General features: G+C 60.9%; 51 protein-coding genes and 4 tRNA genes (2 of these 55 cut by a window edge). 24 read left to right on the top strand and 31 right to left on the bottom strand.

Translation table 11 applies throughout. The features are described from left to right. The 14 genes from rpoC to EFQ99_RS27805 all read right to left on the bottom strand — a co-directional run. Positions 1–1070 carry the beginning of a DNA-directed RNA polymerase subunit beta' gene (gene rpoC, locus EFQ99_RS27865; RefSeq protein WP_126924407.1) on the bottom strand. It extends 3139 nt beyond the left edge of the window, so 1070 of the gene's 4209 nt are visible here — the first part of the coding sequence; the start codon lies at positions 1068–1070; its stop codon lies off the left edge, out of view. Between the two features lie 190 nt (positions 1071–1260). Beyond that, positions 1261–5400, bottom strand: coding sequence for a DNA-directed RNA polymerase subunit beta (gene rpoB, locus EFQ99_RS27860; RefSeq protein ID WP_126924406.1), 4140 nt, complete (start codon positions 5398–5400; stop codon positions 1261–1263). 261 nt (positions 5401–5661) lie between these two features. Then, positions 5662–6042, bottom strand: a complete 381-nt coding sequence (rplL, locus tag EFQ99_RS27855) for a 50S ribosomal protein L7/L12 (protein WP_126924405.1) — start codon at positions 6040–6042, stop codon at positions 5662–5664. Positions 6043–6100: 58 nt separating this feature from the next. After that, positions 6101–6619 (bottom strand): 50S ribosomal protein L10, encoded by a 519-nt coding sequence (gene rplJ, locus EFQ99_RS27850; RefSeq protein WP_126924404.1) that lies wholly within the window; start codon positions 6617–6619, stop codon positions 6101–6103. A gap of 329 nt (positions 6620–6948) precedes the next feature. Next, positions 6949–7650, bottom strand: a complete 702-nt coding sequence (gene rplA, locus EFQ99_RS27845) for a 50S ribosomal protein L1 (RefSeq protein WP_126924403.1) — start codon at positions 7648–7650, stop codon at positions 6949–6951. Between the two features lie 4 nt (positions 7651–7654). Next, positions 7655–8086 (bottom strand): 50S ribosomal protein L11, encoded by a 432-nt coding sequence (rplK, locus tag EFQ99_RS27840; RefSeq protein ID WP_003547518.1) that lies wholly within the window; start codon positions 8084–8086, stop codon positions 7655–7657. A gap of 175 nt (positions 8087–8261) precedes the next feature. Further along, the gene (gene nusG, locus EFQ99_RS27835; RefSeq protein WP_004669067.1) at positions 8262–8792 is read right to left on the bottom strand and encodes a transcription termination/antitermination protein NusG; all 531 of its coding nucleotides are present in this window, start codon (positions 8790–8792) and stop codon (positions 8262–8264) included. Between the two features lie 17 nt (positions 8793–8809). After that, positions 8810–9010 carry a preprotein translocase subunit SecE gene (secE, locus tag EFQ99_RS27830; RefSeq protein ID WP_003573826.1) on the bottom strand — a complete coding sequence of 67 codons (201 nt, stop codon included), beginning with the start codon at positions 9008–9010 and terminating at the stop codon, positions 8810–8812. 194 nt (positions 9011–9204) lie between these two features. Further along, positions 9205–9280: transfer RNA gene (locus EFQ99_RS27825), tRNA-Trp, on the bottom strand. Positions 9281–9446: 166 nt separating this feature from the next. Further along, positions 9447–10340, bottom strand: a complete 894-nt coding sequence (locus EFQ99_RS27820; RefSeq protein ID WP_126924402.1) for an NAD-dependent epimerase/dehydratase family protein — start codon at positions 10338–10340, stop codon at positions 9447–9449. Between the two features lie 170 nt (positions 10341–10510). After that, positions 10511–10645 (bottom strand): hypothetical protein, encoded by a 135-nt coding sequence (locus EFQ99_RS36035; protein WP_281024297.1) that lies wholly within the window; start codon positions 10643–10645, stop codon positions 10511–10513. 202 nt (positions 10646–10847) lie between these two features. Next, a complete protein-coding gene (gene tuf, locus EFQ99_RS27815; protein ID WP_126924401.1) occupies positions 10848–12023 on the bottom strand; it encodes an elongation factor Tu in 1176 nt (391 codons plus the stop codon). Between the two features lie 254 nt (positions 12024–12277). Then, positions 12278–12351: transfer RNA gene (locus EFQ99_RS27810), tRNA-Gly, on the bottom strand. Between the two features lie 25 nt (positions 12352–12376). After that, a tRNA-Tyr gene (locus tag EFQ99_RS27805) sits at positions 12377–12461 on the bottom strand. Positions 12462–12663: 202 nt separating this feature from the next. On the opposite strand from EFQ99_RS27805, the gene rlmB reads away from it, so the two are divergent. Continuing rightward, positions 12664–13554 (top strand): 23S rRNA (guanosine(2251)-2'-O)-methyltransferase RlmB, encoded by an 891-nt coding sequence (gene rlmB, locus EFQ99_RS27800; RefSeq protein ID WP_126924400.1) that lies wholly within the window; start codon positions 12664–12666, stop codon positions 13552–13554. 37 nt (positions 13555–13591) lie between these two features. Then, entirely contained in the window at positions 13592–14284 is a 693-nt protein-coding gene (locus EFQ99_RS27795; protein ID WP_126924399.1) for an AprI/Inh family metalloprotease inhibitor, read from the top strand. A 24-nt stretch (positions 14285–14308) separates the two neighbouring features. Here the strand turns inward: EFQ99_RS27795 and EFQ99_RS27790 are convergent, their stop codons facing one another. Then, positions 14309–15016, bottom strand: a complete 708-nt coding sequence (locus EFQ99_RS27790; protein ID WP_245441594.1) for a hypothetical protein — start codon at positions 15014–15016, stop codon at positions 14309–14311. A 239-nt stretch (positions 15017–15255) separates the two neighbouring features. On the opposite strand from EFQ99_RS27790, the gene EFQ99_RS35185 reads away from it, so the two are divergent. Together EFQ99_RS35185 and EFQ99_RS35180 are read left to right on the top strand one after the other, a co-directional pair. Next, on the top strand, positions 15256–15414 hold the full coding sequence (locus EFQ99_RS35185; RefSeq protein WP_164736453.1) for a hypothetical protein: 159 nt from the start codon (positions 15256–15258) through the stop codon (positions 15412–15414). Positions 15415–15478: 64 nt separating this feature from the next. Then, positions 15479–15616, top strand: a complete 138-nt coding sequence (locus tag EFQ99_RS35180) for a hypothetical protein (protein WP_164736452.1) — start codon at positions 15479–15481, stop codon at positions 15614–15616. Positions 15617–15647: 31 nt separating this feature from the next. Here EFQ99_RS35180 and EFQ99_RS27785 read toward each other — a convergent pair whose 3' ends face one another. After that, positions 15648–16004 carry a hypothetical protein gene (locus EFQ99_RS27785; RefSeq protein ID WP_126924398.1) on the bottom strand — a complete coding sequence of 119 codons (357 nt, stop codon included), beginning with the start codon at positions 16002–16004 and terminating at the stop codon, positions 15648–15650. Positions 16005–16229: 225 nt separating this feature from the next. After that, a tRNA-Thr gene (locus EFQ99_RS27780) sits at positions 16230–16305 on the bottom strand. A 207-nt stretch (positions 16306–16512) separates the two neighbouring features. Here EFQ99_RS27780 and EFQ99_RS27775 point away from each other — a divergent pair. The 3 genes from EFQ99_RS27775 to EFQ99_RS27765 are packed head-to-tail and all read left to right on the top strand — an operon-like array spanning position 16513 to position 18845. Then, positions 16513–17286, top strand: a complete 774-nt coding sequence (locus tag EFQ99_RS27775) for an NAD kinase (RefSeq protein ID WP_126924397.1) — start codon at positions 16513–16515, stop codon at positions 17284–17286. A 4-nt stretch (positions 17287–17290) separates the two neighbouring features. Beyond that, complete coding sequence (locus EFQ99_RS27770; protein ID WP_126924396.1) at positions 17291–17791, top strand: hypothetical protein; 501 nt, start codon at positions 17291–17293, stop codon at positions 17789–17791. Between the two features lie 34 nt (positions 17792–17825). After that, positions 17826–18845, top strand: a complete 1020-nt coding sequence (locus EFQ99_RS27765) for an alpha/beta hydrolase family protein (RefSeq protein WP_126924395.1) — start codon at positions 17826–17828, stop codon at positions 18843–18845. Positions 18846–18900: 55 nt separating this feature from the next. Here the strand turns inward: EFQ99_RS27765 and prfB are convergent. The 3 genes from prfB to EFQ99_RS27750 form a co-directional block, all read right to left on the bottom strand. After that, a protein-coding gene (gene prfB / locus EFQ99_RS27760; RefSeq protein WP_126924394.1) for a peptide chain release factor 2 occupies positions 18901–20032 on the bottom strand; the annotation gives its coding sequence in 2 pieces (ribosomal slippage) (positions 18901–19962 and positions 19964–20032; 1131 coding nt in all). Positions 20033–20132: 100 nt separating this feature from the next. Further along, positions 20133–22592 carry a penicillin-binding protein 1A gene (locus tag EFQ99_RS27755; RefSeq protein ID WP_126924393.1) on the bottom strand — a complete coding sequence of 820 codons (2460 nt, stop codon included), beginning with the start codon at positions 22590–22592 and terminating at the stop codon, positions 20133–20135. Positions 22593–22952: 360 nt separating this feature from the next. After that, a complete protein-coding gene (locus tag EFQ99_RS27750; RefSeq protein WP_126924392.1) occupies positions 22953–24212 on the bottom strand; it encodes an N-acetylmuramoyl-L-alanine amidase in 1260 nt (419 codons plus the stop codon). Here EFQ99_RS27750 and EFQ99_RS35175 point away from each other — a divergent pair. Then, positions 24127–24384 (top strand): hypothetical protein, encoded by a 258-nt coding sequence (locus tag EFQ99_RS35175; RefSeq protein ID WP_164736450.1) that lies wholly within the window; start codon positions 24127–24129, stop codon positions 24382–24384. The two genes, EFQ99_RS27750 and EFQ99_RS35175, sit on opposite strands and share 86 nt — an antisense overlap. Before the next feature lie 451 nt (positions 24385–24835). Continuing rightward, positions 24836–27718 carry an Rne/Rng family ribonuclease gene (locus EFQ99_RS27745; protein WP_126924391.1) on the top strand — a complete coding sequence of 961 codons (2883 nt, stop codon included), beginning with the start codon at positions 24836–24838 and terminating at the stop codon, positions 27716–27718. 227 nt (positions 27719–27945) lie between these two features. On the opposite strand, the gene EFQ99_RS27740 is transcribed toward EFQ99_RS27745, so the two are convergent. Then, a complete protein-coding gene (locus tag EFQ99_RS27740; protein WP_126924390.1) occupies positions 27946–29604 on the bottom strand; it encodes an acyl-CoA dehydrogenase family protein in 1659 nt (552 codons plus the stop codon). A gap of 178 nt (positions 29605–29782) precedes the next feature. Between EFQ99_RS27740 and EFQ99_RS27735 the strand changes: the two genes are divergently transcribed. The 9 genes from EFQ99_RS27735 to rpmG all read left to right on the top strand — a co-directional run bounded on the left by EFQ99_RS27735 (position 29783) and on the right by rpmG (position 41314). After that, positions 29783–30739 (top strand): aspartate carbamoyltransferase catalytic subunit, encoded by a 957-nt coding sequence (locus tag EFQ99_RS27735; RefSeq protein ID WP_126924389.1) that lies wholly within the window; start codon positions 29783–29785, stop codon positions 30737–30739. Then, positions 30736–32025 carry a dihydroorotase gene (locus EFQ99_RS27730; RefSeq protein ID WP_126924388.1) on the top strand — a complete coding sequence of 430 codons (1290 nt, stop codon included), beginning with the start codon at positions 30736–30738 and terminating at the stop codon, positions 32023–32025. The genes EFQ99_RS27735 and EFQ99_RS27730 overlap by 4 nt, the downstream gene beginning before the upstream one ends. 41 nt (positions 32026–32066) lie before the next feature. Continuing rightward, positions 32067–32687, top strand: a complete 621-nt coding sequence (plsY, locus tag EFQ99_RS27725; RefSeq protein ID WP_126924387.1) for a glycerol-3-phosphate 1-O-acyltransferase PlsY — start codon at positions 32067–32069, stop codon at positions 32685–32687. Then, positions 32687–33829: a DNA-processing protein DprA gene (gene dprA, locus EFQ99_RS27720; RefSeq protein WP_126924386.1), complete on the top strand. Its 1143-nt coding sequence runs from the start codon at positions 32687–32689 to the stop codon at positions 33827–33829. Before plsY ends, dprA begins: the two co-directional genes overlap by 1 nt. 248 nt (positions 33830–34077) lie before the next feature. Then, a complete protein-coding gene (topA, locus tag EFQ99_RS27715) occupies positions 34078–36726 on the top strand; it encodes a type I DNA topoisomerase (protein ID WP_126924385.1) in 2649 nt (882 codons plus the stop codon). A 1-nt stretch (position 36727) separates the two neighbouring features. Next, positions 36728–39100, top strand: coding sequence for a ribonuclease R (rnr, locus tag EFQ99_RS27710; RefSeq protein WP_126924384.1), 2373 nt, complete (start codon positions 36728–36730; stop codon positions 39098–39100). Positions 39101–39157: 57 nt separating this feature from the next. After that, complete coding sequence (locus tag EFQ99_RS27705) at positions 39158–39610, top strand: DUF983 domain-containing protein (protein WP_126924383.1); 453 nt, start codon at positions 39158–39160, stop codon at positions 39608–39610. A gap of 258 nt (positions 39611–39868) precedes the next feature. Then, complete coding sequence (locus EFQ99_RS27700; protein ID WP_126924382.1) at positions 39869–41053, top strand: MFS transporter; 1185 nt, start codon at positions 39869–39871, stop codon at positions 41051–41053. 93 nt (positions 41054–41146) lie between these two features. After that, positions 41147–41314 (top strand): 50S ribosomal protein L33, encoded by a 168-nt coding sequence (gene rpmG / locus EFQ99_RS27695; protein ID WP_003587245.1) that lies wholly within the window; start codon positions 41147–41149, stop codon positions 41312–41314. A gap of 747 nt (positions 41315–42061) precedes the next feature. Here the strand turns inward: rpmG and EFQ99_RS27690 are convergent. Next, positions 42062–43435 (bottom strand): PleD family two-component system response regulator, encoded by a 1374-nt coding sequence (locus EFQ99_RS27690; RefSeq protein WP_126924381.1) that lies wholly within the window; start codon positions 43433–43435, stop codon positions 42062–42064. 18 nt (positions 43436–43453) lie between these two features. Next, positions 43454–43825, bottom strand: coding sequence for a response regulator (locus EFQ99_RS27685; RefSeq protein WP_003547430.1), 372 nt, complete (start codon positions 43823–43825; stop codon positions 43454–43456). Positions 43826–43958: 133 nt separating this feature from the next. Here EFQ99_RS27685 and EFQ99_RS27680 point away from each other — a divergent pair, with 133 nt between their 5' ends. Both EFQ99_RS27680 and EFQ99_RS27675 read left to right on the top strand, forming a co-directional pair. Continuing rightward, positions 43959–44267, top strand: coding sequence for a DUF3572 domain-containing protein (locus EFQ99_RS27680; RefSeq protein ID WP_126924380.1), 309 nt, complete (start codon positions 43959–43961; stop codon positions 44265–44267). Between the two features lie 2 nt (positions 44268–44269). Then, a complete protein-coding gene (locus tag EFQ99_RS27675; protein ID WP_126924379.1) occupies positions 44270–44944 on the top strand; it encodes a hypothetical protein in 675 nt (224 codons plus the stop codon). On the opposite strand, the gene EFQ99_RS27670 is transcribed toward EFQ99_RS27675, so the two are convergent. Then, on the bottom strand, positions 44919–45506 hold the full coding sequence (locus EFQ99_RS27670; protein WP_126924378.1) for a GNAT family N-acetyltransferase: 588 nt from the start codon (positions 45504–45506) through the stop codon (positions 44919–44921). The two genes, EFQ99_RS27675 and EFQ99_RS27670, sit on opposite strands and share 26 nt — an antisense overlap. A 76-nt stretch (positions 45507–45582) precedes the next feature. Between EFQ99_RS27670 and EFQ99_RS27665 the strand changes: the two genes are divergently transcribed. Next, complete coding sequence (locus tag EFQ99_RS27665; protein WP_126924377.1) at positions 45583–46875, top strand: DNA polymerase IV; 1293 nt, start codon at positions 45583–45585, stop codon at positions 46873–46875. A 92-nt stretch (positions 46876–46967) separates the two neighbouring features. After that, the gene (locus tag EFQ99_RS27660) at positions 46968–48224 is read left to right on the top strand and encodes a L,D-transpeptidase family protein (RefSeq protein WP_126924376.1); all 1257 of its coding nucleotides are present in this window, start codon (positions 46968–46970) and stop codon (positions 48222–48224) included. A gap of 19 nt (positions 48225–48243) precedes the next feature. Here the strand turns inward: EFQ99_RS27660 and dnaE are convergent, their stop codons facing one another. Further along, positions 48244–51741: a DNA polymerase III subunit alpha gene (gene dnaE, locus EFQ99_RS27655; protein WP_126924375.1), complete on the bottom strand. Its 3498-nt coding sequence runs from the start codon at positions 51739–51741 to the stop codon at positions 48244–48246. A gap of 512 nt (positions 51742–52253) precedes the next feature. On the opposite strand from dnaE, the gene EFQ99_RS27650 reads away from it, so the two are divergent. Continuing rightward, entirely contained in the window at positions 52254–52718 is a 465-nt protein-coding gene (locus tag EFQ99_RS27650) for a DUF5680 domain-containing protein (protein ID WP_126924374.1), read from the top strand. A gap of 72 nt (positions 52719–52790) precedes the next feature. Here EFQ99_RS27650 and EFQ99_RS27645 read toward each other — a convergent pair whose 3' ends face one another. The 3 genes from EFQ99_RS27645 to proS are packed head-to-tail and all read right to left on the bottom strand — an operon-like array spanning position 52791 to position 56131. Next, on the bottom strand, positions 52791–53474 hold the full coding sequence (locus tag EFQ99_RS27645) for an ABC transporter ATP-binding protein (protein WP_126924373.1): 684 nt from the start codon (positions 53472–53474) through the stop codon (positions 52791–52793). 14 nt (positions 53475–53488) lie between these two features. Then, positions 53489–54793 (bottom strand): lipoprotein-releasing ABC transporter permease subunit, encoded by a 1305-nt coding sequence (locus tag EFQ99_RS27640; protein ID WP_126924372.1) that lies wholly within the window; start codon positions 54791–54793, stop codon positions 53489–53491. 15 nt (positions 54794–54808) lie between these two features. After that, positions 54809–56131, bottom strand: coding sequence for a proline--tRNA ligase (gene proS / locus EFQ99_RS27635; protein ID WP_126924371.1), 1323 nt, complete (start codon positions 56129–56131; stop codon positions 54809–54811). Between proS and EFQ99_RS35170 the strand changes: the two genes are divergently transcribed. Continuing rightward, the gene (locus EFQ99_RS35170; RefSeq protein ID WP_164736449.1) at positions 56130–56405 is read left to right on the top strand and encodes a hypothetical protein; all 276 of its coding nucleotides are present in this window, start codon (positions 56130–56132) and stop codon (positions 56403–56405) included. The two genes, proS and EFQ99_RS35170, sit on opposite strands and share 2 nt — an antisense overlap. 315 nt (positions 56406–56720) lie before the next feature. Here EFQ99_RS35170 and EFQ99_RS27630 read toward each other — a convergent pair whose 3' ends face one another. The 3 genes from EFQ99_RS27630 to EFQ99_RS27620 all read right to left on the bottom strand — a co-directional run. Then, positions 56721–56996 carry a DUF1467 family protein gene (locus tag EFQ99_RS27630; protein ID WP_126924441.1) on the bottom strand — a complete coding sequence of 92 codons (276 nt, stop codon included), beginning with the start codon at positions 56994–56996 and terminating at the stop codon, positions 56721–56723. 115 nt (positions 56997–57111) lie between these two features. Next, positions 57112–57516 carry a methylmalonyl-CoA epimerase gene (gene mce, locus EFQ99_RS27625; protein ID WP_126924370.1) on the bottom strand — a complete coding sequence of 135 codons (405 nt, stop codon included), beginning with the start codon at positions 57514–57516 and terminating at the stop codon, positions 57112–57114. Positions 57517–57518: 2 nt separating this feature from the next. Next, on the bottom strand, positions 57519–57671 hold the end of the coding sequence (locus EFQ99_RS27620; RefSeq protein ID WP_126924369.1) for a ribonuclease J. Its footprint extends 1518 nt past the window's final position; the window shows 153 of its 1671 coding nt (coding positions 1519–1671); its start codon lies beyond the right edge, outside the window — the gene reads right to left on this strand; it ends in the stop codon at positions 57519–57521.

Raw genomic sequence — 57671 nt, 5'->3', positions numbered from 1 at the left:
ATGACCGAACGGCCGGAATAGTCGACGCGCTTGCCGAGCAGGTTCTGGCGGAAGCGGCCCTGCTTGCCCTTGAGCATGTCGGACAGCGACTTCAACGGACGCTTGTTGGCGCCGGTGATGACGCGGCCGCGGCGGCCATTGTCGAACAGCGCATCCACAGATTCCTGCAGCATGCGCTTTTCGTTGCGGATGATGATGCCAGGTGCGCGCAGTTCGATGAGGCGCTTCAAGCGGTTGTTACGGTTGATGACGCGGCGGTAAAGATCGTTCAGATCCGACGTCGCGAAACGACCACCGTCCAGAGGAACCAGCGGACGCAGATCCGGCGGGATGACCGGAACGACCTTCATGATCATCCATTCCGGACGGTTGCCGGATTCCATGAAGTTCTCGACGATCTTCAGGCGCTTCATCAGCTTCTTCTGCTTGAGATCCGACGTGGTGTCGGCAAGCTCGGAGCGCAGGTCGCCAGCGATCTTTTCGAGATTCATCGAGGCCAGCATCTCGTAGATCGCCTCAGCGCCGATCATCGCGGTGAACTGGTCTTCGCCGTATTCGTCGACGGCAAGCATGTACTCTTCTTCCGAGAGGAGCTGGTGCTCCTTCAGGGCGGTCAGGCCGGGCTCGGTGACGATGTAGTTTTCGAAGTAGAGGACGCGCTCAACATCCTTCAGCGTCATGTCGAGCAGCGTCGAAATACGGCTCGGCAGCGACTTCAGGAACCAGATGTGGGCAACGGGAGCGGCGAGCTCGATATGGCCCATGCGCTCACGGCGAACGCGCGACAGCGTGACTTCGACGCCGCACTTTTCGCAGATGATGCCCTTGTACTTCATGCGCTTGTACTTGCCGCACAGGCACTCGTAGTCCTTGATCGGGCCAAAGATGCGCGCGCAGAACAGACCGTCACGTTCCGGCTTGAACGTGCGGTAGTTGATGGTTTCCGGCTTCTTGATCTCACCGTAGGACCAGGAGAGGATCTTCTCCGGAGACGCGATCGAAATCCGAATGGAATCGAAATTCTGTGCAGGCACCTGCGGATTGAAAAGATTCATGACCTCTTGGTTCATGCCTGTCTCCTTCATGGGCTAAAGCGCCCTCAAAATGCGATGGTCGGCGGCAATTTCCCGGGAGCCGCCTCCCTCGCTTAAACGAGAATAACCGCAAGATGCGGCGAAACTTCCCTTCCGGGCCGACACGGATACGGCGCCCGGCGGGACCGGCGTGCGCCGTATTGGCAGCGCACGCCCTATCAAGTGCTTACTCGGCCGCATCGGGCAGCTGGGCTGCCTGCGCCTCGTCAAGCTTGGTGTTCTCGAGCTCGACGCTGAGGCCCAGCGAGCGCATTTCCTTGACGAGAACGTTGAAGCTTTCCGGAATACCGGCTTCGAACGTGTCGTCTCCGCGGACAATGGCTTCGTAGACCTTGGTGCGGCCGGCGACGTCGTCCGACTTCACCGTCAGCATTTCCTGCAGCGTGTAGGCCGCGCCGTAGGCTTCGAGCGCCCAGACTTCCATTTCGCCGAAGCGCTGGCCGCCGAACTGCGCCTTGCCGCCCAGCGGCTGCTGGGTCACGAGCGAGTAAGGACCGATCGAACGGGCATGGATCTTGTCGTCGACCAAGTGGTTGAGCTTCAGCATGTAGATGTAGCCCACAGTCACCTGGCGGTCGAACTGCTCGCCGGTACGGCCGTCATAGAGCGTCGACTGGCCGGTATCCTTGAGACCTGCCAGGCGCAGCATGTCGTTGACGTCGCCTTCATGCGCACCGTCGAAAACAGGCGTCGCAATCGAAACGCCGCGCTTCCACTGGTCGGCAAGACGCAGAACCGAGTCATCGTCGAACTCGTGGACCTGTTCAGCCTTCGGACCGTCACCGACGACATCGCTGATGGTCTTGCGCAGCGGCTCGATGTTGCCGTTCGCCTTGTAAGCTTCGATCAGTTCGCCGATCTGGCGACCCATGCCGGCGCAAGCCCAGCCCAGGTGCGTTTCCAGGATCTGGCCGACGTTCATGCGCGAGGGCACGCCAAGCGGGTTCAGAACGACGTCGACATGCGTGCCGTCTTCGAGGAACGGCATATCCTCCACCGGCACAATGCGCGAGACGACGCCCTTGTTCCCGTGACGGCCGGCCATCTTGTCGCCCGGCTGGATCTTGCGCTTCACGGCGACGAAGACCTTGACCATCTTCATGACGCCAGGAGGCATTTCATCGCCGCGCTGGACCTTCTCGACCTTGTCCATGAAGCGCTGTTCGAGGCGCGACTTGGATTCGTCGTACTGGCCACGAAGTGCTTCGAGCTCGCTCTGGACCTTCTCGTCCTCGACGGCGAACATCCACCACTGCGAGCGGGGATATTCGGAGACGACGGCGTTCGAAAGCTCGGTGCCCTTCTTGAAGCCCTTCGGACCGGCAATGGAGACCTGACCGCGCAGCATGTCGATCAAACGGCCGTAGACGTTACGGTCGAGGATCGCCTGCTCGTCGTCACGGTCCTTTGCCAGACGCTCGATCTCTTCGCGCTCGATCGCCATCGCGCGCTCGTCCTTCTCAACGCCGTGGCGGTTGAAGACGCGAACTTCGACGATCGTGCCGTAGGTGCCGGGCGGCATGCGCATGGAGGTGTCGCGCACGTCGGAGGCCTTTTCACCGAAGATGGCGCGCAGAAGCTTTTCTTCCGGCGTCATTGGGCTTTCGCCCTTCGGCGTGATCTTGCCGACGAGGATATCGCCCGGCTGAACTTCGGCGCCGATATAGACGATGCCGGCTTCGTCGAGGTTCTTCAGCGCTTCTTCCGAAACGTTCGGAATATCGCGGGTGATTTCCTCAGGACCAAGCTTGGTGTCGCGCGCCATCACTTCGAATTCCTCGATGTGGATGGAGGTGAACACGTCGTCGGCAACGATGCGCTCGGAGAGCAGGATCGAGTCTTCGTAGTTGTAGCCGTTCCAGGGCATGAACGCGACGAGCGCGTTGCGGCCGAGCGCCAGATCGCCGAGATCGGTCGACGGACCGTCGGCAAGAATGTCGCCGCGGTTGACCTCGTCACCGACGGTGACCAGCGGACGCTGGTTGACGCAGGTGTTCTGGTTCGAACGCTGGAACTTCTGCAGACGGTAGATATCGACGCCGGATTTGCCGGCTTCGAGGTCTTCCGTGGCGCGGATAACGATACGCGTCGCATCAACCTGATCGACCACGCCGCCGCGGCGGGCGCCGATAGCAGCGCCTGAGTCACGGGCGACGACCGGCTCCATGCCGGTGCCGACGAACGGAGCTTCGGCACGCAGCAGCGGCACTGCCTGACGCTGCATGTTCGAGCCCATGAGCGCGCGGTTGGCGTCGTCGTTTTCCAGGAACGGGATGAGCGCGGCTGCGACCGAAACGACCTGCTTCGGCGAAACGTCCATCAGGTTCATGCTGTCGCGCGGGGCGAGCATAACTTCGCCGGCATGACGGCAGACGACGAATTCGTCGACGAAGGAACCGTCGGCGTTCATTTCGGCGTTGGCCTGGGCGACGTAGTACTTCGCCTCTTCCATGGCGGAGAGGTAAAGCACGTCGTTGGTCACCTTGCCGTCGACGATGCGGCGGTACGGGCTTTCGATGAAGCCGTACTTGTTGACGCGGGCAAAGGTCGCAAGCGAGTTGATGAGACCGATGTTCGGCCCTTCCGGCGTTTCGATCGGGCAAATACGGCCGTAGTGGGTCGGATGCACGTCGCGGACTTCGAAGCCGGCGCGCTCGCGGGTCAGACCGCCCGGGCCAAGAGCCGAAAGACGGCGCTTGTGGGTGATTTCCGAGAGCGGGTTGACCTGGTCCATAAACTGCGAGAGCTGCGAGGAACCGAAGAATTCGCGGACGGCTGCAGCAGCCGGCTTGGCGTTGATCAGATCCTGCGGCATGACCGTGTCGATCTCGATCGAGGACATGCGTTCCTTGATCGCGCGCTCCATGCGGAGCAGGCCGAGACGATACTGATTTTCCATCAGTTCGCCGACCGAGCGGACGCGGCGGTTGCCGAGGTTGTCGATGTCGTCGATTTCGCCCTTGCCGTCGCGCAGTTCGACCAGCATCTTGACCACGGCCAGGATGTCGTCCTTGCGCAGGATGCGGACGGTGTCCTCGACGGTCAGGTCGAGACGCATGTTCATCTTGACGCGGCCGACGGCGGAGAGGTCGTAACGCTCCGCATCGAAGAACAGCGAGTTGAACATGGCTTCGGCCGATTCCATGGTCGGCGGTTCACCCGGACGCATGACGCGGTAGATGTCGAACAGAGCGTCCTGACGGTTCTCGTTCTTGTCGGCAGACAGCGTATTGCGGATATAGGCGCCGACATTGATGTGGTCGATGCCGAGAACCGGGATCTCGTCGAAACCGTTTGCCAGGATGATGCCGAGTGTCTTCTCGTCGATTTCGTCGCCGGCCTCGAGATAGATTTCACCCGTCGAGTAGTTGACGATGTCTTCGGCGAGGTAGTTGCCGTAAAGGTCGTCGTCGCCGGCCTTCAGCGCCTTCAGGCCCTTGTCGGAAAGCTGACGCAGCAGGCGCGGGGTCAGCTTCTTGCCGGCTTCCACGACGACTTCGCCGGTATCGGCGTCGACCATCTCGGTGATCGCCTTGGCACCCTTCAGCGTTTCCGGCTTGAAGGGAATGCGCCAGCCTTCGCCGTCGCGCTTGTAGAGCGACTTCGTGTAGAAGGTGTCGAGGATTTCCTCGCCGTCCATGCCGAGCGCCATCAAGAGCGACGTCACCGGAATCTTGCGGCGGCGGTCGATACGGGCGTAGACGATGTCCTTGGCGTCGAATTCGATATCGAGCCAGGAACCGCGATAGGGGATGACACGGGCCGCAAAGAGCAGCTTGCCGGAAGAATGGCTCTTGCCCTTGTCGTGGTCGAAGAAGACGCCCGGCGAACGGTGCATCTGGGAGACGATGACGCGCTCGGTGCCGTTGACGATGAACGTGCCGTTATTGGTCATGAGCGGCATATCGCCCATGTAGACGGACTGTTCCTTGATGTCCTTGATCGACTTCGCGCCGGTATCCTCGTCGATATCGAACACGATGAGGCGCAGCGTCACCTTCAGCGGCGCTGCGTAGGTCAGATCACGCTGACGGCATTCGTCGACGTCGAACTTCGGCGGCTCGAATTCATAGGATACGAACTCCAGCATGGACGCGCCGGAAAAATCCGTGATCGGGAAAACCGACTTGAAGACAGCCTGAAGGCCTTCGTCGGGGCGACCGCCCTTGGGCTCTTCAACCATCAGAAACTGGTCGTAGGACGCCTTTTGAACCTCGATGAGGTTCGGCATTTCTGCGACTTCGGGGATCTTACCAAAAAACTTGCGTACGCGCCTGCGACCGTTGAACGAAAGGGTCTGAGCCATCGTCGCTCCTTCAAAATCTTGCACCCGGGCCTGCAACGGACGGGAACCGATGGCCAGTCGACCCCGTCAATCAATGGGTAGTTCAATCTCGTCCGACTCCCGAAAACGCTCAGCTCGGATTGCTGTGCTGCCCTCGGTGCGAGACTATCCTTTTGAAGAACCCATTACCCAAAAGCCGTTTTGACGCGGCTTTTGGGTAATTCGTTCAGAAAAACGGCAAATGGGAGGCAGTCGTTGCTGCCTCCCAAAAGCAGTTCAAGATTACTTGACGTCGGCCTTGGCGCCAGCGTCTTCAAGCTTCTTCTTGATGTCGGCGGCTTCAGCCTTGGAAACAGCTTCCTTGACAGCCTTCGGAGCGCCTTCGACGAGGTCCTTGGCTTCCTTGAGGCCGAGACCGGTGATGGCGCGGACTTCCTTGATGACGTTGATCTTGTTTGCACCAGCGTCGACGAGGATGACGTCGAATTCAGTCTTTTCTTCTTCAACGACAGCAGCAGCGCCGGCGCCACCAGCAGCGGCAGCAACAGCTACCGGAGCAGCAGCGGAAACGCCCCACTTTTCTTCGAGAAGCTTCGACAGTTCTGCAGCTTCCAGAACGGTCAGCGAGGAGAGGTCGTCAACGATCTTTGCGAGATCAGCCATTTTACTAGTTCCTTTTGTTCGGTTCGAACCGGTTGATTATAAACAGCGAAAAACCGCCTTAAGCGGCTTCGTCCTTCTTGGCGTAGGCCGCAAACACGCGGGCAAGCTGGCTTGCCGGTGCTGCAACAACCCCAGCGATGCGGGTAGCCGGTGTCTGGATCATGCCCAGCAGCTTCGCACGCAGCTCGTCGAGCGAAGGCAGGGTCGCAAGCGACTTGACTGCTTCGGCGTTGAGCGTGGTTGTTCCCATGGCGCCGCCGAGAACCACGATCTTGTCGTTGGTCTTGGCGAAATCCATGACGACCTTCGGAGCGGTGATCGGATCGTTGCTGTATGCAATCAGCGTCTGACCCTTGAAGAGATTGGTAATCCCTTCCGCTTCCGTACCCTGAAGGGCAATTTTGGCCAGGCGGTTCTTCGCGACTTTGACGGTACCGCCAGCTGCACGCATCTTCGAACGAAAATCGTTCATCTGCGCGACTGTGGCACCAGCATAGTGGGCCACGACAACTGAGCCCGAAGCCTTGAAGACTTCGTTCAGTTCCGTGACGAATTCGCGTTTTTCCGCTCTTTCCACTGCCTATCTCCAGTTGGCGGGACCGAAAACGGGCCCGCCGGGTTGCCTTTGCCTCCTGGGATCATGCGAGATCCCAAGCGACGCTTGAGGATCCTGTCCCCCCGCGCTCCCGCGCCAATCAAGGCTAAAGAGGCACAAGGCATCCAAGGCTCGAACCGAGTTACGAGAAGCGAACTTCATGCAATTCGGGTCTTACCCGTCTCATGCAGGCCAAGTGATTAAGGGAAAACCACCTGCAATCTCGGACAGGATTCCGGATTTCTCCGGAATATTCCGGCCCCTTACGAGGCCGGAAATTCAGTCGCCGGGCTTAAAAGCCCGGCAATAACTTATGCAGTCGGACCTGCGGTGACCGAGCCGACTTCGATCTTGACGCCCGGGCCCATGGTCGAAGAAATCGCCACGCGCTTGACGTAGTTGCCCTTGGCACCAGCCGGCTTCGCCTTGATGACGGCATCAGCGAAGGCGCGGATGTTTTCTTCCAGAGCCTTGGCGTCGAAAGAAGCCTTGCCGATGCCAGCGTGGACGATACCAGCCTTCTCGACGCGGAACTCGACGGCGCCGCCCTTGGAGGCCTTGACAGCTCCAGCGACGTCCATGGTCACGGTGCCGACCTTCGGGTTCGGCATCATGCCGCGGGGGCCGAGAACCTTACCGAGACGGCCGACGAGCGGCATCATGTCCGGGGTGGCGATGCAGCGATCGAATTCGATCTTGCCACCCTGGACGATTTCGACGAGCTCTTCAGCGCCGACGATATCGGCACCGGCTGCCTTGGCTTCATCAGCCTTAACGCCACGAGCAAAGACCGCAACGCGAACCGTACGGCCCGTGCCGTTCGGGAGGTTGACGACGCCGCGAACCATCTGGTCCGCATGGCGGGGGTCGACGCCGAGGTTCATCGAGACTTCGATGGTTTCGTCGAACTTTGCGACAGCCCGTTCCTTGACCATGCCGATTGCCAGGGTCAGAGCGTAGAGCTTGGTAGGATCAACACCTTCGTTGATCTTCTGTGTGCGCTTACCAGCCATGATCTTAACCCACCACTTCCAGGCCCATGGCGCGGGCAGAGCCCTCGATCATCGCCATTGCACCTTCGATATCCGCTGCGTTCAGATCCTTCATCTTGGCTTCGGCGATCGACTTGATCTGAGCCTTGGTGAGGGAGCCGGCCTTGGCGCCCTTGCCGGGCGTCTTGGAACCGGACGTGATCTTCGCTTCCTTCTTCAGCCAGTAGCTGACCGGAGGCTGCTTCATCGCGAAGGTGAAGGACTTGTCCTGGTAATAGGTGATGACGACCGGGATCGGCATACCCTTTTCCATTTCCTGCGTGGCGGCATTGAACGCCTTGCAGAATTCCATGATGTTAATGCCACGCTGACCAAGCGCCGGACCAATCGGCGGGGACGGGTTTGCCGATCCTGCCTTGACCTGAAGCTTGAGCTGGCCTGCAACTTTCTTAGCCATATCTCTCTGCCTTTCATGAACGGCCGGTTGCCCGGCCCGTGATGCCGGATCTCTCCGGCGGCTGCGGTTGCGTGGTACGGATCGTTAGGGTCCGGCTAAGACCCCTCACCTTCCACGCGGATGCGGACAACGTCCGCAGGAGACAGGCCGCAAGGCCAGCCTCCCAATTCTGCAATCAGACCTTCTCGACCTGTGCGTATTCCAGCTCGACCGGCGTTGCGCGGCCGAAAATCGACACTTCCACCTTCAGGCGCGAACGCTCTTCGTCCACGTCCTGAACCGTGCCGTTGAACGAGGCGAAGGGGCCATCAGAAACGCGGACCTGCTCGCCGATCTCGAAGGTAATGGATGCCTTCGGCCGCTCGACACCTTCCTGGACCTGACCGAGAATACGCTCGGCTTCATAATCCGGAATCGGAACGGGCTTATTGTCGGAGCCGAGGAAACCCGTGACCTTCGGCGTATTCTTGATCAGGTGATAGGCTTCATCCGTCAGATTGGCACGAACGAGAACATAGCCCGGGAAAAACTTGCGCTCGCTATCGACCTTGCGGCCGCGGCGCACTTCCACCACCTTTTCGGTCGGCACGAGGATCTTCTCGAACAGGTGCTCAAGCCCCTTCTGGCGAGCCTTGTTCTCGATGTCCTCAGCCACCTTCTTTTCAAAATTCGAATACGCGTGGACGATGTACCAACGTGCCGCCATTTTCATCTCCACCCGTATCAGTTGCCGGTATTGAGCACAAAGCTCAGAACCCAGCCGATCAGCTGGTCAGCGGCAAAGAAAAACAGCGCGGCGAAAACCACCATCACCAGCACCATGACCGTCGAGATCATCGTCTCGCGGCGCGACGGCCATGTGACCTTGGACGTCTCGGAGCGAACCTGCTGCAGAAACGCAAACGGATTGGATTTAGATGCCATCGACTGCCCACGCAATTACGGCGCGTAAAGCTGAAACTATCAGCCCCACGCACCGCGTGTCTGTTGAACCCTAAATAAACACCGATTTCCGAATACACAAGGGGGAAACCGAAGTTTAACGAAATTAGTTGCCACCCATTATTCCCGGTCCGAAACGCTGCGAGCACGTCCGCGCAGTCCCGCATCGAGGAAAGTGGCAGGGGCAGAGGGGCTCGAACCCCCGACCTGCGGTTTTGGAGACCGCCGCTCTACCAGCTGAGCTATACCCCTTCACGCCTGTCATTCAGCGCTTGGGCCAAGGCCCGCAAATCGCTGCTGAAAAGCATGGCGACCCTTTAAGACGACGACACGGGATTGGCAAGCACGATTTTCGATTTTCAAAGCCATTCTCCCCATATGCGGGCAAATGGCTTGTCAACTTCGTGGCCAGACGCGGTCAGACCTTCACGTATTTCCGCCAATCGTGCTCTTCCCTAAAGCCCAGCACCTCGCGAATCTTGCGGTTTGAGAGCAGGCTTTCATATTCGCCGATCTCACGGGTGAAAGGCACGTTCGGGAAGAATCGCTTCGCAAGCTCCTTCGACGGCGTATTGGCCGAAACGGTGTCGTTGGCAGCGTTGAAGACCTGGTAGCCCAGTCCATCCTTCTCGATGCAGAGATGGCAGATCTGCCCAAGGTCGCGGGCGTCGATATAGCTCCAGGCGATGCGCTTGCGCATCTCCGGATTGGAGAAATAGGTCGGGAACCTCTCATACTCATGCGGCTCGATGACGTTGCCGATGCGCAGCGCGTAGATGTCGTAGCCCGAGCGCTCAGCAAAGGCGCGGGCCGTCTTCTCGTTGACCACCTTGGAAAGACCGTAGGAATCCATCGGGTTGACGTCGTAGTCCTCCTCCAGAGGGAACTGGTGGAAATCGCGATGGCCCTCGGCGAAGCAGACGCCGTAAGTCGTCTCGCTCGATGCGACGATGATCTTCCTGATGCCGAGCTTCACCGCCGCCTCGATGACATTGTAGGTGCCCATCGTGTTGATGCGGAAGGTTTCGTTGTCAGGCTTGATCAGGATGCGCGGGATGGCGGCGAAATGCACGACGGCATCGAAGGGCTGCACACCCCTGCCCGCATCCAGATCGGGAAAATCGCGATGCATCGAGAGCGCGTTGAAGACCTGTCCGCTATCGGTGATGTCGGCGATGAGATTGGTAACGCCGGGGCTATCCAGCGGCACGAGATCGATGTTGTTAACCTCGTAACCGGCATTGACGAGCCATGGCACGGCATGCCGACCTGCCTTGCCCGAACCGCCCGTGAACAGGATACGTTTCTTCATGGAATATCCTCCGCGTCATGAAACCGGAGGCATAGTTAGACGCTTCCGCGCGAAGAGCAAGCGAGCGTCGTGCAAGGGGTTCACCCCGCCTCGCCAGAAACACCCTATCGGGAGCATCTGGCCGATCATTTCCGATCACCGCAGAAGCCTGCGATGCTCTGCAAGGGTCATCACTTGACGACACTTACCTCATTGAGCTGCACTCCGGCTGCCTGAACAACCTCTTGCGGAATTGCAGCGATGAAAAACATCGTGAAAACATACATCGCGAATATCGTCGCAACGAACGTGGCCTTTGGAATCATCCGGGCTCTCCTCTTTGCAAGAAGGAGTCTGGACTAAAATGGGCCATTCACAAACCGGTTTCTGAATGTGAGATGAACAAAATACTGTGACAGGCCAATTTAACGATATTTTTACAACACCTGTTAAACCTACCCGAAGCCATCAAACGAAAAAACCCCGCTGTTTCCAGCGGGGTCTTCATAATTGCGGATAACCCGAAGGTTACTCGACGATGCTGGCAACGATACCGGCGCCGACGGTGCGGCCGCCTTCGCGGATAGCGAAGCGCAGCTTTTCTTCCATCGCGATCGGAACGATCAGCTCAACGGCAACCGTGACGTTGTCGCCCGGCATAACCATCTCCGTGCCTTCCGGCAGCGTCACAATGCCCGTCACGTCGGTCGTGCGGAAGTAGAACTGCGGACGGTAGTTGGTGAAGAACGGCGTATGACGGCCGCCCTCTTCCTTCGTCAGGATGTAGGCTTCGGCCATGAACTTCTTGTGCGGCTTGACCGAACCCGGCTTGCACAGGATCTGGCCACGCTCGACGCCGTCACGGTTCACACCGCGAACCAGAGCGCCGATGTTGTCGCCGGCCTGGCCCTGATCGAGCAGCTTGCGGAACATTTCAACGCCGGTCACCGTCGTCTTCGAGGTCGGGCGGATGCCGACGATCTCGACTTCTTCGCCAACCTTGACGATGCCACGCTCGACGCGGCCGGTCACGACCGTACCACGGCCCGAGATCGAGAACACGTCTTCGATCGGCATCAGGAACGGCTGGTCGATCGGACGCTCAGGCGTCGGGATGTAGGCGTCAACAGCAGCCATCAGCTCGCGGATTGCGTCTTCGCCGATCTTCTTGTCGGAGTCTTCGAGAGCAGCAAGTGCCGAACCCTTGACGACCGGGATGTCGTCGCCCGGGAAGTCGTAGGACGACAGCAGTTCGCGGACTTCGAGCTCGACCAGTTCGAGAAGCTCGGCGTCGTCAACCTGGTCGACCTTGTTCAGGAACACCACGATCGCCGGAACGCCAACCTGGCGGGCGAGCAGAATGTGTTCGCGCGTCTGCGGCATCGGGCCGTCAGCAGCCGAGCACACCAGGATCGCGCCGTCCATCTGCGCAGCACCGGTGATCATGTTCTTCACGTAGTCGGCGTGGCCGGGGCAGTCGACGTGCGCGTAGTGGCGGTTCGGCGTCTCGTATTCGACGTGCGCTGTCGAAATGGTGATGCCGCGTGCCTTTTCTTCCGGAGCAGCGTCAATCTGGTCGTACGCCTTGAACTCACCGAAGTACTTCGTGATCGCTGCCGTCAGAGACGTCTTGCCGTGGTCAACGTGGCCGATCGTGCCAATGTTGACGTGCGGCTTGTTGCGCTCAAACTTACTCTTTGCCATTTGAATGCTTCCTGTGAACGAAATGGTGGGCCCCGGCGAACCGGTTTAGTGCCGCCGTTTAAGGCTTTCGGCGAAATTGCGCAAGACTTAATTGCAGACGCCATTCTTGGTGTGACAGCGCATATGGGAGACAATTCGCCGCCTGCAAGGTGATTCGCCGAAGCCTCCTCGAAAATCGCTGAAATCCAAGAGAAAACGGGGATATTTACGGATATCAGGCGCGGCGATCAGTATGGACAGGTTGGGCAAGAAGCTGGAGCGGGTAGCGGGAATCGAACCCGCGTATTCAGCTTGGAAGGCTGCTGCTCTACCATTGAGCTATACCCGCGGGGTTGGTCAGATCCGATGACGAATGGTGGAGAGAGTTGGATTTGAACCAACGTAGGCTGAGCCAACGGATTTACAGTCCGTCCCCTTTAACCACTCGGGCATCTCTCCAGTTTTCGTCCGGATCTTGAAGACCAAGTTCGTCAGACTTCGAAGCGTTGCCGCCCGTCGTCTGCGCCGCGTATATGACCGGAGCATTTCAGTCTGTCAACACGATGACAACGGAAAAAACACGAAAAATTTCATTCGTCGCCGAAAGCCGGCACATGAAAGAGGGCCTATGCGGCGGCGAGCGCCCTGGCTATAAAGCCGCATGAGCAAAGACAAGAAATCCGGCGGCACGGCCGCGACAGAACCATCCGCCAAGGACACCCACTACGCTAATCTGCGCAGGGCACACCGTGACGCCAAGCGCGAGCGCGGCGAGATCCCGACGCCACAGCCTCAGAAGCGCAAGCGCGGCGGCGAGGACTGGAAACCGCCGGCGCTCGCCCCGGACCAGGTGCATCTCTACGGCCTGCATACAGTGCGCGCCGCCCTGGGCAATCCTGAGCGTAAAAAGATCAAGCTATTCGTGACGCAGAACGCGCTTGCCCGCCTCGAAATCGACGCCGACACGCTTGGCATTCCCGTCGAACTCGTCTCGCCGCAGGATATCGACAAGGTGCTCGGCCCCGAGGCGATCCATCAGGGCGTGATGCTGGAAACACGGCCGCTTCCGGTACGCCGGCTCGAAGCGCTGAAGGACAGCCCTCTCCTGCTCGTCCTCGACCAGGTCACCGATCCCCACAATGTCGGGGCGATCATGCGCACGGCCGTCGCCTTCAACGCCGGCGCCGTCATCACCACCCAGAGACATAGCCCGACCGAGTCAGGCGTGCTCGCCAAGTCCGCCTCCGGCGCGCTGGAACTGATACCTTATATACAGATCACCAATCTCGCCGATGCACTCGGTGAACTGCACAAGCTCGGCTTCTCCACCATCGGCCTCGATTCGGAAGGGCCGGCGCCGCTCGAGGGCACCTTTTCGGGCGAGAAGGTGGCGCTGGTGCTCGGTTCCGAGGGCAAAGGGCTGCGGCAGAAGACGCGCGAGACCGTCAATGCGCTCGCCCGTCTCGACATGCCCGGCGCAATCAAGTCGCTGAACGTGTCGAATGCGGCGGCGATCGCGCTTTACGCGGCGCGGCTCTATTTGAAAGCATAAGTGGTCCACAGGCGGACCGGACAAAGGGGGAATTGTCATGATCCGTTTCGTTCTTCGGCTCGCCGCTTCGGCGGCGACGCTCCTTATCTGCGGCGCGGCATACGGGCAGGACATCGATCCCGATATTATTAAGGTGCAGGCGGGAACCTATCTCGTGGCCCCTCAGGACGGTGCAGCCGGATGCCGGATAACATTGGAAACCGATATGGCGATCGGCGGCCATTCGCTTTCCGGCCAGGATTCCTGCGCCAAACCGATGCCGACGCTTGCCGAAGCCGCTGCCTGGAATTTCGACGGCAATGGCGGCATCATCCTGATCGATGCGACGCGCAAGGTGCTCGCCCGCTTCGTCGAGAACGAGGGCTCTCCGATGAAGACGGAAGACGGCGTGCCGCTCCTGCTGATCGCAGCGCCTAACGGCATCGACCGCCTGCCGACCTTCGGAAGCCTTGCCGGGACATGGACGATGCAAAGGCCGGACGGCGAAAAGCTCTGCGGCGTCACGCTCAAAGGAAATGCCGAGGCGGATGGCAATGCGCCATTGTCACTTTCCGGTGACTGCGCTGCCAACGTCGCCACGCTCAAGCTCGCGGTCTGGCATGTCGAGGGGTTCGGCCTCACATTGATGGGCCATGATGGTTCATCGCTTGCCTTCGACATGCGTGCCGACGGCAATTTCGACAAGTCGAAGGAGGAAGGCGGCAAGCCGCTTTCACTCGTGCGCCAATAGTTCGAAAATGACGGCGCGGCCCAATCAGCTCGGTGTCAGGCAGGCGGTCGCTTCGCCCATCGGCTTGCGCGCCATATCGCCGGCCGCATAGGCCAGCTCGACTGGATAGACGATCACGCTCGGCAGTTTTTCAATTGCCTCGGCGTTCTCAGGACTACGCTTCATCTCCGCCTTGTAGGCGGCGGCACAGTCCGGCAATTGCTTTGGCTGCAGACCGGTATCGTCGCCGATCGCCTTCGCACAGGCAGCGCTCTCCATATAAAGCGAGCAGGAAGCCGTGTAGACGCGGCGGAAATCGAGGGTCAACTTCCCCTTCCCGCTCGTGATCGCGGCAAAACCATCACCCTCAAGGGAATCATTGAGCAGCCGCTCGCCCGTCGCCGCATCATAGACGACGAACGGCAACCCGCCGTTCCATCCGTCAGCAGCGCGGAAAAAGACGAAACCGCCGCTGACGCCCATGACATAACCAGCGGTGTCATCCTCGATCACCCGCTCGCGCTCACCGGCGCGCTCGCAGGGCGCGTCGGCCGCGAGCAGCGCCAGCTTTTCAGCGCCGACCTCCCCGAGATCGACCTCTTTAACTGTGAAGGTGGGATAACGGCTGCAGGTGATCTTCGGCTTCGCATCGGGGTTAAGTTCGTCCCTGGGAAGTGGCACGACGTCCACTTTCACCGGCCGGTCGAAATGCGCTGCGATTTCCGATGCACCGGCAACAGAAATGAATGCCACTACGATAACCAATGAAGTGACCGCCCGTTTCATCATATTCCCGCCTCCCCCAATGTTTCCGGTATCTCTGACACGGTTCGAGCCGGTACGACAGATGGAAAGCGGCGGCCGCGATCGCGCAATGCTTGGTCAATGCCGGGAGAAATCGATTTTTACCTTGGAAAGATGCTCCGGCGCACTATGATCGGACGACGGCCGATTGTAGCAACCGATCAGAGGCAAGGAGGAGCATCCGCCCCATGGCCATTCGACCACTGATTTTCGGTGTCCTCTTCATCGCGGTCTTCGTGGGGATCATTCTCAGCATCATATGGGTGGATACATCGCACCCCATCCACCAGCCTGATCCCCTGTCGCCAACAGCGCCCGGCCCTGCGACGCCGGGAACGATGCAATAGGACAGGCAGGAACGCGGACCACCATCACGCGTTAATCCCGTAACCGAACGAGGATTGAACGCCCATGCGCATAATGATTGCCGTCATCGCCTTCATGGTCGCCTCCGTGCTCAGCATAGCGATGCTGTCGCCTTCCGGCGCCGGCCAGACCGGCAATGGCGACAGGATCGAAGCGAGCGTCAACGAACCTGTCACCCATTGAAATAATGGCCCGGATGATCCGGGCCATAACGTCAGCCGCGATAGAGCCAGAACGGCATGCCGCGATCGCGGTCGCGCCACTCGCGACGCTCCTGCCAACGCTCGGCACGCCACCGCCGCCAGTAACGGTGATCATCGCGCCAGTCGGACCGGCGCCAATCGCGATCATCGCGCCAGTCGGACCCGCGCCAATCGCGCTCATCGCGCCAGCCACGGTCGTCACGGTCGTCACGGTCGCGATCACCTCGCCAGCCATCACGAATTTGAATGATATCGCCTCGCGCCGTTACCGCCGGCCGCTCGGCCGACATGGCAACCGCCGGGGCGACGGATGCGAGAGCCGCACCGACGGAAATGGTTGCGGCGAGAAAGAGATGTGCGAGCCTCATGGCTGTTTCCTCATTTGATGATGAGGACAAGATAAGCGGGCGCGGCTGAATTGGCGCTGAAGCAGTGCTTCACACGCGGTTCATCAAGCGATGCGGGCTATTTGGAATCTGCTGGTACGATCGCGCGAAGCAAGATCGAACCTAAGATTTGGAAAGGCGCTATCGCGGGGAAAAGATGGCGTTGCTCTCTTCGGCTCGCCGAGCCGAAGCTCATAGAGCGTAGGCTGGTGCCCCCGGCAGGGTTCGAACCCGCGACCCCCTGATTACAAATCAGGTGCTCTACCAACTGAGCTACAAGGGCAATAGCTGCCCAACTAACAGATTCTGCGATTCTGTAAAGAAAAAATCCATTCCTGGGGACTGCAGCCTGCGCTAAGCGGCAGCTATCGGTCGCCCGCTTGACCTATTGTGGTTGACGATCGGCATCGACCAAAAGCTCCCAATGCGAAAGTCCTTGTCGCACCAGCCCTTTATCCTTTAGCTAGAACAGCTTCACAAAGGGCATTGCATGGGCCGTTCATTTCAGACGCTTTCCTTTCTCGCCTCGCCGTCGATGGAGGCGCTCGCAGCACGCGAAGAGTTGATTCGCATCTATGGCGACGTGCCGGCTGACGAAGCCGACGTCATCGTCGCGCTCGGCGGCGACGGTTTCATGCTGCAGACGCTGCACGGCACCATGAACTCAGGCAAGCTGGTCTATGGCATGAATCGCGGGTCTGTCGGGTTTCTGATGAACGATTACCGCACCGACAAGCTGCAGGAGCGGATCTGTGTGGCCGTCGAAAACGCCTTCCGGCCGTTGAAGATGACGACGGCCAATGCCGACGGCACCAACACGACGGCGCTCGCCATCAATGAAGTCTATCTGTTCCGCCAATCCTATCAGGCCGCCAATCTGAGGGTCGTGGTGGACGGGCGCGTGCGTCTGGAGGAACTGATCTGCGACGGGCTGATGGTGGCGACCCCTGCCGGGTCGACAGCCTATAATCTCTCCGCCCATGGACCGATCCTGCCGCTCGAGGCGCCGTTGCTCGCCATGACGCCGGTCAGCGCTTTCAGGCCGCGGCGCTGGAGGGGCGCGCTGCTTCCGAACAAGGTGACCGTCGATATCGACGTTCTCGAGCCGATAAAACGGCCGGTGAATGCGGTGGCCGACAACACCGAGGTCAAATCGGTGCTGCATGTCCGCATCGCCCAATCCGAGCATATGACGGCGCGCATCCTTTCCGATCCCGACCGCTCGTGGTCCGACCGTATTCTCGCCGAGCAGTTCAAGGATTGAGACGATGGCAATGCGACAGATATTGATGACAACGGTTTTTCTTCTGGGATGGTCTGTAGCAGCCGCCCCGGCACAGGATGCCATCCTGCCGGCATCGGTGATTTTTGCGACCAGCACCGGCTATTGGGAGGACGACGGCAAATCGCCGGCGGTCGAGCGGGCGCCCACCGCCGAGGCTGTCGCCAACCCCGAGGCCGCGCAGCGCCACGGCTACTACAAGCTGTTCGCCGTCCGCCAGGCGGACAGGACCTCGAAGATCTATCTGCAGCAGATTGCCCAGACCGGAACTGATCCGGCGATCGTCTCGACGATCGAACTGCAGGAATTCAGCGACCTGAAGCCTTTCGTCACCGATATCCGCCCCGAAAATTCGAACGGCATCATCAAAGAACCGGGGCTCTTCGCCACCGTCTATCTCAAGACCGATCCCGCGGCAGAGCCGGACGGCTGGACCGTGCTGATCGACGAATTCGGCGATATAACAGTCGAGAAGGCGACCAATTGAACGGTAAGGAACCGTTTGGAGAGGCGCCCGGGAGATGAAACTCGGCTTTCGCGACGGCGTCCTCTACGACGAGAAAAGGTCGAACTGGGACGCAAATGGCCCGAGACCCATCAGTTGGTCCCTGTGGTATCCTGCCGCCGAAGAGGCGCTGGAAAGCGATATCCCGGAAAGAAGCTGGTTCCAGAGGGCGACCGTCGCCCGGGATGCACCCATCCGGCCGGATGCCATACCCTATCCCCTCGTCCTATTATCGCATGGTACCGGCGGATCCGCCGCCGGGCTGGAGTGGCTGGCGCGGCGCCTGGTCCATCGTGGATTTGCAGCGCTTGGCGTCAACCATCACGGCAATACCGGCGGCGAGCCCTATCGCGCCGAAGGCTTCGCCTGTCTTTGGGAGCGGGCGCCTGACCTCAGCCACATGCTCGACCATTCCAACGACTGGCTGGGCGACCTTTCAGGCCATATCGATCCATCACGTGTGTTCGCCGCAGGATTTTCGGCCGGCGCCTATAGCGTCATGCTGCTGCTTGGCGCCATCGCCCGGTTCTCGCAATTCGAACCATCAAGGCTAAAACCGGGTGGCGTGCGCGGCCCAAGGGAATTTCCGGATCTCGCCGATCACATTCCGACCCTGCTTCGCACCAGCGCCGTGTTTCGCAATTCATGGTCGCGCGTATCGAACTCCTATCGAGACGAGAGAATCAAGGCCGCACTCGTCTGCGCGCCGGGTCGATCGATTCTCGGTTTCAGTGAAGAGAGCCTGAAAGCGGTCGATTCGCCCGCCCTTATCCTGGTCGGCGATGCCGACAGGGCGGCGCCGGCTGAGGAATGTTCGTCATGGCTGCATGCGCGGCTGAAACGTAGCGCTCTTAAAATCTTCAGCGGCGGCCTCGGGCACTATGTCTTTCTGCCGGAGGGAACCGGACTCGGCCTTGCCTTTGCGGCCGAGCTCTTCACCGATCCCGCCGGCATCGAGCGCGCGGCCGTTCATGACGAGATTGCCGATCTTTCGGCTGCGCTATTTCAAAGCGGTAACATCACCGGAATAGTCTGAGTGAAAGAAAAGCCCCGTTTCCCGGGCTTTTCAGTCTCGATTCTGCTTCTACCCGTCAGTCGACATCGTCGACCACCGCATCGGCGGCGCCGCTGATTCGGTGGGCAAGTGCCGCTTCCATGAACTCGTTCAATTCGCCGTCGAGCACATCGTCCGGCGCAGTGCTGGCAACGCCGGTGCGCAGATCCTTGACCAGCTGGTAGGGCTGCAGCACGTAGGAGCGGATCTGGTGGCCCCAGCCGATATCCGTCTTCGAGGCGGCTTCGGCATTGGCAGCGTCCTCACGCTTCTTCAGTTCCGCTTCGTACATGCGGGCGCGCAGCATGTCCCAGGCCTTGGCACGGTTCTTGTGCTGCGAACGCTCCTGCTGGCACTGCACGACGATGCCGGTCGGGATATGCGTGATGCGTACGGCCGAGTCGGTGGTGTTGACGTGCTGGCCGCCGGCGCCCGACGAGCGGTAGGTATCGATACGGCAGTCGCTCTCGTTGATCTCGATCTGGATCGAGTCGTCGACAACGGGATAGACCCAGATCGACGAAAAGGAGGTGTGGCGACGTGCGTTGCTGTCGTAGGGCGAGATGCGCACCAGCCGGTGCACGCCCGATTCCGTCTTCAGCCAGCCATAGGCATTGTGACCCTTGACGAGCAGAGTGGCGGATTTGATGCCCGCCTCTTCGCCGTCGTGGACTTCGAGAAGCTCGACCTTGAAACGCTGACGCTCGGCCCAGCGGGTGTACATGCGCAGCAACATGTTTGCCCAGTCCTGGCTTTCGGTGCCACCGGCGCCGGAATGGACTTCGAGATAGGTGTCGTTGCCGTCGGCCTCGCCGGAGAGCATCGCCTCCACCTGGCGGCGCGCAGCCTCGGCCTTTAGGGCCTTCAGCGTATCCTCGGCTTCTTTGACGACGCCATCGTCGCCCTCTTCCTCGCCGAGTTCGATCAACTCGATATTGTCGTTCAGTTGCTGTTCGAGCTGCCTGACGCCAGTAATGCCGTCATCGAGCTGCTGGCGCTCGCGCATCAGCTTCTGAGCTTCGGAGGCGTCGTTCCAGAGGTTCGGGTCCTCTGCCTTGTTGTTTAACCAGTCCAGTCGTCTTATCGCCTGGTCCCAGTCAAAGATGCCTCCTCAGCAGGGTGATAGCCTGCTTGGTTTCATCGACCACGTTTTCGATTTCGGCTCGCATTTTCCTGCTTTTCTGTAACGGTCTTCGTCAAAGCTGGTGAATAGAGACGCCCGCCGCTGAAGTAAAGAGCCGCGGCGGGCGTTCAAAAATTCGATGGGGGTCAGAACAGGCCGGGCGTGCCGGTCTGGACGGCCTGGTTGGCCTGCGGCGAGGTCTTCAGGATCTCTTCCGGCGCCATGGTGCTGTCCATGCCGATGACGGAGAAGCTGTCGGCTGGGCCGGTGCCGGGCTTGAAGGCCTCGATGATCGTGTTCGGATCGCCATCGACGGCGGCCATGCCGGTCTTGCGGTCGATCGGGATCAGATTCATGCCTGATGGAATGACGAACTTCGATTCCGGCATGTCCTTGACGGCAGCCTGCATGAATTCGTTGAAGATCGGGGCGGAGAGAACACCGCCGGTGCCGCCGCGGCCGAGTGGGGCCGGCGTATCGAAGCCCATATAGAGGCCGGCGACCAGATCCGGCGTGAAACCGACGAACCAGGCATCCTTCTCATCATTGGTGGTGCCGGTCTTGCCGGCGACGTCGCGGCCGCCGAGATCGACCTTGCCGGCGGCAGTGCCGCGCTGGATGACGCCCTGCATCATCGAGGTGATCTGGTAGGCGGTCATCGGGTCGAGAACGGTTTCGCGGTTATCGACGACATTAGGCTCTTCCTGGTTCTGCCAGTCGCCGGCATTGCAGCCCTCGCAGAGGCGCTCCTCGTGCTTGAAGATCGTCTTGCCATAGCGGTCCTGGATGCGGTCGATCAATGTCGGCTTGATCTGCTTGCCGCCATTGGCAATGACCGAATAGGCCGAAACCATGCGCAGCACCGTCGTATCGCCGGCGCCGAGCGACATGGAGAGAACCGGCAGCATGTGATCGTAAATGCCGAAGCGCTCGGCATATTCGGCAACGATGTTCATGCCGAGATCGTTGGCGAGGCGCACCGTCATCAGGTTGCGTGAGTGCTCGATGCCCGAGCGCAGCGTCGACGGGCCACCGACTTCGCCGCCGTAGTTTTCCGGCTTCCAGACCTGGCCGCCCGAGACGATCTCGATCGGGGCATCCATGATGACGGAGGCCGGCGTATAACCATTGTCCATCGCCGCGGCATAGACAAAGGGCTTGAATGAGGAGCCCGGCTGGCGCATCGCCTGGGTGGCGCGGTTGAATTCGGACTGGGAATAGGAGAAGCCGCCGACCATGGCGAGCACGCGGCCGGTCTTGGGATCCATGGCAACGAGGCCGCCCTGCACCTTCGGCGGCTGACGCAGACGATAGGAGGTGGAAGCGTCGTCGCCGAGCTTCTCGACATAGACGACGTCGCCAGGAGCGACGGCGCCAACCGGCGACTTCGTCGACTTGCGGGTGCTGTCAGCCGAACGGAAGGCCCATTGCATATTCTTGGCGTCGATCGTGCCGCGCTGGCGCTCAGTCGCAACCTTGCCGCTGCCATCCTTGGCCGGCTGCAGGCCGATGTCGACATTGCTGTCGGAGACGGCGAGCACGACGGCGAGCCGCCACTCCGGCACATCCGAAAGTGCCGGAACATCTGCAAGCGCCTTGCCCCAATCGCCGCTTGCGTCGATCTGCTTGATCGGGCCGTGGAAACCGCGGCGCTCGTCATAGGTGACGAGACCATCCTGCAGCGCCTTGCGGGCAGCAAGCTGCAGCTGCGGATCGAGCGAGGTGCGCACCGAAAGGCCGCCCTCGTAGAGAACCTTCTCGCCATACTGGTCGATCAGCTGGCGGCGCACGGCTTCGGCGAAATAATCCGAAGCGAAGAGCGAGGGGCCGGTCGTGCGGGCGGTGACGCCGAGCGGCTGCTTCTTGGCTTCATCGCCGTCGCTCTGGCTGACATAGCCGTTCTCGACCATGCGGTCGATCACCCAGTTGCGGCGCTCGAGCGCGGCTTCGGGGTGACGGAAAGGATGATAATTGGCCGGCCCCTTCGGCAGCGACGCCAGATAGGCAGCCTCGGCGACGGTCAGCTCGGTGACCGATTTGTTGAAATAGGTGAGTGCTGCGCCGGCGATGCCATAGGAATTCAGGCCGAAGAAGATCTCGTTCAGATAGAGTTCGAGGATCTTGTCCTTGCTGTAGGCCTGCTCGATGCGGAAGGAGAGAATCGCTTCCTTGATCTTGCGGTCGATCGTCTGATCCGAACTCAAAAGGAAGTTCTTGGCCACCTGCTGGGTGATTGTGGAGGCCCCAACCGGGCGGCGGCCGGAGCCGAAATTCTGCAGGTTAACGAGGATTGCGCGGCCAAGGCCGGTGAGATCAACGCCCGGATGATTGTAGAAATTCTTGTCTTCGGCCGAGAGAAAAGCTGCCTTCACGCGGTCGGGAATGGCCTGGATCGGCAGGAAGAGGCGCTTTTCCTTGGCATATTCGGCCATCAGAGCGCCGTTGCCGGCATGGACGCGGGTCGTCACCGGCGGCGCATAGCTGTTCAGAACGGCATAGTCCGGGAGATCCTTCGCGACATTGGCGAGATAGATGGCAATACCCGCCGCCGCGACCAGAAACAGGACGCAGGCCATTCCGAAGAAATATCCAAGAAGTCTAACCATATTTTCAGCTACCGGTCTCTTCGATCTTCAATCGGCGCGGACGCAACGATTGCACAGATCAAGGCAATTTACACGTTGCGCGCGGCTTACTCCATGAGCGCTACCGCCACAAGCCGTTTCCGCGTTCAAGGCTTACGAAACATAAGCCGGAGTAACGGCGCGAATGTGAGGAAAATAGGGCTCTTCCCGCCGCATTCACCGATCCATCAGCGTTTCATCAGCAGTGTCACATACAAGCAACGCCCCTTCCCGCCGCCAGTATGAAGCGCTTGTTCAGGACTTGATTCATGCAGCGCGCCTAAGTGTTTGTTTTTCAGATAAACTGCCGTCTCAAAGCCGCTCCGTATTCCGAGCGGCGGATCAGCCGCCATTCGCCATGACGGCGGTGCGGTATCGCTTCACCGCCTCGGTGAGGAGATCGGCGATCTTGCCCCGCCAGGTCTCGTCGAGAAGCCGTTTCTCGTCCTCGGCATTCGACAGGAAGCCGAGTTCGAGAAGGATCGACGGCACGTCGGGGGCCTGGAGCACGCGGAAGCCGGCATGGCGGTGCGGATTGTTGATGGTGCCGACCTGATCCCTGAAGGAATTCAGTACGCTCTCGGCGAGCGAGATCGAGAAGGCCTGCGTCTCGCGCCGCGTCAGATCGAGCAGAATGTCGGCCACCTCGGGCGGCTCGGCGACCGTCTCCTTGCCGGCGATCTGGTCGGAGAGATTTTCACGTTCGGCGAGGTCGGCGGCGAGTTTGTCGGATGCCTTATCAGAGATCGTATAGACAGTGGCCCCGCGGATATCCTTCTGTTTCAGCGTGTCGGCATGCAGAGAAATGAAGAGGCCGGCATGGTTCTGACGGGCGATCAGCACGCGCTGCGAAAGCGACAGGAACTCGTCGTCCTCGCGCGTCAGGAAGGCCTTGATGCCAGGCTCCTTGTTCAGCCGGTCGGTCAAAGCCTTGGCGAACGCGAGCGTCACCTGTTTTTCTTCGGTCTTGGTATCGACACCGATCGCCCCGGTATCGATGCCGCCGTGGCCGGCGTCGACGGCGATGACGAAATCGCCGGGGGCGGTCTTTTCCGGTGCCGGAATGGCGCTCGTCGTCTGAACCGCCTCGGCCTGATCTTTCCAGGATTGTGTCTTGACCAGGTCGGCAAAGGCCTGCTTGTCGATCATCTCGGCATCGAGCACGAGACGATGACCCTTGCCGGCCTCGTCGGCCTGCACCTTGGCGAGCGAGAGCTTCACCGGCCTTGCCGCCGTCAGAACGATGCGGGCGCTCCCCTCGTCCATCTTGCCGTAGCGGATGTCCTTGAAGAGGCCGCGGGCGGCCAGATCCTTCGCCGGAAACCCGAAGGCGGTCGCCGGCAGATCGACGACGATGCGTTCCGGATTGGCGATATAGTGGACGGAGAAGCGCGGTTCGCGGTCGAAATCGATGACGATGCGGGTTCTGGCGTCATCGCCGATAATGCGCGCGCCATAGGCAAGCAGCGGATCCCGGGTCTCGGCGGAACCCGCGACCTCGGGCAGGAGGCAGGCGGTGACAAGCGCCGCCGCCACAATCCGCCTTGCGACTGTCGATCGCCGCGTTGCGGATTTCGCCGCGATCCGAGCCCTCTTAAACAATAAACCGCCACATCCTATTTATATCGCGATGGACTGGCCGTGGCCGGAGCAGACGCCCTGGAGCGAAACACCTTTGCCACCTGCCGAATCGCAGTCACTTGATCCCCAGCTTCTATGCGTTTCGAAATCCATCAATATTATGGCACATTTGGCTTTTCCCTTGCTATTGTGACAGAGAAAACATACAACGAATTTTAGGGTAGAAGTGCTGACGGGATAGAGTCGCCGCAAGGCTGCCAGCCAGATCAGGACCTGGCGCCACATCGGTCATCGTCCGCCGTCTCATGCGTTTCCACCCGAGAACTGGATCCTGATTTTCCGGCTTTTGTCGGAACTTCATTGGTGGATCAGCCACCACGCTCTCAGGGAGCAAACTCATCGGACCCAAAACGGGTCTTCGTATTTGTCGATCACGCTTGGTTGTTGATGGTTTCGCAGCAGGTTTTATCTGAAGTGTACAGGCCCCGGACCGAAACGGTTCCGGCTGCGGTCTGGCTGCTGCTCTCCTCTTCGCGCCAGGCGCGACTTTCATTATCCGGCGCGGCCACGGTGGACCGCATTCTTTCTGTTTCAACAGCAGTCGGGAATGCGCTCTCGCGGCCACGCCGAGGAGCACAGCTTACATGGCAGACAAAATGCTTATCGATGCGTCTCACGAGGAAGAGACGCGCGTCGTTGTCGTTCGCGGGAACCGCATAGAAGAATTTGACTTCGAGTCTCAGCACAAGAAGCAGATCCGCGGCAACATCTATCTCGCAAAGGTTACGAGGGTCGAACCCTCGCTGCAGGCCGCCTTCGTCGATTACGGGGGCAACCGTCACGGTTTCCTGGCCTTCGCCGAAATCCATCCCGACTATTACCAGATACCGCTCGCCGACCGTCAGGCGCTGCTTCGGGCCGAGGCAGAGGAGCATCGTCGCGACGAGGACGTCGAACACGTCGAAACCGCGCCGATGGTCGACCTTTCGACCCAGGACCAGCCGGATGTCGGCATCGTTCCGGCCGAGGCGCCGGAACCGGCTGCCGTAGCGGCCGAGGCCGCGACGGAAGAGGTTGCTGCGACGGCGGAAGCCCCGGCATCGCCCGAGGTCGCCGAGGAAGCGCCGGCGAAGAAGGCAAGGCCGCGCCGCAGCCGCAAGAAGGTCGCCGAAACGACTCCGACCGAAGATGCCGTTCCGACAGATGTCGAAGCCGCAGGCGCTTCGAGTGTAGATAACGAGGATGACGGTTCGACCGGCGGCACGATGGCTGCAATGGTTGAAACCGACACGATCTCCGAGGACGTCGACACCAACAAGCGTCGCCACGACGATGACGACGATGATGACGATCACGGCGAAGAGGAAGTCATCGAATCCGTCGGCGCCGAAGACGCGATGGAAGAGGTGCCGGACCGTGTGCAGCGCAAGCCGCGCAAGCAGTACCGCATCCAGGAAGTCATCAAGCGCCGCCAGATCCTGCTCGTGCAGGTCGCCAAGGAGGAGCGCGGCAACAAGGGCGCAGCGCTTACCACCTATCTCTCGCTCGCAGGCCGCTACTCGGTGCTGATGCCGAACACAGCGCGTGGCGGCGGCATTTCCCGCAAGATCACCAATCCGCAGGACCGCAAGCGCCTGAAGGAAATCGCCCGCATGCTCGAAGTGCCGCAGGGCATGGGCGTCATCCTTCGCACGGCCGGTGCCAACCGCACCAAGGTCGAAGTGAAGCGCGACTTCGAATATCTGATGCGTCTGTGGGAGAACGTGCGCACGCTGACGCTTGCCTCCACCGCTCCCTGCCTTGTTTATGAAGAAGGCTCGCTGATCAAGCGCTCGATCCGCGACCTCTACAACAAGGATATCGGCGAGATCATCGTTGCCGGTGAGGAAGGCTATCGTGAAGCGAAAGACTTCATGAAGATGCTGATGCCGAGCCACGCGAAGGTGGTTCAGCCCTATCGCGACATCCACCCGATCTTCTCGCGTTCCGGCATCGAAGCCCAGCTCGACCGTATGCTGCAGCCGCAAGTGACGCTGCGTTCCGGCGGTTATCTGATCATGAACCAGACGGAAGCGCTGGTTTCGATCGACGTCAACTCCGGCCGCTCGACGCGCGAACATTCGATCGAGGACACCGCTCTTCAGACGAATCTCGAAGCCGCGGAAGAAATCGCCCGCCAGCTTCGCCTGCGCGACCTTGCCGGCCTGATCGTCATCGACTTCATCGACATGGAAGAGAAGCGCAACAACCGCGCTGTCGAGAAGAAGCTGAAGGAATGCCTGAAGAACGACCGCGCCCGCATCCAGGTCGGCCGGATCTCGCATTTCGGCCTGCTCGAAATGTCGCGCCAGCGCATCCGCGCTTCCGTTCTCGAATCGACCACCCAGGTCTGCTCGCATTGCGGCGGCACCGGCCACGTCCGTTCGCAGTCCTCCGTCGCCCTGCACGTGCTGCGCGGCATCGAGGAATATCTGCTCAAGAACACGACGCACAACATCACCGTGCGCACGACGCCCGATATCGCGCTCTACCTGCTCAACCACAAGCGCCAGACGATCGTCGATTACGAAGCTCGCTTCGGCGTGGCGATCATCATCGATGCGGATGGTTCGGTTGGTGCGCAGCACTTTGCAATCGACCGCGGCGAACCCGTCGAAAACCCGGTCAAGATCGAAAGCCTCTTCAACTTCGCAGCCATTCCTGAGGACGATGACGACGATATCGTCATCGAGGCAGATGAGGACGAAGACGAAGAGCTCGAAGAAAAGCCGGCAGCGGCCGAACGTGCTGCCACAGTGCGCTCTGAAGGCGAAGCTGACGGCAACCGCAAGCGCAAGCGCCGCAGGCGCCGTCGCGGCCGCAACGGCAATGCTGAGCAGCCGGCATCAGCCGCGGGCGAAGCCGGCGACGAAGAAGAGGACGGCGAGGACGAGGGTGGCGAAGGCGATGAAAACGCTGCCGCCACGCCCGAAGCCCGTGCCGAAAGCGAGGAATCGCAGCGCCGCAAGCGCCGCCGTCGCGGCAAGCGCGGCGGCCGCCGCAATCGCGCCGAGGACGGCTCCGAACTGACGGCTGATGATGAAGCTGGCGAAGGCAATGGCGGCGACGAAGACGAAGGCGACGATGCTTCGGATGACGTCGCTCCTGCTGAAGCCGAACTTGTCGAGACGATCGCCGAACCGGCTGGCGAAGGCCAGGCCGCAGCGGCGGCTGTCGAAGGTGCTGCCGTCGTCACCGAGGATGTGAAGCCTGCCCGTGGCCGCGGCCGCCGCAAACCCGCCGCAGCGCCGATCGAAGAACCGGTAGCGGAAGAAGCGCCTGTCGTCGAAGCCGAGCCGGAGGTGGTCGAGGCCTCCGCCGATCTCGAGACATCAGCCCAGGAAGAGGCAAAGCCGGTTCGCGCCAACCGCGAATCCAACATCTCCTCCTCCGAGCCGACGGTGAAATCCACCCGCAGCGAAAATGCCGAAAGCGAAGACGGCAAGCCGAAGAAAGCCGGCTGGTGGCAACGCCGTGGCTTCTTCTGAACGCTGATTTTTGGACGTAAATGATAAAGTCCGGCCGTGGCGACACGGCCGGATTTTTGTTTCTGGCGACAAGCGTCCCCGCCGATCCGATCGGACGATGACCATTGTCAACGGTTCTAATTAGCGGAGGCAGAATGCTTCGCCGATCGCACGCCAACTGGCATGGAGCGCTTCGATATCGCCTGGTTCAAAAGGGCGCGTGAAGAGCCATCATCGCCCGCTTCCGGTCAAGCGGCCGGCGGGTAGAGCAGATCGACGATATAGCTGGCGTCGAAGCGGGAATCGAGCATGCCGTAGGTGGAGCGCCAGCCGCCGGCAAGGCGCGTCTCGATGAAGGCATCGGCAATGCGCCCTGCCCCGAGCCGATAGAGTTCGGCGGCGCCGGCCGCAAGCGCCAGTTGCTCGACGAGCAGACGCGCTGCCCCTTCGTCCTGTTCGCAGAGCGCGATTGCGGCGCGCAGCACGTCGATCGTCTTCTTGCCTGCGGGGCCGAGATCACGGGCTAGGCCGGCAAATACCGTTTCGAACAGGTCCTTGCCGCGATTGAGCACGCGCAGCACATCCAGCGCCATGACGTTGCCGGAACCTTCCCAGATGGCATTGACCGGCGCCTCGCGGTAATGGCGGGCGATCGGGCGCTCCTCGATGTAGCCATTGCCGCCGATGCATTCCATCGCCTCGTAGATCAACGCGGGTGCGATCTTGCAGCACCAGTATTTGGCGACCGGCGTCATGACACGGGCATAGGCCGCCTGCTCGGCATTGCCGCGGGCCTTGTCGAAAGCGTCGGCAAGACGGAAGGAGAGCGCCGTCGCGGCGGCGACATCGAGCGCCATGTCGGCAAGCACGCGCGTCATGATCGGCTGGTTGACGAGCATCTTGCCGAAGACGCTGCGCCCGCGCGTGTGATGCACGGCCTCGGCGAGCGAAGCACGCATGATGCCAGACGAGGCCAGCGCACAGTCGAGCCGCGTCAGCGTCACCATATCGAGAATGGTGCGGATGCCGGCATCCGGGCCTCCGAGCAGGAAGCCGAACGTGTCTGAGAATTCCACCTCGGAAGAGGCGTTGGAGCGGTTTCCGACCTTGTCCTTCAGCCGCTGGAACTGCAGGCCGTTGGCGGAACCATCCTCCAGAAGGCGCGGCACCAGGAAGCAGCCCATGCCCTCCTTCGTCTGCGCCAGCATGATGAAGGCGTCGCTCATCGGAGCGGACATGAACCATTTGTGGCCCGACAGCCGGTATATGCCTTCGCTGACCTTTTCGGCCGCACTCCGGTTGGCGCGCACATCAGTGCCGCCCTGCTTTTCCGTCATGCCCATGCCGATGGTCACGGCGGATTTCTGCATCGCAGGCTTATTCGACGAATCATATTTGCGCGACAGGATCTTCGGGGCCCAGTCCTTCTGTACCGCAGGCGAAGCCGACAGTGCTGCAACGGATGCGCTCGTCATGGTCAGCGGGCAGAGATGACCGGATTCCAGCTGCGCCATCAGATAGAAGCGCGCGGCGCGGACCTTGTGAGCCTCATCCTTGGCTTCGGTATCGGCCTGCGGGTCCCAGACGGAGGAATGCAGGCCAACCGACATGGAACGGCGCATCAGCGCGTGCCAGGCGGGATGGAATTCGACAACGTCGAGGCGCTCCCCGCGCGGGCCGTGGGTGCGCAGCTGCGGCGTGCCCTGGTTCGCCATGCGCGCCAGTTCCTGCGCTTCCGGCGAGGTGACGTAGCGGCCCATGTTTTCCAGGTCCTCGCGGATGCCGCGCGGCAACGCCGCCGTCAGATCGACGATCAGCGGATCGGATCGATAGGCATTGATGCCGGACCACAGGCTCGGCTGGTTGAGTTCTGCGAGTTTGTCGTCAGTCCGGTTGGCGGAGGTCATTGTTCGCTTCTAGTGCAAGAACCCGGCAAAAGGAAACCGGAAGTTATGATTCGCTCATTCTGCTCTAGCGGAATTCCGGCGAAAATGCATGGGGACATAAGCCTTTGCCCACAGCGCATGCTTGCCCCGGCGGGCCGCACTCTTTATAGACCCGCCAGAGACAGCAAGAGGCAGGGTCATGGTCTTTTTCCCCCACCGCCACCTCATCGGCATCAAGGGCCTCACCGAGCAGGATATCACCTATCTTCTCGACAAGGCCGACGAGGCCGTCAAGATCAGCCGCCAGCGAGAGAAGAAGACGTCGACGCTGCGCGGGCTGACGCAGATCAATCTCTTCTTTGAGGCATCGACCCGCACGCAGGCCTCCTTCGAGCTTGCCGGCAAGCGGCTCGGCGCCGACGTCATGAACATGTCGGTCGGCAACTCCTCGGTGAAAAAAGGCGAAACGCTGATCGATACGGCGATGACGCTGAATGCGATGCGCCCTGATGTGCTGGTGATCCGCCATTCGAGCGCGGGGGCCGCCGCCCTTCTCGCCCAGAAGGTCTCCTGCTCTGTCGTCAATGCCGGCGACGGTCAGCACGAACATCCGACCCAGGCCCTGCTCGACGCGCTGACGATCCGCCGCGCGAAGGGCAAGCTGTCACGCATCATCGTGGCGATCTGCGGAGACGTGCTGCACTCGCGCGTGGCGCGCTCCAATATCCTGCTGCTCAATGCGATGGGCGCGCGCGTCCGCGTCGTCGCGCCCGCCACCCTCCTGCCCGCCGGCATCGCCGATATGGGTGTCGAGGTCTTCCATTCGATGAAGGAAGGGCTGAAGGATGCGGACGTCGTAATGATGCTGCGGCTGCAGCGCGAGCGCATGTCCGGCGCTTTCGTGCCTTCGGTGCGCGAATACTATCACTTCTACGGGCTCGACGCCGAAACGCTGAAGTCGGCGAAGGAGGATGCGCTGGTCATGCATCCCGGCCCGATGAACCGCGGCGTCGAGATCGCCTCGGAAGTGGCAGACGGCCCGCAGAGCGTCATCGCCGAGCAGGTGGAAATGGGCGTTGCGGTGCGCATGGCTGTTATGGAGACGCTACTCGTCTCGCAGAACCAGGGTCCCCGAACCGATGGAATGATGGCATGAGCAAACCGATCGTCCTCAAGAATGTCCGCATCGTCGACCCGTCGCGCAACCTCGACGAGATCGGGACGATCATCGCCAAAGGTGGCGTGATCCTTGCCGCAGGTCACGATGCGCAGAACCAGGGGGCGCCTGATGGCGCTGATATCCGCGATTGCACTGGCCTTGTCGCAACGCCCGGCCTCGTCGATGCGCGCGTCCATATCGGCGAACCCGGCGGCGAACACCGCGAGACGATCGCTTCGGCAAGCCGTGCGGCAGCCGCCGGTGGCGTCACCTCGATCATCATGATGCCGGACACCGATCCCGTCATCGACGACATCGCGCTCGTGGAATTCGTCAAGAAGACGGCGCGGGATACGGCCGCCGTCAACGTCTATCCGGCAGCCGCTATTACCAAGCGCCTTGCCGGCGAGGAGATGACGGAAATCGGCCTCCTGATGCAGGCGGGAGCCGTCGCCTTTACCGACGCCCATTCCAGCGTCCACAATACGCAGGTGCTACGCCGGATCATGACCTATGCGCGCGAATTCGGCGCTGTCATCTCCTGCGAAACGCGCGACAAATATCTCGGCGCCAACGGCGTCATGCATGAGGGGCTTTTTGCCAGCTGGCTTGGGCTTTCCGGCATTCCAAAGGAAGCCGAGCTCATTCCGCTCGAACGTGATCTCAGGATCGCAGAGCTGACGCGCGGCCGTTATCATGCCGCGATGATCTCGGTGCCGGAATCGGTGGAAGCGATCGAGCGCGCCCGCAGCCGTGGGGCCAAGGTCACCTGCGGCGTCTCGATCAACAATCTGGCGCTCAACGAAAACGACATCGGCGAATACCGCACCTTCTTCAAGCTCTATCCGCCGCTGCGCCCGGAAGACGACCGGGTGGCGATGGCAGAGGCGCTCGCCAGCGGCGCAATCGATATCATCGTCTCCTCGCACGACCCGCAGGACGTCGACACGAAGCGCCTGCCCTTCGGCGAGGCGGAGGATGGGGCGATCGGCCTCGAAACAATGCTGGCGGCGGCCCTCAGGCTTCATCATGGCGGCCAGGTGAGCCTGATGCGCCTCGTTGATGCCATGTCGACCAGACCCGCACAAATCTTCGGCCTCGCTGCCGGCACGCTTAAGCCTGGCGCTGCGGCCGATATCGCACTGATCGATCTCGATGAGCCTTGGCTTGTCGCCAAAGACATGCTTCTCTCGCGATCGAAGAACACGCCGTTCGAAGATGCGCGCTTCAGCGGGCGGGCAGTCGCGACATACGTGTCGGGAAAGCTTGTCCACGCACTCTAGGAAAGGCTGGACTGATAAGCCACGGAGGGCTGAGGGGACATATGCTATCCAATCTCATGTCATGGCAGATCACGCTGCCGATCGCGCTTGCCGCCGCCGTCATCGGCTATCTCTTCGGTTCCATTCCTTTTGGCCTGATCCTCACGCGCGCCGCCGGCCTTGGCGATGTGCGCAGCATCGGCTCCGGCAATATCGGCGCGACCAATGTGCTGAGAACCGGAAACAAGAAACTCGCGGCTGCGACGCTGCTGCTCGATGCGCTGAAGGCATCGGCCGCGGCCTGGGTCGTGGGCTATTTCCTCGGTGAGGAGGCCGCGATCATCGCCGGCTTTTTCGCCTTCATCGGCCACCTCTTCCCGGTCTGGATCGGCTTCAAAGGCGGCAAGGGCGTCGCCACCTATATCGGCACCCTGCTCGGCGTCGCGCCGATCATGGTCCTGCTCTTTGCCGTCGTCTGGCTGGCGGTCGCCTTCACCACCCGCTACTCCTCGCTGTCGGCGCTGGTCGCCATGCTCGTCATCCCCATCGCCCTGTGGATCCTCGGCAACGAAAAGGTAGCGGCTGTCATGGCGATCATGACCCTGATTTCCTACTGGAAACACAAGGCGAATATTTCGCGCCTGATGGGCGGGACGGAAAGCAAGATCGGGGCGAAGGGATAATGGATGCGCTGAGCGCGGCACCAAAAGGCGTTGTGCTGACCGAGCGGCAGAGAATTGCCTGGCTTCGCCTCATCCGCTCCGACAATATCGGCCCAGCGACCTTTCGGGACCTCATCAATCATTTCGGTTCGGCTGAAGCTGCACTCGCGGCGCTGCCGGAGCTTTCGGCGCGCGGCGGCGCCACGCGGGCAATCCGCGTCGCCAGCGAGGGGGAGGCTCATCGGGAATTGGAAGCGGCGCATCGTTTCGGCGCCCGCTTCGTCGGCATTGGCGAGCCGGACTACCCGCAAGCACTTAAGCAGATCGATGGCGCGCCGCCGCTCCTTGCCGTCAAGGGCGCCCTTTCGGCCGCCAGACAGCCGGCCGTCGGCATCGTCGGCTCCCGCAATGCCTCGGTCGTCGGCGCCAAATTCGCGGCAATGGTGGCCCGCGACTGCGGCCGGGCGGGATACAACGTGGTTTCCGGCCTCGCACGCGGCATCGACACATCAGCGCACCGGGCAAGCCTGGATACCGGCACGATCGCAGCCCTCGCCGGTGGCCTCGACCAGCCCTACCCGCCGGAGAATATCGGCTTGCTCGAGGAGATCACCGGCAGCAACGGCTTGGCGGTGAGCGAGATGCCCTTCGGTTGGGAGCCCCGCGCCCGCGACTTCCCGCGCCGCAACCGGCTGATTGCCGGCATTGCGCTCGGCCTCGTGGTCGTCGAAGCGGCAGAGCGCTCGGGATCGCTGATCACCGCACGACTTGCAGGGGAGTTCGGCCGGCTTGTGTTTGCCGTGCCCGGCTCACCGCTCGATCCGCGCTGCCACGGCACCAACGGTTTGCTGAAAGACGGAGCCTCGATCGTCACCGCACCTGCCGATGTCGTCGAGGCCTTGGCGCCGCTTGCGCAATTCGACCTCTTCCCGCCATCGCTGGCGGAAGAACCGGCACGTGACGGCAAGGTGATGACGATGCCGCCCGGCGATTCCGACCGGCACCGTATCATCGAGGCGCTCGGCCCGACACCGGTCGAGGTTGATGACGTCATCCGCCATACCGGTCTTTCGGCATCAGCCGTCTATCTCGTTCTTCTGGAACTCGACATATCGGGCAGGCTGCATCGACATCAGGGCGGCTTCGTTTCGCTTTCCGACTGAAACTTGCGCGATATCGGGAGTGGCTTGGCAAACTGCAGGAGCCGCGTGTCGAATCCGGTGGCTCTACTACCTGGAATAGCATTTCGTCCACAATCTCCCTTCGATTGCACCGTACGCAAGAGGTAAAATTGTAGCAAACCCCTTGACCGCGGCGATTTCCCTGTCCATGTCGGAGGGCCGGTATCCAAGTTGCGGTGTGTGTTGCGCTGGCTTCAACGCCGGCGTAGCTGTTTTTTTAGAGAATCATCATGAATGTTGTAGTGGTGGAATCGCCTGCCAAGGCCAAGACGATCAACAAGTATCTGGGTTCGGGATACAAGGTGCTCGCCTCCTTCGGCCATGTGCGCGATCTGCCTGCCAAGGATGGCTCAGTCCTCCCCGATCAGGATTTCGAAATGCTTTGGGAGGTCGACGGCGCCTCCGCCAAGCGGATGAAGGACATCGCCGACGCGGTGAAATCCTCCGACAACCTCTTTCTCGCGACCGACCCGGATCGCGAAGGCGAAGCGATTTCCTGGCACGTCCTCGACATGCTGAACAAGAAGCGCGTGTTGAACGGCAAGTCGGTCAAGCGCGTCGTCTTCAACGCGATCACCAAGAAGGCGGTGCTCGACGCGATGGCCGACCCGCGCGACATCGACGTGCCGCTGGTCGACGCCTATCTTGCCCGCCGCGCGCTCGATTATCTCGTCGGCTTCAATCTTTCGCCGGTCCTGTGGCGCAAGCTGCCCGGCGCGCGCTCGGCCGGCCGCGTTCAGTCGGTGGCGCTTCGCCTAGTCTGCGACCGCGAATCCGAGATTGAGCGCTTCATCACGGAAGAATATTGGAATATCTCCGCGCTGCTGAAAACCCCGCGCGGCGAGGAGTTCGAAGCGAAGCTGGTTTCGGCCCACGGCAAACGGCTGCCGCCGCGGGCAATCGGCAACGGCGAGGAGGCGAGCCGCCTGAAGGCGTTGCTCGAAGGCGCGACCTTTATCGTCGACTCGGTCGAAGCAAAACCGGTCAAGCGCAATCCGGGACCGCCCTTCACCACCTCGACGCTGCAGCAGGCCGCCTCCTCCAATCTCGGCTTCTCCGCCTCGCGCACCATGCAGGTTGCCCAGAAGCTTTATGAAGGCGTCGATATCGGCGGCGAAACGGTCGGTCTCATCACCTATATGCGAACCGACGGCGTGCAGATGGCGCCGGAGGCGATCGACGCGGCGCGGCGCGCCATCGTCGACCAGTTCGGCGAGCGCTACATGCCGGAGAAGCCGCGTTTCTATTCCACCAAGGCCAAGAACGCCCAGGAGGCGCACGAGGCGATCCGTCCGACCGATTTCGATCGCTCGCCCGACCGTGTGCGTAAATTCCTCGATGCCGACCAGATCCGCCTCTATGACCTGATCTGGAAGCGCGGCATCGCCAGCCAGATGGCGTCGGCCGAAATCGAGCGCACCACGGCCGAGATCACCGCCGACAACAAGGGCGAGAAGGCCGGCCTGCGCGCCGTCGGCTCGGTCATCCGCTTCGACGGCTTCATCGCCGCCTATACCGACCAGAAGGAGGACGGCGAACAGAGCGATGACGGCGACGAGGACGGCCGCCTGCCGGAGATCAATGCGCGCGAGAACCTTGCCAAGCAGAAGATCAATTCGACCCAGCATTTCACTGAGCCGCCGCCGCGTTATTCGGAAGCCTCGCTGATCAAAAAGATGGAAGAGCTCGGCATCGGCCGCCCTTCCACCTATGCCGCGACGCTCGCGACGCTGCGCGACCGCGATTATGTGACGATCGACAAGCGTAAGCTGATCCCGCAGGCCAAGGGCCGGCTGGTGACGGCCTTCCTCGAAAGCTTCTTCACCAAATATGTCGAATACGACTTCACCGCCGACCTCGAAGAGAAGCTCGACCGGATTTCCGCCGGCGAGTTGAACTGGAAGCAGGTGCTGCGCGATTTCTGGAAGGATTTCTTCGCCCAGATCGAGGACACCAAGGAACTGCGTGTTACCAACGTGCTCGATTCGCTGAACGAGGCGCTGGCGCCGCTCGTCTTCCCGAAACGGGAGGATGGGAGCGATCCCCGAATCTGCCAGGTCTGTGGCACCGGCAACCTGTCGCTGAAGCTCGGCAAATACGGCGCCTTCGTCGGCTGCTCGAATTATCCCGAATGTAATTACACCCGCCAGCTCTCCTCCGAAAACGGCGGGGAGGCGGAAGGGGTGGCGCTCAACGAGCCGAAGAACCTCGGCACCGATCCGACGACCGGCGAGGAACTGACGCTGCGCTCCGGGCGCTTCGGCCCCTATATCCAGCGCGGCGACGGCAAGGAGGCCAAGCGCGCTTCGCTGCCGAAAGGCTGGAAGCCCGAAGACATCGACTACGAGAAGGCGATGGCGCTGATCTCGCTGCCGCGCGATATCGGCAAACATCCCGAAACGGGCAAGATGATTTCGTCCGGCATCGGCCGCTACGGGCCCTTCCTCCTGCATGACGGCTCCTATGCCAATCTGGAGACCGTCGAGGACGTGTTTTCGGTCGGCCTCAACCGCGCCGTGACTGTTATCGCCGAAAAGGCGAACAAGGCACCGGGCCGGGGCGCGCGTGGCACACCGGCAGCGCTGAAGACACTCGGCGATCATCCTGATGGCGGCGCCATCACCGTTCGCGACGGCAAGTACGGCCCCTATGTCAACTGGGGCAAGGTCAACGCGACGCTGCCAAAGGGTAAGGATCCGCAGGCGATCACCGTCGAGGAAGCCTTGGCGCTGATCGCCGAGAAGGCGGGCAAGGCGCCTGCCGGCAAGACGGCCAAGGCAAAGGCCAAGCCGAAGGCGGCGGAAGCCAAAACCACCAAGACGGTGGCCAAGCCGAAGGCAACCAAGGCGAAAGCCCCCGCAAAATCGAAAAAGGGCTGACGTGAGCAGGATATCGCGCGACAGAACGAACCCTGCGGGCAAGCGCCCGGGCAAGCTCGGCCGCGCGGGCAAGGATGCTCCCGCCGTCGAGCCGTTGAACATCGTCCACGGCGCGTTGCCTTCGCGCGAGGTGATCCTGCGTTTCATCGCCGATCATCCGCAGAAGGCCTCCAAGCGTGAGCTCGCCAAGGCTTTCGGGCTGAAGGGCGACAGTCGCGTCGAGCTCAAGCACATGCTTCAGGAGCTCGAACAGGAAGGGATGCTGCAAAAAAGCCGCAAGTCGCTGATCCGTCCCGGCGCGCTCCCGCCTGTCACCGTTCTCGATATCACGACGCGCGACAAGGACGGCGACCTGATCGGACGACCGGCGGAATGGCCTGAAGACCAGGGCGTGGCACCCGCCGTCGCGATCCGCCAGCAATCGCCGGCAGGTCGGCAGGGCAAGGGCAAGGCCCCTGTCGCCGGCCTCGGCGACCGCATCCTGGCAAAGATCTTCCCGGCCGTCGATCGCGGCGGTCCTGCCTATACGGCACGCATCATCAAGGTGATCGATAGGCGCCGCGGCGCATCGATGGGCGTCTTCCGCGCAGCGCCTGGCGGCGCCGGTCGCCTGCTGCCGATCGAACGGCGCGGCGAGGAGATGGTGATCGATCCCGAGTTTACCGGCGGCGCCAAGGACGGCGACCTGGTCGAGGTCGAAATCGCCCGCCTTGGCCGCTTCGGTCTACAGCGCGCCAAGGTTCTTTCCGTGGTCGGCTCGGTCGCTTCGGAAAAGGCGATCTCGATGATCGCGATCCATGCTCACGGCATCCCGCATGTCTTCCCGCCTGCGGTCATCGCGGAGGCCGAAGAAGCAAGGCCCGCGACGATGTCGCACCGCGAGGACTGGCGCGACGTGCCGCTGATCACCATCGATCCGGCAGATGCCAAGGATCATGACGACGCTGTTTATGCCGAACTCGACCCCTCGCCCGACAATCCGGGCGGCGTCATCGTCACCGTGGCGATTGCCGACGTCTCCTGGTATGTCCGCCCCAATTCGCCGCTCGACCGCGAGGCGCTGAAGCGCGGCAATTCGGTCTATTTCCCGGATCGGGTGGTGCCGATGCTGCCGGAGCGGATCTCCAACGATCTCTGCTCGCTGAAGGAAGGCGTCGACCGCCCGGCGCTCGCCGTGCGCATGAGCTTCTCAGGGGAAGGCCGCAAGATCGGCCACACATTTCATCGCATCATGATGAAGAGCGCGGCAAAGCTCTCCTACCAGCAGGCGCAGGCGGCGATCGACGGGAATCCGGACGACAAGACGGGGCCGATGCTCGAGCCGATCCTGAAACCGCTCTGGCACGCCTATGGGGTGATGAAGCGCGGACGCGACCGACGCCAGCCGCTGGAACTCGACATGCCGGAGCGCAAGATCCTCCTGAAGCCCGACGGCACGGTCGACCGTGTCTTCGTGCCGCCGCGGCTCGATGCGCACAAGCTGATCGAAGAGATGATGATCCAGGCGAATGTCTGCGCCGCCGAGACGCTGGAAAAGAAGCGCCAGCCGCTGGTTTACCGCATTCACGACGGTCCGACGCTTGCCAAGCAGGAAATCCTGCGTGAGTTCCTCGCCACGCTCGGCATCGCGCTCGCCAAGGGCGGCAACATGCGCGCCAACAGCTTCAATGGCATCCTTGCGAAGGCGGAAGGCACGGCGCACCAGACCATGGTCAACGAGATGGTGCTGCGCTCGCAGAGCCAGGCGATCTACAGCCCCGAGAATATCGGCCACTTCGGCCTCAACCTGATGAAATACGCCCACTTCACCTCACCGATCCGCCGCTACGCCGATCTCATCGTGCATCGCGCCCTTGTCGGTTCCCTCGGCTTCGGCGAAGGCGGTATCACGACCGATCAAGAAGCGGTTCTCGACGATATCGCCGCCGAAATCTCGACCTTCGAGCGCCGGGCCATGGCCGCCGAGCGCGAGACCATCGACCGGCTGATCGCGCATCACCTGAGCACCCGAGTCGGCGAGGAATTTGCCGGCCGTGTTTCCGGCGTTACGAAATCGGGGCTTTTTATCGCCTTGCCGGACTATGGCGCCGACGGTTTCATCCCTATATCTACGCTCGGCACCGACTATTTCATCTATGACGAGGCGCACCAGGCGCTCTCGGGTGAAAGGACGGGGCTTGGCTATCGCCTTGGCGACAGCGTCACCGTGAAGCTTGCCGAAGCGATCCCGCTTGCCGGCGCGCTTCGTTTCGAAATGCTGAGCGAAGGGCGCGAGATGCCGACGGCCGTGCGCTCCTTCCACAAGGCCGGCCGCCGCGACAGGGGCCAGGTTCGCAAGAAACCGGGAACGCGACCTCCGCGCGGGCGCCGCTAGGGATCGGACCCGATTGAGGGAACGATGCAATACTCCGGTCCGAAAGAGGAAGATGCGATGAGCACACCGACCGATCCGGTCGTCCGCTATGGGGACACGCCCGAGGTCGAGCGTCCGATTGGGCGCTCCATCATGCGCGGACTGATGAACCGCTGCCCGGCCTGCGGCAACGGTAAGCTCTTTCGCGCTTTCCTGAAGCCGGTCGATCATTGCGCGGCCTGCGGCGAGGCGATGCATCACCAACGCTCGGACGACCTCCCGCCCTATATCGTCATTCTCGTCCTCGGCCACGTCGTGGTCGGCGGTTATATGCTGACCGACATGACCTTCGTGCTGCCGGTCTGGGTCCATCTTGCCATCTGGGCGCCGGTTACGGTCATCACCGCGCTGGCTTCGATCCAGCCGATCAAGGGCGGAGTTATCGGTCTGCAGTGGGCGCTACGCATGCATGGATTCGGCGGAGAGAGCGACAGTCCCGACGATTACGACCTTCCTCGTCGGCCGGATTGAGCGCCTTCACCTTCCAGACATATTTAACGTGTAGTGCCAGCCCTCCACCGATCACCACCGACACGCGCGGGAGTCGACCATCTTCAACGGCTTGACATGGTAAGCTTTTCTTGTCCGAACAGGCTTTACATTCCGCGGATGGTCACGCACATCGGAAATACTGCGAAACGCTGCTCGTCACCTGGATTTGGCACGCCTGTGTCTTTCTGTGTGATGCGGCCGGCCGATTCGCTCGCGCAGCTTTCTAAGGATTGATAAATGTCTCAGCCGAGAAACGGCACACCGGGCGATGTCGAGGAAATCCATTGGCCTTCTCTGGTGGCAGCCATCTCGTCCATTTCAGCCGTCGGCATAGCAATCGGCCTTGGACTGCCCCTCCTCAGCATCATCCTGGAAAAACGCGGCATCTCGTCCACCCTGATTGGGCTCAACACGGCGATGGCCGGGATCGCGGCGATGGCCGCGGCACCCGTCACCACCAAGCTCGCCCATAAATACGGCGTGGCGCCGACAATGCTCTGGGCCGTGCTGATTTCGGCACTGAGCGCGCTTGGCTTCTACTACGCCCAGGACTTCTGGATGTGGTTTCCGCTGCGTTTCGCCTTCCATGGCGCGACGACGACGCTGTTCATCCTCTCGGAATTCTGGATCAACGCCGCCTCGCCGCCCTCCAAGCGCGGCTTCGTGCTCGGCATCTACGCGACGGTGCTTTCCCTCGGCTTTGCGGCAGGACCCCTGCTCTTTTCGCTGCTCGGCAGTGACGGCATCTTTCCCTTCCTGATCGGCGCCGCCGCCATCCTGCTTGCGGCCATTCCGATCTTCATCGCCCGTGACGAAAGCCCGACACTCGAGGAAAAACCGGAGCTGCATTTCATGCGCTACGTCTTCCTGGTGCCGACGGCGACGGCCGCTGTCTTCATCTTCGGCGCGGTCGAGGCAGGCGGGCTGTCGCTTTTTCCGATCTTTGCCGTGCGTGCGCATTTCACCGAATCGCAGGCGGCACTGCTGCTCACCATGATGGGCGTCGGCAATGTCATCTTCCAGATCCCGCTCGGCCTGCTCTCCGACCGTATCCGCGACAAGCGGCCGCTTCTCGCCGGCATGGCGCTGATGGGCTTTGTCGGATCGATGATGTTGCCGGTGCTGGTCAACAACTGGCTGCTGATGGCCGGTATCCTGCTTTTCTGGGGCGGCTGCGTCTCCGGCCTCTATACGGTCGGCCTCAGCCATCTCGGCTCGCGGCTGACAGGCTCCGACCTTGCGGCGGCCAATGCCGCCTTCGTCTTCTGTTATGCGATGGGAACGGTCGCAGGGCCGCAGGTGATCGGAGCGGCGATCGACGTCGCCGGCAACAACGGTTTTGCCTGGGCGATCGCCGCTTTCTTCGGCCTCTATGCCCTACTTTCGGGTATCAGGCTGATGTTCATTCGAAAACGGGCTTGACTTTTCGGGCTGGATTCGTAGTTTCGCGCCAGAATTTGCCGTGGAGCCTCATCCGGCTTCCACGGCTTTCATTTTCTTAAAGGCAGGACGACCATGGCCAAGGCTACAACAATCAAGATCAAGCTGCTGTCGACAGCCGACACCGGTTTCTTCTACGTCACGACGAAGAACAGCCGTACGATGACGGACAAGATGACGAAGACGAAGTACGACCCGATTGCAAAGAAGCACGTCGAGTTCAAGGAAACCAAGATCAAGTAATCACTTGGTCTCCGGGATTTCGAAAAAGCGCGCGCCCTCGGGTTGCGCGTTTTTTGTTGTCCGGATTGGATCGTCGTTGAAGATGATAGCGCAAACAGAAAAACGCCGCCCTTCCATCTTCGGGAAGTGGCGGCGTTTTCTTAAAAGGGGGTCGGCCAGCATGCAAAACGGCACGAGGAACCGTTATAGCTTGCCTACTAGCCGACCGACCCCACGACCCAGGAGATGCGGCGGACCTGAGCATCATGGGGTATCGACAACTCCTCTCGGGAGCGCTTCTCTTATGAGCCGATAATTTGCGCAAAAATGAAAGAAAATCAACAAATTCTTAATGGTGATTTTTCCGAGCTTGATTCTATGGTTAAAAGTCCAATTTTGGGACATACAAAGATTTAGCGGCTTTGCTTAGGCTTGAAACTCAATGCATGAACCGCTGAAGAAATTCGACAATATAACCTAATAACTTACGCCTCCCCTTCCCCTACGTCAGGTGACGACGGCGCACTCTATTTGCACCCTGTTGGCGCCAGGCTTTTTTATAGTCTCCATTTCGACCCTGGCGACGACCTAACGTCTTCGAGACTGTCGAATGTCGGCACATTCCCAGCAATGCGGGAAGACCATTTTTGGGCTATTAAGCTGCGAAATTTTCACCGTGCGTAGCGCAAGCGGGCATTAAAAATCGGTAATAATTTACTTACCGCAGTGGAAAACTCTGATGTCGCGCCTCTGGCGGCGAATGATTCGTCAGGCCGCCGCGGCGACCACACGGTTGCGGCCCGTATTTTTGGCTTCGTAGAGAGCCAGATCCGCCTGCTTCATCAACTGGTCGGGGGTCAGGACCGAGGTAATACGCGAGGCGATGCCGAAGGAAGCGGTGACGCTCAGTGCCTGACCGGAATGCTTCAACGCGAAAGAAGTGCTTTCGACCGCCGTGCGCAGGCGTTCGGCAACTGCGGCGGCAACCTCCGGCGACGTGTCGGGCATCACGACGACGAATTCCTCTCCGCCATAACGGCAAGCGAGATCGGCACCGCGGATGGTCGAACGGACTCGGTTTGCGAATTCCCGCAGCACCTCGTCGCCGCCGTCATGGCCGTAAGTGTCGTTCACCTGCTTGAAGCGGTCGATATCGGTGATCAGCACCGAAAGCGGCCGGCCGCGGGCCATCGAGCGGTTGAAGAGCACGTTCAGGTGATTGTCGAGATAGCGCCTGTTGTAGAGACCGGTGAGCGGATCGGTCACCGCAAGCTCGATCGTCTGCTTGACGCTGTTGCGCAGGCGGTCGTTGTAGCGCTTGCGGCGGATCTGCGTCAGGCTGCGGGCAACCAGCTCGTTGGGATCGACCGGACGGACGATGTAGTCGTTGACACCGAGGTCGAGCGCGCGGACGACCATCTCGTCGGCACCTTGCTCGGTGATGATCAGGATTGGCAGGAAACGCGTGCGCTCGAGCGAGCGCAGTTGCGAGCACAGGCGAAGCGGATCGTAATCGTCGAAGTTGGCGTTGACGATGACGAGGTCGAATGCGCTCTCGGCGGCCTCGAAGAGAGCGGCCTGCGGATCGGAAAGGCCAAGCACGTCGGCGACCGGCTTCAGCGCCCTGATAATGCGCTCCTGCGAATTGGCGCGGCCATCGACGAGCAGGACCTGGCCGGTCTCGTCGGCGCGGCCCTCGCCTGCCCGCGTGAGGTGGTCCATGCCCATCGTATGGGCGGTGTCGGCGCGGATGCGCAGCTCGTCGCTCAACGTCTTCAGCCGCAGCAGGCTCTTCACCCGCGAAATCAGCTGCAGATCATTGACGGGCTTGGTCAGGAAGTCGTCGGCGCCGGCCTTCAGGCCGCGCACGCGATCGGCCGGCTGGTCGAGCGCGGTGACCATGACGACGGGAATATGGGCGGTCTTCTGGCTGGCCTTCAACCGCTCGCAGACCTCGAAACCGTCTATGCCGGGCATCATGATGTCGAGCAGGACCAGATCGACCTGGTTCCGCTCACAGATTGCCAGCGCCTCGTAGCCGTCGGCTGCGGTCATCACGTCGAAATATTCCGCAAGCAGCCGCGCCTCGAGCAGCTTCACGTTGGCCGGGATATCGTCAACCACCAGTATTCGCGCAGTCATAAGCGTCTTTCCGATGCGTCAGGCATCGCCCAGATAGGTTTTGATCGTCTCGATGAATTTCGGAACCGAAATCGGCTTGGAAACATAGGCTTCGCAGCCGCCCTGACGAATGCGCTCCTCGTCGCCCTTCATCGCGAAGGCGGTGACGGCGATGACCGGAATCACATGCAGCTCGTCGTCTTCCTTCAGCCATTTTGTGACTTCGAGACCGGAGACCTCGGGAAGCTGAATATCCATGAGGATGAGATCGGGGCGATGTTTGCGCGCCAGATCGAGCGCCTCCATGCCGTTTCTCGTCTGGATCGTGGTATAGCCTGACGCCTCGATGAGGTCGCGAAAGAGCTTCATGTTGAGCTCGTTATCTTCTACAATCATCACCTGTTTGGGCATTGCAAGCTGTCCCTACGTCCGTTCGCGCAGCGGTTCGTCCCATGAGAAAGGCACATGCGGACAAAAAGCTCCGTAAAACCGATAGCGCACGCTAGCGGTATTTGGTTGAAGAAAAGGTAACTTACCCGTCGAAATGCAAAGCAACTTCAAGACTTCTAAACAAGCAGCGGCCGACCCACACGAAACGGCGATCGCCGTGCTCGGCTGGCTTGCCGACGATCCCGAAATGTTCGGCCGTTTCCTCGCGCTCACCGGCGTAGCGCCCGCCCAGGTGCGCAGCGCCGTCAATGATCCCGGTTTTCTCGCCGGCATGATGGATTTCCTGATGAACCACGAACCGACCGCAATGGCCTTCTGCACTGCGAGCGGCATCAGCCCCGAGACGGTGACCGCCGCCTGGCGGCATTTCTCCTCGCCCGGCCTCGATTCCGGAGAATATTGACGGTGACGTCCTGCGAATTCGACATTTCGCACATCCGCCTCGGCGAACGGCCGCTGATCGTCTGCGATGTCGACGACGTCGTGTTGCAGTTCATCGGCCCCTTCCAGCTTTTCCTTCAAAGCCAGGGGCATGAATTTCTGCCGCGCTCGTTCCGGCTTCACGGCAACATCGTCTCGAAGGCGGACGGGGCTGCGATCGCGGACCAACAGGTCAGCCGGCTGATCGACGAATTCTTCGAGGCGCAAGAGCAGTGGCAGATACCGCTCGACCGCGTCGTTGAAACGCTCGGCCGGCTTTCGGACGAGGCGGATGTCCTTTTCCTGACCGCCATGCAGCCGCGGTTCCAGGACCAGCGCCGCCGCCTGCTCGACAGGATGGGCCTGCTCTTTCCTTTGCTTGCCACCGAGCAGCCCAAGGGGCCAATCGTCCACGCCTTGCATGCCAGCCGCTCCCTTCCTGTCGTCTTCATCGATGATATGGCGCGCAACCTGCATTCTGTCAGGGATCATGTCGCCGATTGCCTGCTCATTCACCTGATGCCGAACTCGCCCGTCCATCGTTTTGCTCCGGCAGCGGCCGACGACATCACCCGCGCCACCGACTGGGCGCATGCGGCCGAGCTTATCGAGTCACATTTCCTTTCCGGCACGTTCAGTCGCGCAGTTCCAGCCGCATGAGCGGACGGCCGTCCTTGCGCCTTGCCACAGTTTCGAAACCGGCCGCATCGAAAATCGCCGTCGACCCGATGCAAAGTGTGACGGATTTCGACTGCTTGACGTGATCGATGGGACAGGCTTCGAGGAGCCGCGCTCCCTCTCGCCGCGCGTGGTCGATCGCGCCGGCAAGCAGGCGATGGCTCATCCCCTTGCCGCGCAGTCTAGGCAGCAGAAAAAAGCAGCTGACGGCCCAGATCGATGAATCATGCGCATCGCCCTCCTCCAGCGGTCGCGAGACGGTGCGCGGCGAATTGAACTGCGGCACGTCATGGCGCGGCCCGACCTGTACCCAGGCGACCGGCGCACCCTCGGCATAACAGAGGATGCCCGGCGGCGGCCCCGTCTCGATCCGCTCCCGCATATGCGCCTTGCGCTCCTCAGCCGCCATCCCAGTCCTCACCGCATGCGGCAGGCGCAGCGCGACGCACCAGCAATTGTAGAAAGCACCCTGCGGACCGAACAGGATTTCGAAGTCGCCCCAGCGTTCCGGCACCACCGGCTCGAAACGAAGTTCGTTATCCAAAGGCAAAGCTCCCACGCTCTCTTGTGACTCGGAAGCTTAAAGCGTAACCTCGCAGCGTTCAATCTTTGTTCTCATCATGACGCCCGCGCCCGACAAGACACCCGGCTTCTGTCGCGACTGCCTTGCCGAGCAGAAGGGCGAGGCGCGCCGCTGCATTTCGTGCGGCAGCCCGCGGCTCGTGCGCCATCGCGAACTCTACGGCTTGACGCTTGCGCATATCGATTGCGATGCCTTCTACGCGGCCGTCGAAAAACGCGACAATCCGGAGCTTGCCGATAAACCCGTCATCATCGGCGGCGGCACACGCGGCGTGGTTTCCACCGCCTGCTATATCGCCCGCATCCACGGCGTGCGTTCGGCCATGCCGATGTTCAAGGCGCTGGAGGCATGCCCTCAGGCGATCGTCATCCGCCCCGACATGGAGAAATATGTCCGGGTCGGGCGCCAGGTGCGGGCATTGATGCAGGATTTGACGCCGCTAGTGCAGCCGCTGTCGATCGACGAAGCCTTCCTGGAGCTCGGCGGCACCGAGAGGCTGCATCACGATCCCCCGGCGCGCACGCTCGCCAAATTCGCCCGACGCATCGAAAAGGAGATCGGCATCACCGTTTCGGTCGGGCTCTCCTATTGCAAGTTTCTCGCCAAGGTAGCCTCCGACCTGCAGAAGCCGCGGGGCTTTTCCGTTATAGGCCGCGAGGAAGCGGTCGAATTCCTGGCACCGCGTCCCGTCACCACCATCTGGGGCGTCGGCAAGGCCTTTGCGGCAGCGCTGGAGGCGGACGGCATCCGCACCATCGGCCAGTTGCAGCAGATGGAGGAGAACGACCTGATGCGTCGTTATGGCAGCATCGGCCAGCGGCTTGCCCGGCTGTCGCGCGGCATCGACGACCGCGAAGTGCATCTCAACGATGCGGCCAAGAGCGTTTCATCCGAGACGACCTTCTTCGACGACATTTCGCGTTATGACGACCTGGTGCCGATCCTGCGTAACCTCTCCGAAAAGGTCTCCTGGCGGCTGAAGAAAAACGGCATCGCCGGACAGACCGTCGTCCTGAAGATGAAGAGCGCCGACTTCAAGCTACGCACGCGCAACCGCAAGCTCGAAGACCCGACCCAGCTTGCCGACAAGATCTTCCGCATCGGGCTCGAGCTTCTCGAAAGGGAAACGGACGGCACGAAATTCCGGCTGCTCGGCATCGGCGTCACCGATCTCGGCGATGCCGCCCGCGCCGATCCGCCCGATCTCATCGATCGGCAATCGGGCCGGCGAGCGGCGGTCGAAGCGGCAATGGACAAGCTGCGCGACAAGTTCGGCAAGACGACGGTCGAGACCGGCTACACCTTCGGCAACGGCAAGCGCGATCACTAAACCGTGAGGTCAGTGCGCGATCCGGCCGATAAAATCTTCCTTAAGCTTCGTCCCATAATGTGCCGGACAAGTATTGCGTATGGTTGGGTATCATGTTCTCGCGTCTTGTCTTCGGCCTCGGCTTGCTGTCGGCCACCGCACTCGTGCACCCTGCTCTTGCCGCGGATGCGCGTATGCTGCAGATCTTCGTTTCGAAGACCAAGCAGTCGCTTGCGGTCTATGACGGCACCGAGGTCGTCGCGACCTCGAAGGTCTCGACCGGCAAGGACGGCCACACGACGCCGAGCGGCATCTTCTCGGTACTCGAAAAGCAGAAATACCACGAATCCAACCTCTATTCGGCCGCCCCGATGCCGTTCATGCAAAGGCTGACCTGGTCCGGCATCGCGTTGCACGAATCGAATTCCGTACCGCGATATCCCGCCTCGCATGGCTGCGTGCGCATGCCGGGCGCCTTCGCAAAAATGCTCTACGGAATGACCGAGACCGGCGTCTCCGTCATCATCAGCGACGGCGAACTGGTGCCGCAACCGATCGACCATCCGACGCTTTTCCACCCGGATGCGCCAGCGGTGATGCCGCTGCTTTCCGATGTCGAGCTGCGGCCCTCCATGCCCGACAGCCCGCAAAAACCGGTGCAGGTGGCGATGAACGACACCGCTGCAATGCCGATGCCTGACGTGGAGCCGGTTGCAGCACCCGAACCCGAACAACCGTCCGAGCCGATCAGCATGCTCATCACCCGCCGCACGCTGCGCGAGACGGTGATCGACATTCAGACCCTTCTCAATCAGTTGGGCTTTTCCGCCGGCGATCCAGACGGGTTGCTCGGCTCGTCGACCGTGCAGGCGATCAAGACCTTCAAGACGCTACGGCCGGCGGAATTTGCCGGCGACAGGAGCCTGGTTTCCGACACGCTCCTCAAATCTCTTTATGCGGCGGCCGGCAAGGGTGAGCCGCCGAACGGCGTCATCATGGTGCGGCAGGCCTTCAAGCCAATTTTCGAAGCGCCGGTGGCGATCGCCGATCCGGGCCTGGCACTCGGCACGCATTTCCTGACGCTGCACGCAGTCGATGGAAAGGCCGGCACCGCTGACTGGCTCGGTGTCACGCTGACGAACAATCTCTCTCGCGAGACGATGAAGCAGCTCGGTATCACCAATCAGGAAAGCTCGATCCTCATGGGCAAACCGATTGCCCGCTCCCTCAGCCGCATCGTGATCCCGGAGGAGACCCGCCGCAAGATCGACGCGCTGATCGCGCCCGGCTCGACGCTGACGATCTCCGATACCGGCCTTGGCTCGGAAACCGGCGAAGGCACGGACTTCATCACCATCACCCATGGGTGATCAAGATCACCCGGGCTGATCAGACGAGTTCGACATCCACGACGCCAGGGGCGGCGCGAAGGGCGGCGGCTATCTCCGGCGTGATGCGGTATTTCTCCGGCAGCGCCACTTCCACCTCGCGTTTGCCCTCTTCCTTGATGACGATGAAGGATACGAGGCCGTCGCCTTTGGCGTTCAAGTGGCCGGCAACCATTCGCAGCGGTCCGGAATCTCTGACATAGACGCGCAGCGCCTTCTGCATCTGCAGCGACTTTTCCTCCAGCGACTGGATCGTCTGTATACGCAGGCCGATACCTTCCGGCCGCTCTTCGCCCGTCGCGGTCAGCAGGAAGGATTTTCCCGACTCGAGCACGTCGCGATACTGGTTCAGCATCTCCGAAAACAGCACGGCTTCGAACTGGCCCGACGAATCCGAGAAGACGATGATGCCCATCTTGTTGCCGGTGCGGGTCTTGCGCTCCTGTTTCGAGATGACGGTGCCGGCAAGGCGTGCATTGGCAGCGCCCTGCTTGATGGCTTGGGAAAACTCGGCAAAGGTCTGCACGCGCATCTTCTGCAGGATGTTGTTGTAAGAATCGAGCGGGTGGGCTGTGAGATAGAAGCCCAGCACCTGGAATTCCTTGAGCAACCGCTCCGAAGCAAGCCAGGGTGAGAACGGCGGCAGGGAAATCTTCTCAGGCCCTGACGTCAGCGTGCTGCCGAAAATGTCCGACTGGCCGCTGAGCTTGTTCTCCTGGGCGCGCTGGGCATAGCCGAGAATCCGGTCGAGCCCGGCTGAAAGCTGGGCACGGTCCATAGCGAAACAATCGAAAGCGCCGGCATAGATCAGACTTTCCAGCACACGGCGGTTCACCTGGCGCGGATCGATGCGCAGACAGAAATCCTCAATGCTGGCGAAGGGCTTGTCGCCGCGCACCTCGACAATGTGGTCGACGGCGGATTCACCGACACCCTTGAGAGCTGCAAGCGCGTAATAGATGCGGTTGTCGCCGGTCTCGAACTGGCGGAAGGACGTCTGGACGGAGGGGGCGATGACCTCGATGCCGAGACGTTTGGCGTCCTGGCGGAAGTCGTTGACCTTTTCCGTATTCGACATATCCAGCGTCATCGAGGCGGCGAGGAACTCGACCGGGAAATGCGCCTTCATGTAGGCTGTCTGGTAGGAAACGATGGCGTAGGCGGCCGCGTGCGACTTGTTGAAGCCGTAGTTCGCGAACTTTGCGAGCAGTTCGAAGATGTTATCTGCCTGCGGCTTCGACACCCCGTTCTTGACCGCACCGACAACGAAACGTTCCCGCTGCTGGTCCATTTCGGCCTTGATCTTCTTACCCATGGCGCGGCGCAGAAGATCGGCTTCCCCGAGCGAATAGCCGGACAGAACCTGGGCGATCTGCATCACCTGTTCCTGGTAGACGATTACGCCCTGGGTTTCCTTAAGGAGATGGTCGATCATCGGATGGATCGATTCCAGCTCTTCATCGCCGTGTTTGCGGGCATTGTAGGTCGGGATGTTTTCCATCGGACCCGGACGATAGAGGGCAACCAGCGCGATGATGTCCTCGATGCAGTCCGGCTTCATGCCGATCAGCGCCTTGCGCATGCCGGCACTTTCAACCTGGAACACGCCGACGGTCTCGCCGCGCGAAAGCATCTCGTAGGTCTTCTTGTCGTCGAGCGGGATCTTGGCGAGGTCGACCTCGATGCCGCGCTTCTTGCAGAAGTCGACGGCGACCTTGAGCACGGTCAGCGTCTTCAGGCCAAGGAAGTCGAATTTGACGAGACCGGCCTGCTCCACCCATTTCATGTTGAACTGCGTGACCGGCATATCGGAACGCGGATCGCGATACATCGGCACCAGCTTGGAGAGCGGCCGGTCGCCGATGACGATGCCGGCGGCATGTGTCGAAGCGTGGCGATAAAGCCCCTCGATCTTCTGGGCGATATCGAGCAGGCGCGCGACCACCGGCTCCTTCGCGGCCTCCTCCTGCAGCTTCGGCTCCTCCTCGATCGCCTTGGAAAGCGGTGTCGGGTTTGCCGGATTGTTCGGCACGAGCTTGCAGATCTTGTCGACCTGGCCATAGGGCATTTCCAGCACGCGGCCGACGTCGCGCAGGGCGGCGCGGGCCTGCAGCGAACCGAAGGTGATGATCTGCGCCACTTGCTCGCGGCCATATTTGGCCTGGACGTAGCGGATCACCTCTTCGCGGCGGTCCTGGCAGAAGTCGATGTCGAAGTCCGGCATCGACACGCGTTCCGGGTTGAGGAAGCGCTCGAAAAGCAGAGAGAAGCGCAGCGGATCGACGTCGGTGATCGTCAGTGCGTAGGCGACCAGCGAGCCGGCGCCCGAACCGCGGCCCGGACCAACCGGGATATCATGCTGCTTGGCCCATTTGATGAAGTCGGCAACGATGAGGAAGTATCCCGGAAAGCGCATGCGCTCGATGACGCTGAGCTCGAAATCGAGCCGCTCGCGATAGTCCTTTTCGTCGTAGCCCGGCGACATGCCGAGTGTCGAAAGCCGCATGTCCAGGCCTTCGACCGCCTGTCGGCGCAGCTCGCTCGCTTCGGCGCGTTCGGCCTCTTCGGCATCGTCGGTCGCGCCGGTGAAGCGCGGCAGGATCGGCTTTCGCGTCTTGAGCACGAAGGAGCAACGCCTGGCGATCTCGATCGTACTATCCAGCGCCTCCGGCAGGTCGGCGAAGAGCTTGGCCATCTCGGCCCGGCTTTTCAGGTAGTGATCCGGGGTCAGGCGAAAACGGCTGTCGTCGGAGACGATGGCGTTGTGGGCAACCGCCATCAGCGCATCATGGGCATCGTAATCGTCGCGCGTCGGGAAGAAGGCTTCGTTGGTCGCAACCAGCGGCAGGTCGTGGGTATAGGCGAGCCCGACAATCTTCTGCTCGTGCCGTTTGTCGTAGGTGCCGTGCCGCTGCAGCTCGACATAAAGCCGATCGCCGAAGAGAGACTTCAGCTTGAGCAGTCGGTTCTCCGCCTGAGCGGAATGGCCTTCCTTGATCGCCATATCCACGGGGCCGGTCAGGGCGCCGGTCAATGCAATCAGCCCTTCCGTACCCGCCTCCTGCAGCCAGGAAGCGCGAACATGGATCGCCTGGTTGCTTTCACCGCCGAGATAGGCGCGGCTGACGAGATCGACCAGCCGTTCGTAACCGGCTTCCGTCGCGGCAAGAAGAACGATCGACGGCAGCTTGATCAGCGCCTGCTGGCCGCCGCGCTTTTCCGTTTCCAACCCATCTTCCATATCGATGGAAACCTGGCAGCCGATAATCGGCTGCAGGCCGTCGTCCATCGCCTTCTGGGAAAATTCCAGCGCGATGAACAGATTGTTGGTGTCGGTGATCGCGATCGCCGGCTGGCTGTCGCCGGTCGCTTTGTAGAGGATCTTCTTCAGCGGCAGGGCGCCCTCAAGAAGCGAATAGGCGGAATGGACCCTCAGGTGGACGAAGCCTGGCGTGCCGCCAATAGCCTCACCCGTTGAACCCTTTGCCGTATCCGCCATGCCATGCCTTCCCAATCACCCGAATGAATCGGACGCATTGTCGGCATAGAGGGCGATGATGTCCAGAAGAAGTCCCACGTCCCAACCGCATGAATGCCATGCGATCCCCTGAAAACTTTAGATCGCCATGACGATCAGCGAGAAGCTGGCAACGAACATTGCGATGGAGGTGAATGCTGCGATATCACGGATCATGTCAGTCATTTGGCTCTCCTTTACTCGTTATGTTTCTAATTTGTTCCATCTATGTTCGCATGTCAACAGGAATCTTTTCCTCGTAGCTTGCGTTTGAAAATCTTGTTCGCGACGCGCCGAATCGCCGCCGTCTCGATGCCGTCTTTGAGCACGCGGCCCCAACGGGCTCGGCCTTCAGACCCAAACGGATCGCCGCAGATCGTCCGGCAGCCGAGGCAATTCCCACGGACGATTGAGCGAATTTCGCCCGTTTTGTTCTATTTATGTTCCGCTCACCCTGCTACGTTGGTGCCAGATGAGTCAGGAGGAAGACGATAATGCTCGATACGTTGATGCTGAACGAATTTATCGTGGAGGCCAAGGCCGCGACCTATGTCGGCGGCGGTGTGCCGCGCCTGCCCTGTCGGCCGGGCGCTCACGATATCGGGTACGATCGCGGCGACTGGCGGTATCTCGACAGCTATTTCGGCGGCACCGATTTTTCCGGCCAGGAGGTGGTTTGGCTTGCCGGCGAACCCGTCTGGGCGATGAATTATTTCGGCTGCGTCGTCGCGCCTGATCTCATCAACGGCAGTGGAGCCGGAACGGTGATCAAGGCGGCGCTTTCAGCAATGTATCGCGAAGGCCGATTTCTTGGCGGAATGGAATTCGAACATTCATTCGGCCGCTATGTCGATCGCAGTGAAGGCCGCTGCGAGCGGTTCAGCGGCAGCGAATGCATCATGGTCGACGGCCGGAAGGCCTATGTGCTTGATTATCGCGGCGGGCTGATCATTCCCTGATCGCTGGTTTAAATCTTTGATTTGTGCATGTCGTTACCCCAAAAGCCGCCGCACACTTTGGGGCGACATGCACTAGAAATCGACGATCTTGCCGTCGGAGATCGTCACGCGCCGATCCATACGGCGGGCAAGCTCGTGATTGTGAGTGGCGATGAGGGCGGCAAGGCCGGATTGACGCACCAGCGCTTCCAGCGCGTCGAAGACGTAGCTTGCCGTTTCCGGGTCGAGATTGCCTGTGGGCTCGTCGGCAAGAAGCAGGGCCGGCGCATTGGCGACGGCCCGGGCGATCGCGACGCGTTGCTGTTCGCCACCGGAAAGCTCGGCCGGGCGATGCGAGCCGCGATGGCCGATGCGCATGTAATCGAGGAGCTGACCGGCCCGCTCGCCGGCTTCCTTCCAAGACAGTCCGGCAATCAGCTGCGGCATCATGATATTCTCAAGCGCGGAAAATTCCGGCAAGAGGTGGTGGAATTGATAAACGAAGCCGATCTCGCTGCGGCGGATGGCTGTGCGCTTCTCATCGGGAAGGCCGTCGCAGGCATTGCCGTTGATGGTGACTTCGCCGCCATCCGGATGCTCCAGCAGACCAGCGACATGCAGCAGCGTCGACTTGCCGGTGCCGGAGGGCGCCACGAGAGCGACGATCTCGCCTTTCGACAGCGAGAAATCCGCGCCTTTCAGGATCGTCAGCAGTGTATCGCCCTGCCCGTAATGGCGCTCGACGCCGGTAAGCTTAAGAACGACGTTGCGTTTCATGAATGCGGCATTCCTTATTCGTAGCGCAGAGCCTGCACCGGATCGAGCCTGGAGGCGCGCCAGGCGGGGAAAATAGTCGCGATGAAGGAGAGGCTAAGCGCCATGATGACAACCGAGATCGTTTCGCTGATATCCATCTCCGCCGGCAACTGGCTGAGGAAATAGACCTGTGGATTGAAGATCACGGTGCCTGAGATCCAGGAGAAGAATTGGCGGATGGACTCGATGTTGACACAGACGAGAACGCCGAGCAGCACACCGGCAACGGTGCCGACAATTCCGATGGCCGCCCCCGTCATGAAGAAGATGCGCATGATCGCGCCGGCGCTGGCGCCCATGGTGCGCAGGATGGCGATATCGCTGCCCTTGTCCTTCACCAGCATGATGAGGCCGGAGATGATATTCAACGCGGCCACGAGCACGATCAGCGTCAGGATCATGAACATGACGTTGCGCTCGACCTGCAGGGCGGAGAAGAAGGTCTGGTTGCGCTGTTGCCAGTCGGTAATTGATATCTGCCGTCCGGCCGCCCCCTCGACCTTGGGCCTGAGATTCTTGATGTCGTCGGGGTTGTCGACGAAGAGCTCGATCGACTGCACCAGTCCCTCTGCATTGAAATAGAGCTGCGCCTCCTCGAGCGGCATGAAGATGATCGAGGAGTCGTATTCCGACATGCCGATCTCGAAGAGGCCGGAGATCTTGTAGGACTTGACGCGTGGGCTGACGCCCATCGGCGTGATATCGCCATCCGGCGACGTCAGTGTAATCAGGTCGCCGACGCGCAGACCAAGCTGGTCGGCCATGCGGGTGCCGATCAGCACGCCCTGGCCGGAGGCATAGCCTACCATGTCGCCGGACTTGATGTTTTGCGAGATCGTCTTGAGTTTTGTCAGATCTTCGGCGCGGGCGCCGCGAACCAGGGCGCCCGTGCTGCCGCCGGCCTGGGCGGAGGCAAGCACCTGGCCTTCCACCAAAGGCAGCGCCATCTTGACGCCGGGCACGCCCGCGAGCCTGCTGGCGAGTTCGGGATAATCGGTGAAGGGGCCATCGACCGGCTGCACGATCATGTGGCCGTTAATGCCGAGGATGCGTGAGACGAGCTCAGTGCGGAAGCCGTTCATGACGGCCATGACGATGATCAGCGTCGCAACGCCCAGCATGATGCCGACGAAGGAGAAGCCGGCGATCACCGATATGAAGGCCTCCTTGCGGCGGGCGCGCAGATAGCGCCACGCCACGAGGCGTTCGAAGGTGGAAAATGGCCTGCCAGCCGGACCCAAGCCGGATTTGGAACTCCGGTCCACTGCTGCCTCTGCCATTTCGCCTCCGTTTCCTTAAGCCACGAACCGATTGATCGCCGCTTCGATGGTCATCGTTTCGCGGGCGCCGGTCTTGCGGTCCTTCACCTCGACTTCGCCGTTTGCGACCGCGCGCGGCCCGGCGATGATCTGGACAGGTACGCCGATCAGGTCGGCGGTCGCGAACTTCGTGCCGGCCCGGTCGTCGGTATCGTCGTAGAGCACATCCTTGCCAGCCTTGGTCAGCGCGGCATAGATCAGCTCGCAAGTATCGTCGCAGGCCTGATCGCCCGCCTTCATGTTGATCACAACGATATCGAAGGGCGCGACGGATGCCGGCCAGATGATTCCGTTGTCGTCATGCGATGCTTCGATGATGGCGGGAACAAGGCGTGTCGGGCCGATACCGTAAGAACCCATGTGAACGAAGTGTTCCTTGCCATCAGGCCCCTGCACTTTCGCACCCATCGGCTCGGAATATTTCGTGCCGAAATAGAAGATATGGCCGACCTCGATGCCGCGCGCCGAAAGGCGGTCGCTTTCGGGAACGGCGTTGAAGGCCGCTTCGTCGTGCATTTCCGAGGTCGCAGCATAGAGCGACGTCCATTTGTCGAAGATCGCCTTCAGGCCCTCGACGCTGTCGAAATCAGTGTTTTCACCGGGGATATCGAAACCGACGAAGTCCTTGTGGCAGAAGACCTCGGATTCGCCAGTATCGGCGAGGATGATGAATTCATGGCTGAGGTTGCCGCCGATCGGGCCGGTGTCGGCGCGCATCGGGATGGCGCGCAGGCCGAGCCGATCGAATGTTCTGAGGTAGGCGGCGAACATCTTGTTATAGGAATGCTCCGCCCCTTCGCGCGTCAGATCGAAGGAATAGGCGTCCTTCATCATGAACTCGCGCGAGCGCATGGTGCCGAAACGCGGACGGATCTCGTCACGGAACTTCAGCTGGATGTGATAGAGATTGAGCGGCAGATCCTTATAGGATTTGACGGACGAGCGGAAAATGTCCGTCACCATCTCCTCGTTTGTCGGACCGTAGAGCATCGGCCGATCCTGGCGGTCCTTGATGCGCAGCATTTCCTTGCCATAGGCGTCGTAGCGACCGCTTTCCTGCCAGAGCTCGGCCGATTGCAGGGTCGGCATCGAAAGCTCGATGGCGCCGGCGCGGTTCTGCTCATCGCGGATAATGTTGTTGACCTTATCCAGCACCTTCTTACCTAACGGCAGCCAGGAATAGATGCCCTGCGACTGCTGACGGATCATGCCGGCGCGCAGCATCAGCCGGTGGGAGACGATTTCCGCCTCCTTAGGGTTTTCCTTGAGGATGGGCATGAAAAAGCGGGACAGACGCATGGCGGATTCCGAGCAGTTGAGATCCCGCGGAGAAACGGAATCGAAGACAATTGTTAATGTCGGGAGCGTTCATAGCCGCTTCGCGGCAGGAAGGAAACCCGCAACGGACGTTGGCAACCTCCCCAAAGCGCATGTTCGCACCCGCAAAATGAAAGGGTGTGAAAAAGCGCGTGTTTATAAGGACTTGAACGAAAATCTTGTCAATAGAAAAATTTTGCTAGGGTGTAGCAAAAATGCAAAAAAAGGTAATGACAAAGCCCAATGTTTGAGCTAGCTTTAGCTTACAAAACAGGCAGGGAAGTTAATTCCTGCCAAATTCGCGGTCAAGTCTTGGGAGGATCAGATCTTAGGCGCGCTCGTCGCTGCCCCGGCAACGGTTACAGATCACGCGATACTTAAAACAAGGCTTTTAGCCTTGTTTTTTTTTGGTTTTTCGGCTTCCACCCCATTCAAAAGAACCGGTGCCTTCCGTAAGGAGATGGCCCCCGTTCCGTTACGCAAGCTCTTTGCCGTAAAAGCATGACGTTAGTATGACGGAATCCGGCATGCCGAATTTACATCTGCTCAAAGTTTGAGCAAAAGCTACTTCTTAATAGAAGCTCGGACCGAGTTGTGGAAGAGCATCGAAGCCCCAACCGAAATAGGTGTCGGAGACGTACCAGAGGCCGTAGATCGCAGCCGAAATCAGCGTCGTCAGCGAAAAGACGAAAGCGGCGCGAAACCGGGTGGGCGCACTCGGAACGGTGCCGAGCACGACGTCATTATCCTCGGCCTGGGTGCGCAGGCCGATCGGCAGGACCGCGAAAAGCGTCATCCACCAGATAATGAAATAGACGGCAAATCCCTGGAGAAAAAGCTGGAGCATCATGTTTCCCGTTAATGCCGCATCGGCACTTGCGCGTCCTTATACGGCGGAATGGCGGACAACTCAAAGCGGACAGCAGGTTTAGCCCCTTTTGGGTCACTCTGCCGCAGCCCGTTCAGGCCTGCTCGAGTTCAATCAGCGTTCCGAAGAAATCCTTGGGGTGCAAAAAGAGCACCGGCTTTCCATGGGCACCGGTCTTCGGCTGGCCGTCGCCGAGCACTCTCGCGCCCGCCTCGAGCAGCCGGTCGCGGGCGAGAAGGATATCATCCACCTCGTAACAGATATGGTGCATGCCCCCGGACGGGTTCTTTTCGAGGAAGGCTGCGATCGGGGAGATATCACCGAGCGGTTGCAGCAATTCGACCTTGATGTTCGGCAATTCGACGAAGACGACAGTGACGCCGTGTTCCGGCAGAGCCTGCGGCTGCGATACCGCAGCACCCAGCGTGTCGCGATAGGCTGCCGTCGCCACGGCCAGATCGGGAACGGCAATGGCGATATGGTTCACCCGGCCGAGCATGGTCAGACCTTGGTAACGAAGGCGGTGACGACAGGCTTCTTGCCCCAGGCATGGTTCGCGGCCGCGCGGACGGCGCGGCGCACGGCCTCCTGCAGCATATCGATGTCCTTGCGGCGGGCGCGCGGAATGCTCTCGATGGCGCCGACGGCCGCATC

The organism is Rhizobium vallis, assembly GCF_003985155.1.
In the GTDB taxonomy this organism is placed as follows: Bacteria; Pseudomonadota; Alphaproteobacteria; order Rhizobiales; family Rhizobiaceae; genus Rhizobium; species Rhizobium vallis.
This window is presented reverse-complemented; position numbering and strand designations above follow the sequence as displayed.

What these genes read in the sequence shown, in the direction of transcription:
- EFQ99_RS27665 (WP_126924377.1), top strand. Translation starts at nt 45,583, where the DNA reads ATGACGCCCGCGCCCGACAAGACACCCGGCTTCTGTCGCGACTGCCTT.
- dprA (WP_126924386.1), top strand. Translation starts at nt 32,687, where the DNA reads ATGGATGCGCTGAGCGCGGCACCAAAAGGCGTTGTGCTGACCGAGCGG.
- EFQ99_RS27735 (WP_126924389.1), top strand. Translation starts at nt 29,783, where the DNA reads ATGGTCTTTTTCCCCCACCGCCACCTCATCGGCATCAAGGGCCTCACC.
- EFQ99_RS27660 (WP_126924376.1), top strand. Translation starts at nt 46,968, where the DNA reads ATGTTCTCGCGTCTTGTCTTCGGCCTCGGCTTGCTGTCGGCCACCGCA.
- EFQ99_RS27690 (WP_126924381.1), bottom strand. Translation starts at nt 43,435, where the DNA reads ATGACTGCGCGAATACTGGTGGTTGACGATATCCCGGCCAACGTGAAG.
- EFQ99_RS35170 (WP_164736449.1), top strand. Translation starts at nt 56,130, where the DNA reads ATGGCGGATTCCGAGCAGTTGAGATCCCGCGGAGAAACGGAATCGAAG.
- EFQ99_RS27740 (WP_126924390.1), bottom strand. Translation starts at nt 29,604, where the DNA reads ATGACCTCCGCCAACCGGACTGACGACAAACTCGCAGAACTCAACCAG.
- EFQ99_RS27630 (WP_126924441.1), bottom strand. Translation starts at nt 56,996, where the DNA reads ATGCTCCAGCTTTTTCTCCAGGGATTTGCCGTCTATTTCATTATCTGG.
- EFQ99_RS27730 (WP_126924388.1), top strand. Translation starts at nt 30,736, where the DNA reads ATGAGCAAACCGATCGTCCTCAAGAATGTCCGCATCGTCGACCCGTCG.
- EFQ99_RS36035 (WP_281024297.1), bottom strand. Translation starts at nt 10,645, where the DNA reads ATGATTCCAAAGGCCACGTTCGTTGCGACGATATTCGCGATGTATGTT.
- rplK (WP_003547518.1), bottom strand. Translation starts at nt 8,086, where the DNA reads ATGGCTAAGAAAGTTGCAGGCCAGCTCAAGCTTCAGGTCAAGGCAGGA.
- nusG (WP_004669067.1), bottom strand. Translation starts at nt 8,792, where the DNA reads ATGGCGGCACGTTGGTACATCGTCCACGCGTATTCGAATTTTGAAAAG.
- rplL (WP_126924405.1), bottom strand. Translation starts at nt 6,042, where the DNA reads ATGGCTGATCTCGCAAAGATCGTTGACGACCTCTCCTCGCTGACCGTT.
- EFQ99_RS27775 (WP_126924397.1), top strand. Translation starts at nt 16,513, where the DNA reads ATGGGCCGTTCATTTCAGACGCTTTCCTTTCTCGCCTCGCCGTCGATG.
- rpmG (WP_003587245.1), top strand. Translation starts at nt 41,147, where the DNA reads ATGGCCAAGGCTACAACAATCAAGATCAAGCTGCTGTCGACAGCCGAC.
- EFQ99_RS35185 (WP_164736453.1), top strand. Translation starts at nt 15,256, where the DNA reads ATGGCCATTCGACCACTGATTTTCGGTGTCCTCTTCATCGCGGTCTTC.
- mce (WP_126924370.1), bottom strand. Translation starts at nt 57,516, where the DNA reads ATGCTCGGCCGGGTGAACCATATCGCCATTGCCGTTCCCGATCTGGCC.
- EFQ99_RS27770 (WP_126924396.1), top strand. Translation starts at nt 17,291, where the DNA reads ATGGCAATGCGACAGATATTGATGACAACGGTTTTTCTTCTGGGATGG.
- EFQ99_RS27650 (WP_126924374.1), top strand. Translation starts at nt 52,254, where the DNA reads ATGCTCGATACGTTGATGCTGAACGAATTTATCGTGGAGGCCAAGGCC.
- secE (WP_003573826.1), bottom strand. Translation starts at nt 9,010, where the DNA reads ATGGCATCTAAATCCAATCCGTTTGCGTTTCTGCAGCAGGTTCGCTCC.
- EFQ99_RS27645 (WP_126924373.1), bottom strand. Translation starts at nt 53,474, where the DNA reads ATGAAACGCAACGTCGTTCTTAAGCTTACCGGCGTCGAGCGCCATTAC.
- EFQ99_RS27755 (WP_126924393.1), bottom strand. Translation starts at nt 22,592, where the DNA reads ATGGTTAGACTTCTTGGATATTTCTTCGGAATGGCCTGCGTCCTGTTT.
- EFQ99_RS27685 (WP_003547430.1), bottom strand. Translation starts at nt 43,825, where the DNA reads ATGCCCAAACAGGTGATGATTGTAGAAGATAACGAGCTCAACATGAAG.
- rpoB (WP_126924406.1), bottom strand. Translation starts at nt 5,400, where the DNA reads ATGGCTCAGACCCTTTCGTTCAACGGTCGCAGGCGCGTACGCAAGTTT.
- EFQ99_RS27640 (WP_126924372.1), bottom strand. Translation starts at nt 54,793, where the DNA reads ATGGCAGAGGCAGCAGTGGACCGGAGTTCCAAATCCGGCTTGGGTCCG.
- rlmB (WP_126924400.1), top strand. Translation starts at nt 12,664, where the DNA reads ATGAGCAAAGACAAGAAATCCGGCGGCACGGCCGCGACAGAACCATCC.
- proS (WP_126924371.1), bottom strand. Translation starts at nt 56,131, where the DNA reads ATGCGTCTGTCCCGCTTTTTCATGCCCATCCTCAAGGAAAACCCTAAG.
- EFQ99_RS27745 (WP_126924391.1), top strand. Translation starts at nt 24,836, where the DNA reads ATGGCAGACAAAATGCTTATCGATGCGTCTCACGAGGAAGAGACGCGC.
- plsY (WP_126924387.1), top strand. Translation starts at nt 32,067, where the DNA reads ATGCTATCCAATCTCATGTCATGGCAGATCACGCTGCCGATCGCGCTT.
- dnaE (WP_126924375.1), bottom strand. Translation starts at nt 51,741, where the DNA reads ATGGCGGATACGGCAAAGGGTTCAACGGGTGAGGCTATTGGCGGCACG.
- rplA (WP_126924403.1), bottom strand. Translation starts at nt 7,650, where the DNA reads ATGGCTGGTAAGCGCACACAGAAGATCAACGAAGGTGTTGATCCTACC.
- EFQ99_RS27680 (WP_126924380.1), top strand. Translation starts at nt 43,959, where the DNA reads ATGCAAAGCAACTTCAAGACTTCTAAACAAGCAGCGGCCGACCCACAC.
- EFQ99_RS27785 (WP_126924398.1), bottom strand. Translation starts at nt 16,004, where the DNA reads ATGAGGCTCGCACATCTCTTTCTCGCCGCAACCATTTCCGTCGGTGCG.
- EFQ99_RS27705 (WP_126924383.1), top strand. Translation starts at nt 39,158, where the DNA reads ATGAGCACACCGACCGATCCGGTCGTCCGCTATGGGGACACGCCCGAG.
- tuf (WP_126924401.1), bottom strand. Translation starts at nt 12,023, where the DNA reads ATGGCAAAGAGTAAGTTTGAGCGCAACAAGCCGCACGTCAACATTGGC.
- EFQ99_RS27700 (WP_126924382.1), top strand. Translation starts at nt 39,869, where the DNA reads ATGTCTCAGCCGAGAAACGGCACACCGGGCGATGTCGAGGAAATCCAT.
- EFQ99_RS27795 (WP_126924399.1), top strand. Translation starts at nt 13,592, where the DNA reads ATGATCCGTTTCGTTCTTCGGCTCGCCGCTTCGGCGGCGACGCTCCTT.
- EFQ99_RS27820 (WP_126924402.1), bottom strand. Translation starts at nt 10,340, where the DNA reads ATGAAGAAACGTATCCTGTTCACGGGCGGTTCGGGCAAGGCAGGTCGG.
- EFQ99_RS35180 (WP_164736452.1), top strand. Translation starts at nt 15,479, where the DNA reads ATGCGCATAATGATTGCCGTCATCGCCTTCATGGTCGCCTCCGTGCTC.
- EFQ99_RS27765 (WP_126924395.1), top strand. Translation starts at nt 17,826, where the DNA reads ATGAAACTCGGCTTTCGCGACGGCGTCCTCTACGACGAGAAAAGGTCG.
- topA (WP_126924385.1), top strand. Translation starts at nt 34,078, where the DNA reads ATGAATGTTGTAGTGGTGGAATCGCCTGCCAAGGCCAAGACGATCAAC.